Source organism: Ensifer sp. YR511 (assembly GCF_900103045.1).
GTDB classification, from domain to species: Bacteria; Pseudomonadota; Alphaproteobacteria; order Rhizobiales; family Rhizobiaceae; genus Ensifer; species Ensifer adhaerens.
This window is the reverse complement of sequence record NZ_FNGR01000002.1, coordinates 168,046-224,663: the sequence shown is the minus strand read 5'-3', so window position 1 is coordinate 224,663 and position 56,618 is coordinate 168,046. Positions and strand designations below refer to the sequence as shown.

Sequence of the window (56,618 nt, the reverse complement as noted above, 5' to 3'; positions counted from 1 at the left end):
TCGCCGCCCCGGTCAGCGATTCCGACGAGATCGCCCGGCTGCTGGTCGAGCAGGTCACCGGCCAGGTCCGCTGGCGCGAGACGGTCGAATGGTTTGCCGCCAACAATGTCACGACGCTTTATGAACTCGGCTCCGGCAAGGTCCTGACCGGGCTTGCCCGCCGCATCGACAAGACCGTCAACGGTATCGCCGTCAATACGCCCGCCGATATCGACGCAGCACTCGCCGCCTTGCTCGCCTGAGCGAACGCCTAGGCGCTCCAGTTATAAGGAATCAAAGAGATGTTTGATCTTTCCGGCCGCAAGGCTCTCGTTACCGGTGCATCCGGTGGTATCGGCGAAGAAATCGCCCGCATGCTGCACGCCCAGGGCGCGACCGTCGGTCTGCACGGCACCCGCGTCGAAAAGCTGGAAGCGCTTGCCAACGAACTTGGCGATCGCGTGCAACTCTTCCCGGCAAACCTTTCCGACCGCGCCGAAGTCAAGGCGCTCGGCGAGAAGGCCGAAGCCGAGCTTGGCGGCGTCGACATCCTCGTCAACAATGCCGGCATCACCAAGGACGGTCTCTTCGTGCGCATGAGCGACGAGGACTGGGATGCCGTTCTCGAAGTGAACCTGACGGCCGTGTTCCGCCTGACGCGCGAACTCACCCATCCGATGATGCGTCGCCGTTTCGGCCGCATCGTCAACATCACCTCCATCGTCGGCGTCACCGGCAACCCCGGCCAGGCGAACTACTGCGCCTCCAAGGCCGGCATGATCGGCTTCTCCAAGTCGCTGGCCCAGGAAATCGCGACGCGCAACGTCACGGTCAACTGCGTGGCTCCGGGCTTCATCGAAAGCGCGATGACCGGCAAGCTCAACGACAAGCAGAAGGACGCGATCATGGGCGCGATCCCGATGAAGCGGATGGGCACCGGCGCTGAAATCGCTTCGGCGGTCGTTTACCTCGCTTCCAACGAAGCGGGCTACGTCACCGGCCAGACAATTCACGTCAATGGCGGCATGGCCATGATCTGATCCGGTTTCCGGGATGGGCCGCCCGCCGAGATTGTGCGGTGGGCGATCTTCAACGTCCCGGGACGCCGCCTGCCAAATGCCTGAAATTCAATGTTGAGCAAGCGAATGACAGGCATTTTCGGACTTTGCGACAGCGTTAAACCGTGTTAATCGGGCCATGACTGTTAGCAGTCGACCGGTCCCGCCAGGTGCCCGGCAGCCTTGGCTGCCTTGGGTTTGCCGCAGTTCCGGTTGGATGGATTGCCGGGTGGGCCGTCTTGGTCTATCAGGCTTACAGAAGAGTACCGGTGCCGGAATAGGCGCCTACAGAAACGAAGGTCGAGGAACTCCGACATGAGCGATATCGCAGAACGCGTAAAGAAAATTGTTATTGATCATCTTGGCGTCGACGCCGAAAAGGTCAGCGAAGGCGCAAGCTTCATCGACGACCTCGGCGCGGACTCGCTCGACACCGTCGAACTGGTCATGGCTTTCGAAGAAGAATTCGGCGTTGAAATCCCGGACGACGCTGCTGACTCGATCCTGACTGTCGGCGACGCCGTCAAGTTCATCGAAAAGGCTCAGGCCTAATACCTTAAAGCGGCTTCGGCCGTGGACGGGCCGCCTAAAGCGGCCCGTTTCAGCCCAGGGAAGTGGGCTATCCCGCGCTGAGCGGGGATTTCGATCAGCAAGCGTTTCCCGCATATCCCTCTGATCGTGAATAAGAACCTTAAAATGGATGCCCGGATCGGGTTCGTTACACGTGGTCCGATCCGGCTCTGAAATGGAAAAGTCAGGGTGGGTCGCGGACTATGAGACGTGTCGTTATCACCGGTACCGGCATGGTATCTCCCTTGGGTTGCGGAACTGAGGCGACGTGGGCGCGCCTGCTTGCCGGGCACAATGCCGCGCGCAAGGTGACCGAATTCGAGGTCGAGGACCTTCCTGCCAAGATTGCCTGCCGCATTCCCTTCGGCGACGGCACCGATGCTACCTTCAATGCCGACGACTGGATGGAGCCGAAGGAGCAGCGCAAGGTCGATCCGTTCATCGTCTACGCGATGGCAGCGGCCGACATGGCGCTGGCCGATGCCGGCTGGAAGCCGGAGAACGATGAAGACCAGATCGCGACCGGCGTGCTGATCGGTTCGGGCATCGGCGGTCTCGAAGGCATCGTCGAAGGCGGCTACACGCTGCGCGACAAGGGCCCCCGCCGCATCTCACCGTTCTTCATTCCCGGCCGGCTCATCAATCTTGCCTCGGGCCAGGTGTCGATCCGCCACAAGCTGCGCGGTCCGAACCACTCTGTCGTCACCGCCTGTTCGACCGGCGCGCATGCGATCGGCGACGCGAGCCGCCTGATCGCGCTCGGCGATGCCGACGTCATGGTGGCCGGTGGTGCGGAATCGCCGATCTGCCGGATTTCGCTCGCCGGCTTTGCCGCCTGCAAGGCGCTATCGACCCAGCACAATGAAGATCCGCAGAAGGCCTCGCGCCCCTACGATATCGACCGTGATGGTTTCGTCATGGGCGAGGGCGCCGGCGTCGTCATCCTCGAAGAGCTCGAGCATGCCAAGGCCCGTGGCGCCAAGATCTATGCGGAAGTCGTCGGCTACGGCCTTTCGGGCGATGCGTTTCACATCACCGCTCCGTCGGAAGATGGCGACGGTGCCTATCGCTGCATGCAGATGGCGCTGAAGCGAGCCGGCCTGACGGCTGCCGATATCGACTACATCAACGCCCACGGCACCTCCACCATGGCCGACACGATCGAGCTTGGCGCCGTCGAGCGCCTGGTCGGCGAACACGCGTCGAAGATCTCGATGTCCTCGACCAAGTCGGCCATCGGCCACCTGCTCGGCGCTGCCGGCGCGGTGGAAGCGATCTTCTCGGCGCTGGCGATCCGCGACAACATTGCGCCGCCGACGCTGAACCTCGACAATCCGTCGATCGAGACGAAGATCGACCTCGTGCCGCATGTCGCGCGCAAGCGCGAAATCAACGTGGCGCTCTCGAATTCCTTCGGCTTCGGCGGCACCAACGCCTCGTTGGTCCTGCGCCGCTACACCGGCGCCTGATCGCGCGCCTGGAGCGTCGCTTGAGCCAATTGTCGCGCCGACCGTCAAAGGCGGCGCGATGATCCAGCTTTTGCCGTATTGCTCGCTACAAGCATGTGGTGGGAGGAGGCGTCGTCGCGGAAGACGGCGCTCGCCGACCGCGATGTTCGCGCAAGGCAAATCTGTCAGATTGCCCTTCAGTCATTGCCTGGAATTGCGGTTTGCCGGGTTTTTGCCGCGGGCCGTGGTTCCGGATTAAAGTGTCGGTCGTCCGCCGCGTTCTCTTGAACGGACGGTGATTCGACACATTTCTGTGGTTCTTCGGTGAGATTGCACCGACTGCGGATTTTTGAGTAACTGCGGACGTCGGCCTTCTGGGCGGCACCGTTTTATAAATTTGACCTATGCCTGCCACGGTCCAGTCCGAAATTCGCACCGGAAGCAGGAAGAGAATGAGGCCGCGAATTTCGGGTTCGGGATAATCGTGAGCGACTCAAACGATAACGGCGCGGCGCAATTTGGCCGCAGTGAAAACGCGAGCAACGGACCGATCATTCCGAAATCGGCAAACGAGGCCCTGCGTCCGGAAAAAGTGCCGCAACCGCCGAAACGATCGCGCAAGGCCCGCAGCCAGGTCGTGATCTTCCTGAACTTTGTCATGACCGTCATTGTCTTTGCAGCGCTCGCCGCTGCCGGCACGGTCTATTATGCGATGCACCAGTACGAAAAGCCGGGTCCGCTGCAGGCGAACCAGAACTTCATCGTCCGGGGCGGCGCCGGCATGAGCGAGATCGCCAGCGGGCTCGAGCGCGGCAACATCATCACCGATGCGCGCGTTTTCCGTTTCGTTTCCGAAGCCTACCTCGACAACGAGACGCTGAAGGCCGGCGAATATGAGATCAAGGCCGGCTCGTCGATGCAGGAGGTCATGCAGCTCCTGAAGTCGGGCAAGTCGATCCTCTACTCCGTCTCCCTGCCGGAAGGCCTGACCGTCAAGCAGATGTTCCACAGGCTGGCCGACGATCCAGTGCTCGTCGGCGACCTGCCGACGGAGCTGCCGCCGGAAGGCACCCTGATGCCGGACACCTACAAGTTCACGCGCGGCACCAAGCGCGGCGAGATCGTTCAGCAGATGGCCGCAGCCCAGAAGGTGCTGGTCGGCCAGATATGGGAAAAGCGCGATCCCAACCTGCCGGTGTCGACGGTTGAGGAGCTCGTGACGCTTGCCTCGATCGTGGAGAAGGAAACCGGTCGCGCCGACGAGCGTCCGCGCGTCGCCTCCGTCTTCATCAACCGGCTCGACAAGGGCATGCGGCTGCAATCCGACCCGACGATCATCTATGGCATCTTCGGCGGTGACGGTAAGCCGGCCGACCGGCCGATCCTGAAGTCGGACATCGACAAGCAGACGCCTTACAACACCTATATCATCAAGGGGCTGCCGCCGACGCCGATCGCCAATCCTGGTCGTGCAGCGCTGGAAGCGGTCGCCAATCCGTCGCGCACGCCTGAGCTTTACTTCGTTGCCGATGGCACGGGCGGCCACGTCTTTGCCGAGACGCTCGACGAGCACAATGCCAATGTCCGCCGCTGGCGCAAGGTCGAGGCAGAGCGGGCGGCAGAAGCGGCGAAGGCTGCGGCTGACGCGGGCACCGCCGAGCCGGCAGCCACGCAGCCGCAATAACGCCGGCTGCTGGCGGCGCATAGCCGCGCAGCGGTGCTTGCATTGTGGACGGACGAATCACGGCGCGGATATCCCTTGCGGGATGCCGCGCCGTCGCCTTATTGCTTCTGCTGAAACCGCAACGGAGGTGATGATGCCGCTCCAATCGATGACCGGCTTTGCCCGGAGAGAAGGCAGCAGCGGCCGCCGTCGTTGGGCCTGGGAGCTGCGCTCCGTCAACGGCAAGGGCCTGGACCTCAGGCTGCGCCTGCCGCAGGGGCTCGAGCGCTTCGAGCCCGAGGTGCGCAAGCTCGCAGCGGAGTATTTTTCCCGCGGCAATCTTCAGATCGGCCTCTCCGTCAGCGGCGGCGAGGCGGCCGTCGAGGCCGTGGTCAACCAGGCAGCCTTGACGGCGGTGCTGAACCTGCGCGGCCAGCTCGGTGATCTCGTCGATCCCGCGCCGCTCCGGTTCGACACGCTTCTCTCGATCCGCGGCATCGTCGACTTCCGCGAGCCGGAAGAAAGCGAAGAAGAGCGTGCGGCGCTCGATGCCGGTATCCTGGCAGGTCTGGCGGGTGCGCTCGCCGATTTGCGCGCGATGCGAGCAGACGAGGGCGCGGCACTCTGTCAGATCCTGCTGGGACAGGTCGAGACGATCGAGCGGCTGACGGCGACGGTCGAGTCCGACCCGTCACGTAGCGCCGCTGCGATTGCCGATCGGCTGGCGCAACAGGTAGCTCTGGTGATGGACAACGGCTCGTCGCTCGACCGGGACCGGCTCCACGCCGAAGTCGCTTTGCTCGCCACCAAGGCGGATCTTCGCGAGGAGATCGACCGGCTTGGTTCCCACATCGTTGCCGCCCGGGAGCTTCTGTCGAAGGGCGGTCCCGTCGGGCGCAAGCTCGATTTCCTCGCACAGGAATTTAACCGAGAATCGAATACGATCTGTTCCAAGTCCAACGCGGCCGCTGTGTCTGCCGCCGGCATCGAGCTGAAGGTCGTCATCGACCAGTTCCGCGAACAGGTCCAGAATCTGGAGTAAGGTATGAACCCGGCGACCCCTTCGCCCATCAAGATCGCCCGTCGTGGGCTGATGCTCGTCATTTCCTCGCCGTCGGGCGCAGGCAAGTCGACCATTGCGCGCAACCTCCTGGAAGCCGATCCGGAGATGAGCATTTCGGTCAGCGTGACGACGCGTCAGCGGCGACCAAGCGAGATCGATGGACGGCACTATCACTTCAAGTCGATCCGCGAGTTCGAGGCGCTGAGGTCCACCGACTCGCTGCTCGAATGGGCGGAGGTGCACGGCAACTTCTACGGCACGCCGCGAGATGCGGTCGAGGCGGCCATGGCCGCGGGCCGGGACATGCTGTTCGATATCGACTGGCAGGGCGCTCAGCAGCTCCAGGAGAAGATGGCGGGCGACGTCGTCTCGATCTTCATCCTGCCGCCGTCAATGGCTGAACTGCAGTCACGCCTGCATCGTCGCGCCGAAGACAGCGAAGAGGTGATCGCCACGCGCCTTGCCAACTCGCGCGCCGAGATCGAGCACTGGCGGGAGTATGATTACATCGTGCTCAACGACGACCTCGACCGCGCCTTTGCATCCGTGCGTGCGATCGTCGAGGCCGAACGCCTGCGCCGCGACCGGCGCCCCGGCCTGTTCGATTTCGTCAACGGGCTGCTGACCGAAAACCCGTTCTAAGGCTTCAAAAGAAATGGCTCCGTGAGGAGCCATTTTTGATTCACGCTATTTGTAGCGCGCGCCTTGCGATCCATATGCCCGCTCAGAGGCAGTTGGCCAGGCGACAGAACTCTTCCACCGAAAGTGTTTCGGCGCGTCGCTGCGGGTCGATATCGGCCTTGGCAAGCAGCGCCTCGCCACCGAGTGGCTTCAGGCTCTGCCGCAGCATCTTGCGGCGCTGGCCGAAGGCTGCATGCGTCACTTTCTCGAGCGCCGCGACCGAGCAGGGGATCGGGTTTTCCACCGGCTCCAGATGGACCACGGACGACGTCACCTTCGGTGGTGGCGTAAAGGCCTGCGGCGGCACGTCGAATGCCATCCGCGCCTTTGTGCGCCAACCACAGAGCACGCCGAGGCGGCCATAGTGGTCGTCATCCGCGTCGGCGACGATCCTCAGGCCCACTTCGCGCTGGAACATCAGCGTCAGCGACTGCCAGAAGGGCGGCCAGCGCTCGGGCAGCAGCCAGTTAACGAGTAACTGAGTGCCGACATTGTAGGGCAGGTTGGCGATGATCTTGACCGGCCCATCGTCGGCAAGCGTCTCGAACGACGTCTTCAAAGCATCGCCTTCGATGACCTGTAGCCGATCGGGATAATGCGCGCCGATTTCGGCAAGTGCCGGCAGGCAGCGCGCGTCCCGCTCAATCGCAATGACCTTCTTGGCACCGAGCGCGAGGATGGCGCGGGTGAGGCCTCCCGGTCCGGGGCCGACCTCGATGACCGTTGCCCCTTCGAGCGAACCGGCGGTCCGCGCGATCTTCTGCGTCAGGTTGAGATCGAGCAGGAAGTTCTGGCCGAGCGCCTTCTTGGCATCGAGGCCGTGACGCTGGATGACGTCGCGTAGCGGAGGAAGACCGTCAAGGGCGGCCATCAGCGGGTATCTCCTGGCATATTGGCCGCAAGCGATGCGGCAAGGTCGAGCGCGGCCCGAAGGCTGTCGTCGCGGGCGACGCCCTTGCCGGCAAGGCCGAAGGCCGTGCCGTGGTCGGGCGACGTGCGGATGAAGGGAAGACCGAGCGTGACGTTGACGCTATCGTCGAAGCCGAGCGCCTTGGCCGGGATCAGCGCCTGGTCGTGATACATGCAGATGGCCACGTCGTAGGTGGCGCGTGCGCGATCATGGAACATCGTATCTGCCGGCAGCGGGCCGACCGCATCGATACCCTCCGCACGCAGCCTGTCGATGACGGGCCGGATGACGGCGTCGTCCTCGAGACCGAGCGCACCGTTTTCGCCCGCATGCGGGTTCAGCCCGGCGATCGCGAGCCGTGGCTGTCGAAGTCCGAAACGATTGCGAAGGTCGGCCGCAGTAATCGCGCAGGTGCGGTAGATGAGGTCCGGCGTCAGTTGCTCCGGCACGTCCTTCAAGGGGATATGGATGGTGACGGGAACGGCGCGCAGCTTCGGTCCGGCCAGCATCATCACCGGCAGCACCGGCTGTCCCGTCGCCTTTTCGGCAAGATCGGCGAGATATTCGGTATGGCCCGGGAAGCGGAAGCCGGCGTCATAGAGAACCGCCTTGGCGATCGGGTTCGTGACCACGGCCGAGGCCTGTCCGGCGGTCACCAGTCGCACGGCCGTGTCGATCGCCCCGATCACGGCGCTGGCATTGACGGTGTCGGGCTCGCCGGCCTTGACCGGGGCAGGGCAGGCAAGCGGCAGGACCGGCAGCGCCGTGTCGAAGAGGGAGAGGGCGCCGGCGCAATCCGTCTCGCGGATGGACACCGTGTAGCCGAGCATCGAGGCGCGCGCGGCAAGGACTGCGGGGTCGCCGATGAAAAGGAAGGGGGCCGTCGCATGGTCGCGGCGGCCGAGCCAGGTCGAGAGGCTGATGTCCGGCCCGATACCGGCCGGGTCGCCCATGGTCAGGGCGAGAGGCCCGCCGGTAGTTTCGCGCATGTTTCCGTCGTGATTACTTGTTGACGATTTGCGCCTTCTTGCGCAGCTCCTCGAGGTACTTCTCGCTGTTCGGGTCTTCGCCACCGGCCTTCTTCTTGCCGATATCCTCGGCGCGGAAGACGATTTCGGCGGCGGTGTCGTCGTTGACCTCACGCTTCTTGCAGATCGCCAGGTACTCGACGCCCTTTTCTGTCACGCGGGTTCCGGTGGTGCCATTCTCGCCGGCCTTCTCGATCAGCGGCTTCCATTCGTCAGGCAGCTGCTGGGCAAGCATGCGGCCGAGGCTGCGGATCGACACGTCGCGATAGTTGGCGGCAAACACCTTCGAGGTTTCGCAGCCCGGGAACTGAGCGCGCGAGGCGTTGGCTTCCGCCTGCCGCTTCGCGGTGATCGCGCCGCGCTTCTTCTCGGGAATGACGAAGATCACCTGCTGCAGGAAATACTCGGTGGTCACCGGCTTCTGTCCGCCGCCTTCCATCATGCGCTTGACGAGGTCGGCGCCCTGGAGGCGGTTAGAGCTGCCGTAACGGAAGTTGACCGCACGCGGCCAGCTCATCTGCACGGCGATGAATTGCTTGAAATGTTCGGAGCCGACGCCGGCCTGATCGAGAATCTTGCCGAGCTGCTCGGTCGAAAGCTTGTTGCCCGAGGCGAAGCGCGCATAGGCGGCATCGACTTCCTGCGTGCTGACGGACTGGCCGATGCGTGCGATCTCGGCACGCTTGAGAACTTCGTCGACGAGTTGCTTCTTGGCTTCGTCGTTGCCGCCCTTCTGGCGCTGCAGGCGAAGGAAGGCCACGCGCTTGGCGATGTCGCCGGAGGTAATCACCGTGTTGTTGACCGTTACCTTGACCGTGCTCGCTGCTGCCTGAGCTCCGGAGCATATTGCAACGCTCAAGGTGCCGGCCAAAGCCAGTACCGACAGTGTCCTCAAGATCGACATTTTCCCGCCCATTCTCTTTTCCTATATCCCGGACTATCACCGTCGACAGGCTTTGTCCGCCTGCCGGCCTTGCGCCGTTGCCTTATCTTGTCGGAGGGAATGCATAATACATGCGGCCAAACGATGACAAGACCGTTTGACGGTGCCGATATCGACGAATGGGCGAACTTTTGACCCGCCCACTCGCTTGACGATATCAATAATAGTCGAGCTCTTCGAACTTGGTGTCGCCGACGTTCACGTCGCCGAGTGTACGGAAGCTGATTCTCGCGCCGATCGACCAATCGTTCGCGACATTGGCATCGGTATCGCGTTCCTGCTTGTAGACGATCGAGAACAGCGTGTCCTGATCGTCGTAGGTGATGCCGAAACCGTTGCGTGAGATGACATCCTTGTTGATGTCATAGGTGATCGCGCCGAACACCGACCAATAGTCGTGGAACCGGTAGGCGGCGGCGGTCTGGATTTCGTCCTGGTTGGACAGAGATCCGTAGAGCGGCTGCGCTTCGATGCGCGTATAGGTCATCGCGGCCTGCCAGGTCGTGCCGAGATAGCCGACGGTGGTATCGGCACGGCGCAGCGACAGGTCCTTTTCGTCGAGGCGGCCGGAAACGCTCGCCATCAGACCGGACGGTGCGTCGATGCCGAACATGGCAACGTAGTCAGAGCTCTTGGTCTCAAGACCGGAATTCGCCCCGGCCTTGACCAGGTCGTCCGTCGCAAACGAGTTCAGGCCACCCAGATGGAACGACTGGCCAACGATGCCACGCAGGCCGTAGCCGCTGTCGAAGGTCCCCGTGTAGCGGAAGCCGACATTGGCGCGCGTGCCGCCCTCGATCCGGTCGAAACCGGAGAACTTGTCACGGTCAAAGAGGTTCGTTGCGTCGAACACGAAGCTCTGCGCGTCTTCGTTCGGCAGGCCGCCGGCATATTGCTCGTTCGGGCGCGCGTAGAGCTGTGCGATCGGCTCGACGACGTGACTGCTGTCCTCACCGACGAACAGGATCGGGTAGCGGGCTTCGAGGCCCGCGGTCAACATGCGCCGCGTTGCCGCATCGCTCGTGTTGAAGTCGCCGGTATAGGCCGGACCGGGATTGTCCATGTTCAGCCCGATGGCATCGCCGCGCGCTGCCAGCAGCGGCGTGAGGACCAGGCCGCCCGGGGCGATGAAGGTGCGCTTCCACTCGAGTTCGCCGGTCAGGCGGTGCGAGGTGCCTTCTAGGCCGCGGAAGCGGACCACGCCCGGTTGGGTAAACGCGTCGAGCCGGTTGCGCTTCACGTTCGTGAAGTTGAACGTCGCGGAAAGCTCGCCGCCCAACACGGGATCAGGCGCCTTGTAGGAATAGTCGAGGACCTGCGCCGCCGGCTGCTGGTTTTCCTCGATGCTGTTGGCGTCGGCGTCCTGAATGTCGAAGTAGAAGGCGCGCAGATCGAAGTAGTTCCGCTTGCCGAGCCCCGTCAGGTAGGCCTGGTTGGTATAGGTGGTGCCGTCGAACGTCGACAGCTCGTAGGTTTTGGCGAAGTTGGCGTCGGACTGGACGAGTACGTTCCAGCCGAAGGTCCAGCGCGGATTGATCTCGAACTCAGCCTTCGACGCGATCATGCCGCGATTGGTATGCATCGCGTCGACGGTGCCGGGCGTGAACTTGCCCTTATCGAGCTGGCTGATGCCGGCGAAGTTCAGCGTATGGAAGCCGTTGTGGAACCGCTGGCGGAATTCTCCCTCCAGCAGGAAGCCCTGTCGCGTCAGGCCGGTAAGCGTCGCCGTCGCGTCCATATAGGGCGAGATCGCCCAGTAGTAGGGGACGCCGACGCCAACTCCGAGTTTCTGGGCCGAGCGGAACGTCGGAAACAGGAAGCCGCTCTTGCGCTTGACCGTATGGTCCGGCAGCTCCATGACCGGAATATAGGCGATCGGCTTGCCGAACAGCTCAAAGCGCGCGTTCTCCAGACGGATGGTCCGCGTGCGGCCGTTCTGGATGACGCGCTGGGCCTTGATGTGCCACAGCGAGCGATGTTCCGGCTTGGTCGAGCACGGCGTGCAAGCCGTATAGACGGCCTCGTTCAGGATGAATTCTTCGCCGTTCCGGCGCTCGCCGCTCGTGGCAGCAAGCCGCGTCAGATCGGTGGTTTCGATGCGCATCTGCTCGAGGAAACCGTCCCCGAAATCGTCGGTGACATCCATCTTGTCGGCATAGACGACATTGCCGCCCGGCTCAATGAACTGGATTTCCCCGGATGCATAGATGCGGCCATTCTTCTGGTCGTACTCGACCTGACGGGCCACCATCTTGTAGCCGCCGTAATCGATCTGCACGTTGCCGCGCACGATCACTTTTTCGGCGTCCTTGTTGTAGACGAGCTCATTGGCGGACAGAAGCAGCTTGGCGTCTTCCGGCATGTTCGGGCGCAACGAATCGAGGCGGTCCGAAGCCTGCTGCGCCATTGCAGGCGCACTCATTCCCATGGCAAGTGTCTGCAGCGCCACGCCTGCAAGCAGGGCAGCGTTGATCAGCCTTATACGTTTGCGGTTCACTACCGCCACTAGCCATCCTCCTGATTTAAAAGAATCGTCGAGCCCAGCGCCATCGCTACAACAACTGGCAACCAGGCTGCAACGAAAGGAGGCACAATGCCGCTGCTCCCGAATGCTTTGACAAGCACGGTGACGACATAAAGCACGAAGCCTGAAAGGATGCCACCGAGAATTACGGAGCGCGATTGGTTAAACCGGCTAAATTTCAGCGACACACAAGCGGCGATCAGCGTCATGGCGACGAGCAGCAGCGGCAACGACAACATTGAGTGGAATTGAGTTTCCATGCCGTTGGTCGAAAAACCGAAGGAGCGGGCCACTTCGATCTTGCGCGGCAGGTCGAAAAACTGAATGGAATCAGCCTTTGCAAGACGTTCCTGAACAAACTCCGGCTTAAGATTGGTGGCCAGCTGTGCTGTTTTCAAACGTTGCGGAAGCTGTCCGTTGCGCGTTTCCGTGACGTCGTTAAGAAGCCAGTAACCATCTTCGAGTTTCGCCGACGCCGCATCCTGTCTCAGAATGATCGTGCCCTGTGGATCAAAGTGGATGACGGTGACGTTGAGAAGCGTCGTGCCGTTGTCCTGAACCGAGCGCGCGCCAATGATCGTGTCCGTGCCGTTATAGATCTGCCGCAGCCACGGGATCGAGCCGGCATCGGCGTTCCGCGTGGAGCCCCATTCGGCCAAAAGCGCCTCGCCGCGCTTCGTTCCCCAGGCAGCAAGCGGGTTGAGCGCCACGACCGCCAGCACGCCGAAGAGGAAGGAGCCGAGGATGAAGGGCCGCAGGAACTGCCAGACGGAGATGCCGGCTGCGCGGGTCACGACCAGCTCGTAGCGGCGGTTGAGCGAAATCAGCGCCGCCATGGCCGAAAACAGCGCGACGAAGGGTATCGTCTGCTGCAGGATCAGCGGGATTCGGAGCGCGGTCATCAACAGGGCGCCGGAGATGCTGTAGCGCGGCAGGTTTGCCAGCCGGCTTGCCTGTTCGCTGAAGTCGATGATGAAGACCAGCGAGAAGATCCCGACGAGGAACCAGAACGTCGTGATAACGTAGCGCATGAAGAAGTAGCGGCCGAGCGTGCCCATCATGACGGCTGCCCTTTCTCGGCGTCAGGCCGCATCAGGCGCAGGCGAACCAGGAGTTCCTGCAGCTTTTCCTGCCCGGTCATCGGAATGTCCAGTCGCCTGTTGCTGACGAGCTGGTGAATGCAGAGGGCGCCCGCCATCAGCGGCACGGCATACATCAACGGCACGAACCACACGGAGTCCTCGGCGCTGTTGCCGGCATAGAACGTCATCCAGCGGATGAGCAGGGCCGTGCCGAGCGCGCTGACCATCGGATGAAGCCGCGCTTCGCGATGGGAGCGTGCGTCACTGCTGAAGACCAGCGCAATCAGGCCGAAGAGCAGCGGGAAGGTCCATTCCGTGAAGCGACGGTTGAGTTCGGCGGTAAAGGCGAGCGGATTGTTCTTGTAGACGTGATCTTCCGGGTCCGGATTGATCAGGCCGGGAAGGTCGCGGTCCTTCGCTCGAATGGTCGCCTCGCGCGTCGTCTTGGTCATGTCGGCGAGATCGAAGGCATATGAGTCGAACTTGATGATCGACACGCTACCGTCGGGGAGCTTGCGCTGCACTTCCCCGTCTTTCATCACCAGCGCCGAGCTCTTGTCGTCGATGGCGCCTTCGCGGGCATAGTAGACGAGCTCGAAGCTCGGATTGCGCGAATCGGCGACGAAGATGCCCTGCAGCACGCCGCCGCCCCGCCGCGCGCCAACCTGGACGTATAGATTGTCTGCGACCTTGCGGAAGGTGTTCTCCTGCACGACGGACGACAGCAGATCGGCGTTGGCGGTCGCAAGCATCTTGCGCAAGGCCATACGCGAATAGGGCTCGACGAAATTGTCGACCACGAAGGAAAGCACGCTGAGGCCCAATGCCAGGTAGACCACCGGCCGGATGATCGCCATGCGCGAGCTGCCGGCGGCGTTGAGCACCGTCAGCTCCGAATCGGTGTTCATCGTCGTCAGCGTTTGTGTGACGCCGATCACCAGCGCAAACGGCAGGATGATCGTGATGACGGAAGGCAGGATGAGGGTCGCCACTTTGGCGAAGGCGAGCACGGATTGGCCGTTGTCGGTGACGAGGTTGACGTTGGTCAGCGCCTGAGTCGTCCAGGTGATGCCAAGCAACGGCAGGAGCGTCGCGAGGAACATGATCACGGCACGCCGGAATATGTAGCGTTCGATCAGCTTCATGCCCGTGTCCGGTCCAAAATCCTGCTCATGTTTCTGTTCCGGCGGCGGTTATCGAACCGGATTTCGCCCATGTCCGTAAACCGAAGCCCGGTTCTTTGCCAGCCACCCGTGCTGCTCGAATTGTGCAGCAACAGGGATAATTTAAGGCGAAGAACCTCGGTTAACCGCATGTAAACATCTGCGGGCATCTTGCCAAGCGGTTGAAAAGCGAGAAGGGTGCCGGCCACAGCTTTGACGGTGGCGAATGATGCGAATATTTGCCACTGTAACCGCCCGGTAACAGGCCGGCTTGCCATAAGCCTTGCCGTGTCGTCCGGTTGCGTTGTGCGGCCTAGATCCCCTTGGGCTGGCGCTCGATCTCCCGGAAAGATCCATTCGATCCAAAGGGTTGCGTCCAGACAGGAAATACCCGGAGTTTTCAATGTCGATGAAGTTTGAGTTCACCTTTGCCAAGTCCCATAAGCCGAGCGGTGGCGTCGCCGTTCTGCTGAAGAGCGCGGGCGCGTCGGCGGCTGCCGGCGCCGATGTCGCCGACCCCGAGAACGTCGTCGCAAGGGCGGCGAAGATCAAGAAGTTTACCGGCAAGGCGTTCTCCTCCCTCGACATCGTCGCGCCGCATGGCTCGCCCGCCGATCGAATCGTCGTGCTCGGTCTTGGAGACGCGGATGCGCTGACGGACCATGACTGGCTGAAGGCGGGCGGAGCCGTCGCTGCGAAGCTTGGTTCGGTCGACAAGGTGACGGTCTTCATCGACGCGCCCGACGCCAACGTGACCGGAAAGGCGGCAGCGGACTTTGCACTCGGCATGGAGATGAATGCCTACGCCTTCGACAGCTACAAGACCAAGAAGGCCGACGACGACGCGAAGCCATCCGGCAAGCCGACCAAGGTGACGATCGTCACCGGCACGGTCATCGCGGCGAAAAAGGCGTTCACGGCGGCGCAGGCCGTTGCCGAAGGCGTGTTCCTCGCCCGCGATCTGGTGAACGAACCGGCCAACGTGCTGGGCCCGGTCGAGTTTGCCGCCAAGGCGAAGGAGCTGGAAAAGCTCGGCGTCGAGGTGGAGATCCTCACCGAAAAGGAAATGAAGAAGCTCGGCATGGGCGCGCTGCTCGGCGTCGCGCAAGGGTCGAGCCGTCCACCGCGCCTCGTCATCATGCAGTGGAAGGGCGGCAAGTCCAAGGACCGTCCGCTCGCCTTCGTCGGCAAGGGCGTCGTCTTCGACAGCGGCGGCATCTCGATCAAGCCGGCTGCCGGCATGGAGGAAATGAAGGGCGACATGGGTGGTGCGGCCGCCGTCACCGGCCTCATGCACGTGCTCGCTGCCCGCGAAGCCAAGGTCAACGCCATCGGCATCATCGGCCTTGTGGAAAACATGCCCGACGGCAGTGCGCAGCGCCCGGGTGATATCGTGACCTCCATGTCCGGCCAGACGATCGAGGTGATCAACACCGACGCCGAAGGCCGTCTCGTGCTTTGTGATGCGCTCTGGTACTGCAACGATCGCTTCAAGCCGCAGGCGATCATCGATCTCGCGACCCTGACCGGCGCGATCATGGTCGCACTTGCAACGCATCATGCCGGCCTGTTCTCCAACGACGACCGTCTGGCGGGGCAGCTTCTTGCCGCTGGCATCGCGACGCACGAGCCCCTGTGGCGCATGCCGCTCAGCCGGGAATACGACAAGATGATCGACAGCAAGTTCGCCGACATGAAGAACACCGGCGGCCGCCACGGTGGCGCGGTGACCGCGGCGCAGTTCCTCAAGCGCTTCGTCAAGGATACCCCCTGGGCGCATCTCGACATCGCCGGCACCGCCATGGGCGCGCCGACCGACGAGGTCAACCAGTCCTGGGGTTCGGGCTTCGGCGTGCGGTTGCTCGATGAGCTGGTGCGGGCGAGCTACGAGGCCTGAATGCCGGACATGATGAAAGGCGGGAGGCAATCGGCATGACCGAGATCCTGTTCTACCACCTGACGGAATCGAAGCTGGAAGACGCTCTGCCGCCGCTGCTCGACAAGAGTGTCGAGCGCGGCTGGCGAGTGGTCGTACAGACGGTCGATGCAGACCGCCGCGATGCGCTCGATACGCATCTCTGGGTCTATCGTGACGAGAGTTTCCTCCCGCATGGCACTGATGCCGGGGACTTTGCGGCGGATCAGCCGGTGTTGCTCGTCGCCGACGACGGCAATGCCAATGCGGCGACGGTGCGTTTCGTGATCGATGGCGCGAGCCCGCCTGACGTTTCGGCCTATGAGCGCATCGTCTTCATGTTCGACGGCTATGACCAGGAACAGCTGGAAGGCGCGCGCGGCCATTGGAAGCGGCTGAAGGGCGAGGGCCACACCTTGACCTACTGGCAGCAGAACCGCGATGGCCGCTGGGAAAAGAAGGCCTGAGTTTACAAGCGTTACGACAAAAAAGCCCGCGGACGAGACCGCGGGCTTTTTGTTTCCGGCATGTCCGGAAGATCAGTCGTGGAAGGCCTCGACGAACTTGCGCTTGCCGAGCATGAAGGCATCTGCGACGTGGCGCAACGGCGCCAGATCGACGTCCGACTTCCCGGCTTTGACGATTTCGGCGAAGCGCCGGTAGAGCATCGGATATTCCTGCTCCGGCTCCTCGTGCACGAGCTTGCCATCGACGGAGAGCTTGGCGCCGCCTTCCGACAGCACCATCTCGCCCGCCGCCGTGCGGGCAACGATGTCCCAGCTCTGCTTGCCGGTCTGGCGCCAGTCGAATTCCGCCGCGACCGGCAATTTTTGGCCGTCGGTGAAAGTGATGTTGGCGGCGATCGGCGCGTCACGATTTTCCGGGAATTCGAGCACGGCCGACGTTACGAACAGCGGGCGTGGCAGGATGTGGGTGACGATCGACAACGCGTTGATGCCCGGATCGAAGATCCCGAGGCCCCCGGCCGCCCAGATCCAATCCTGGTTCGGGTGCCAGTGCCGCACGTCTTCCTTCCAGATGACCTGGACATCCTTGATCGGCGTCGTTGCCAGGAAGGACTTTGCAGCTTCCACGGCCGGCGCGTAGCGGGAGTGCCAGCTTGCAAACAGCGACAGCCCCTTCGATGCTGCCAGCGCCTCGAGGTCCGCGACCTCGCTGAGCGTCGCGCCCGGCGGCTTTTCCAGGAACACGTGCTTGCCGGCGTCGAGCGCGACGCGAGCTGCCTCGTAGCGATACTGCGGCGGCATGCAGAGCGACACGGCTTCGATCGCAGGAACCGCGTCGAGCATCGCCTCGATCGATTTGAAATTGTCGATGCCATCGACCGTCCCATGTCGGCTCGCGGCGGCAATCAGCTGATAGTCGCTGTTCTTGGCGATCGCCGGCAGGTGCTGGTCGCGAACGATCTTGCCGATGCCGACAAGCGCAATTTTGATGGGGGCCATGGTGTTCCGCTCGATTTGTATGACTTATTGTCGGCTCTTGTAGCAGATTGCACACCGGGAGCAAGCCGCCGCTCCGCCCGGGACTATGACATCGATGTGGATGGAATCGACAGATTGTCATTCCCTCTCAACGTCGCCGCACTAACTCTACCGGTGGACGTGCGGTGCCGTCCCGTCAACTGGACTGACATGGGCGGTCTGACCACCCGAACGAGGAGTGAACGATGCAGCAGCAGATCCGTCGGGCAAGCCGAGCCGACCTCGACATCATGATCGAGTGGGCCGCGGAAGAGGGGTGGAACCCCGGCCTCGGCGACGCGGGGCCTTTCTGGGCAGCCGACCCTGAGGGCTATTGGGTGGCGGATGGAGAGGGGGCGCCGGTCGCCGCGATCTCACTGGCGCGGTACAACGAAAGCTTCGGCTTTCTCGGCTTCTTCATCACCCGGCCGGATCATCGTGGCAGGGGCATTGGCCGGCAGCTGTGGCAACAGGCGATGTCGGTTGCCGATCGGCGCATCGTCGGTCTGGACGGCGTGGTCGCGCAGCAGGAGAACTATAGCCGGTCCGGCTTCGTCTACGCCCACGCGAACATCCGCTACGGCGGCATCATCGACGTGGTCGAGCCGCCGGGCGCGGATCTGCTGGAGGTCGCGCCGGTGCACATGCCGCTCCTCATCGACTATGATCGCCGCTTCGTCCCGACGCGTCGCGAGGTGTTTCTGCGCGAGTGGCTGAAGGCGAGCGACGGGCGGCGCAGCATCTTGCTGCTGCGCGATGGCGCGGTGGCGGCCTATGGGACGATCCGGGCCTGCCGCAACGGCTTCAAAATCGGGCCGCTCTTTTCCGACACCGAGACCGGCGCCGATCTGGTCTTTCGCAAGCTTGCCGCCGGCGTCAACGGCAGCGAAGTATACCTCGACATCCCTGAACCGAACGCCTCGGCCAAGGCACTTTGCGATCGCTACAATCTCAAGCCCGTGTTTGAGACCGCGCGCATGTATCGTGGGCCGGATCCGGGGCTGCCGCTGGCGCGAATCTACGGAATTACCACTTTCGAGCTGGGCTGACGGAGGGGAGGCGACGGCGGGGCCGGCTTCTGTCAGCCGGCCATCGCGTCTTCATATTCGGCGGAAAGTTCGAGCCATTGCTCTTCGGCTTGCGTGAGTTTCGCTGCCGCGTCGGAGCGTTCCTTGGCCTTTTGTGCAGCCTTGGCCGGCGACTTTTCGTAGAGCGCCGAATCGGCAAGTTCCACATCAAGTGCCTGAATCAGTTTCTCCAGCTTTCCGGTCAAGGATTCGATTTCGTTGATCTTCTTGCGCAGCGGCGCCAGCGAGGCGCGCTTGTCGGCATTGACCTTGCGCTGGTCCGCCTTCGAAAGGCTGTCGTCGACGCCGGTCGGCCTCGGCTTCTCGTCCTTCGCCTTGGGGCCACCGACGATCAGGCTGCGGTAGTCTTCGAGGTCGCCGTCATAGCTCGTCACGGTACCGTCGCGCACCAGCCACAGCCGGTCGGCCGTCGCTTCGATCAGGTGCCGGTCGTGTGAAATCAGGATCACGGCGCCGGAATAGTCGTTGAGCGCGGTGATCAGCGCGTTGCGGCTGTCGATGTCGAGGTGGTTGGTCGGCTCGTCGAGGATCAGAAGGTTCGGCGCGTCGAAGGCGGCAAGGCCCATCAGCAACCGCGCCTTTTCGCCGCCGGAAAGATCCTTGGCGGGCGTTTCCATCTTTTCCGTCGCAAGCCCCATCTGCGCCACGCGTGAGCGCACCTTGGCTTCAGGCGCTTCCGGCATGCGCCGGCGCACATGCTCGACCGCACTTTGCGTCGGGATCAGGTCGTCGAGCTGATGCTGGGCAAAGAAGCCGACCTTGAGATTGGGAGCGATCTTCAGTTCGCCCGCCTCAGGCGCGAGGCGACCCGAGATGAACTTGGCGAAAGTGGACTTGCCGTTGCCGTTCGAGCCGAGCAGCGCGATCCGGTCGTCCGTGTCGATCCGGAGGTTCAAGCGCTTGAGGATGGGCTTGCCGGGCTCGTAGCCGACGGTACCGCCGGTGACGGCGATGATCGGCGAAGCCGCTTCCTTCTCCGGGTCCGGGAAGGAGAAGCCCTGGACATGATCTTCGATCACGGCCGCAATCGTGCCCATGCGCTCCAGTGCCTTGACGCGGCTTTGCGCCTGGCGCGCCTTGGTGGCCTTGGCCTTGAAGCGGTCGATGAAGCTCTGGAGGTGCTTTCGTGCTGCGTCGTTCTTGGCTTTCGCCTTCATCTGCAGCTCGTCGGCTTCCGCCTTCTGCCGCTCGAACTGGTCGTAGGGCCCACGATAGAAGGTGAGCTTCTTCTGGTCGAGATGCACGATGGCGTTGACCGCGGTGTTCAAGAGGTCCCGGTCGTGGCTGATGATGATGACCGTGTGCGGATAACGGCGGATGTAATCCTCGAGCCACAGCGTGCCTTCAAGGTCGAGATAGTTGGTCGGCTCGTCGAGCAGCAGTAAATCCGGCTCGGAAAAGAGTACGCCCGCAAGCGCCACCCGCATCCGCCAGCCACCGGAAAACGACGAGGCGGGACGCAGCTGTGCTTCATGGTCGAAGCCGAGGCCGGCGAGAATGCTTGCAGCACGCGCTTCGGCCGAATGGGCGCCGATGTCGGCAAGCCGCGTCTGGATCTCGGCAATCCGGTGCGGATCGGTCGCGGTCTCGGCTTCGGCGACCAGCGCCGTGCGCTCCTTGTCCGCCTTGAGCACGATCTCGATCAGCGGTTCTTCTGTGCCGGGCGCTTCCTGCGCGACCTGGCCGATGCGCGCGTTTTTGGGTAGCGCGATCGTGCCGGCTTCCGACGCGAATTCGCCGGTTATGATGCGAAACAGCGTGGACTTGCCAGCGCCGTTTCGGCCCACGAGCCCCGCCTTCGTGCCCGCCGGAAGCGTCACGGATGCGTTTTCGATGAGGAGACGTCCCGCGATGCGGGCGGAAAGGCCGGAAATCTGGATCATTGCGGCCTTTTGCCCGGACTTGGCCGGGAAGGCAAGAGGCGTCGGCGTGCTGTTGCCACCGCTGTGGCGGGGCGGGAATTCAAGAGGTCATTGTTATCGATTTTTGAACAAGGCGTTCCGACAATCGATACTACACATCCTCATCGTGAGGGACCATCTCAATAACGGAAGGGCGGGGAACGCTCTTCTGACCGCCTCGATCGACCGAACGCCAGTGGCAGAGGCCCCGCGTTCCGAGGGACGACCGATCCGGCCAAGGACATTTTTGATGAAACCTCGTTCAGCCGAACGAGCCTCCCAGGAGTGAAGACCATGAAAACCGCAATCCAGACCGCTCTTTCCGCCGCTCTCGTTGCAACCGCTATCCTCGGTGGCGCTTCTGCTGCCTTTGCCGGCGGCAGCTACTATGAAGGCGTCAGCGCGACGCCGCTCTATACCGAGCGCACGCCGGCCGTCACCGGCAAGTCGTCCTTCACCATCGGCAGCTCCGAAGCCGGCTATGTCGATCGCACCAACACCGGCTCGGTCGCAAACTTCAGGGTCGCGCCGAAGAGCGTGATCGGCGGCGAAGGCGAATACTACCAGGGCATTTCGCGCTAACGGCGATGAATGAGGGGGCGCGGGTTTTGGCCCGCACCCCATTTCAAGGGATTTGATGGATCACCGTGATGATCCTATGAGGCGACCCCAAGCGCCTATGCGGGGCCTAGTCCCCGACCTTCTACCTCCACCAAGGAACAGATTGATGAAGAAGTCCTTTGCCGCAATCCTCGTTGCGGCGGCCATGCTCGGCGGCGCGTCCGCCGCTGTCGCAGGCGGAAGCTACTACGAGGGTGTGAGCTCCACGCCGCTCTTTACCGGCCGCGCCGAAGCCTCCGCCGGCACCGGCGTGTCCGCGACCGCAAGCCGCGGCGACTACTATGCAGGCATCGAAGACAGATCCGTCGACAAGACGGCAACCGGCGCGATCGCCAATGGCGGCGCCAGGGCTTTCGGCGAGGCCGACCAAAACAAGCAGTAAGTCACGCCAGACGGTTGACCGAACAACCCGGTCCCGCCCACGCGGGGCCGGGTTGTTTCGTTTTGGCGTTGCCAAATGAGGTACATTGCCATGACAGAAAAAGTCGAAGTCGCCGAGCGGCTCTTCGAGCTCTACCACTGCGTTCATCGCCTGGTGAACGCATCGATGTCGGAGGAAGGCGTTTCGCTCGCGCGCAGCAAATTCCTGTTTTATCTGAACACGCTCGGCCCCTGTCGCTGCGCGGATATCGCCTCGGCGCTCGGCTTTGCGGCCAGAACCGTCACCGAAGCGATCGATGGCCTGGAGCGGGACGGCATGGTCCTGCGCGAACCGGATCCGGAAGACCGTCGCGCGAAGATCATCTCGATCACCGACCGCGGTCGGCTGGCGCTGGAGGCGGCACTGCAGCCGCGCCATCGCACGATCGATGAGCTGTTCTCAGCGCTCGACGATTGTGAACGCACCGAATTCTTCCGGCTGCTCGGCTGTCTGCGTGAAAGGGCGTCGGAAATCGACGAAAGCCGTCACCCGGTCGCCGCCTGATTTGCAAGCGTCAAGCGGCGCTCTGGCCGTAGCCCCTGCCGCGGCCGAGGGCCGCCGAATAGCACAGGATGCCGGCGCCATCGCGTGCGCCGGCGAGGGCCTGCTCCGCCTGGGTCAGCAGATCGGCGCTCGTCGATGCCGGTTGCGCAAGGGTGATGCCGGCCGCAAGCGAAAGCGTCTCGGCTGTGTGCGCCCGTCCGGGGAGGGTGACCGTCAGTTCCTTCACCGACTGCCGCAGACGCCGGGCAATGGCCTCGGCATTTTCGGTGCTGACATCCCGGCACACGAAGGCAAACTCCTGCTGGCCCACGCGGGCGACGAAATCGTCCTTCTTGATCGACTTGCGAAACAGCGTCGAGAGCTTGGCAAGCGCCTTCGCGGCGACCGTGCCGCCGTGGTGCTCCGCCATTTCGCGCAGCCCTTCCACCGAGGCAAGAAGCAGGGCAACCGGCTGGTCTGCCTGTTCCGCTTCGAGGATCGAGTCGAGTTTTGCCGTCAGCGCCAGGCGGTTCGGCAGGCCCGTGGCCGGGTCGCGGGTCAGGGATCGCCGGCTTTCGGCAAGCTCGCCCTCGAGTTCGGCGAGACGTGTCATGCTGGTTTCCAGCGCCTGCTGGAGAGCGCCTTCTTCATTCGTCAAACGGCCAGCCGCTTCCCGCAGTCGCGCGGCGTCGTCGGCGAATTCGGACATGCCTGCAACGGGGTCCGTGGCCAGGCGGCCGGCGAAATGGTCCAGTTCATCCTTGAAGCTCTGTTTCTGCAGCAAGGCGAGCCTGAGCTTTCCGGCAATCTCGACAAGCGCTTCCTGGCCAGCGGCTCTCGCGCGGTCCGCGGCAAGTGCTGCATGGGAGATGAGGTGATGCCTGAGACCCAGGGCATCCAGCGCATCCTGCTGCGGGTTGTGCCCGAGTGCGGCGAGTTCGCGGGAAAGCTCCGGCAGGCGACCGGATAGCGCCTCGTAGACAAGCTCGTAATTGCGGGGCAGGGCCGCGATCCCGTGCGCCGACATCGCATGCGCCACCTTCAGAATGATCGCCGCCTGCCTCGCCTGCGATCGGCTGGCATCCGCTGGAACTTGCCTGTTCATTCTGTCGTGGCCCCCGGTCGCTTCTCGATCTCTGGATTGATAAGCCGCCACTATGAGAAGGCCGCATTTAAGGGAGTCTGAAGATTTCGGGCTCTGGGCGATTCCCGCCCGGTATGGTTGCTAAATTCCATCGGCCCTCCGTCCACCGCAACCGCATGTCGCGGGGGAATGGACGGTCGTCAACTGTCGCCATCTTTATACTTGACGCCTTTAGTCACCAATTATATTCGGCGCTGCTAAATCGGGCATCGAGCCCGGGCAAACAGCGACGGTCAAGCATGTCCCTCTCGTTCATTGCGGATCTGGCGAAATGGGGCGACCGGCCGGCGCTGGTCTTTTCCGGGCAACGGATCGTCACCTATCGCGAACTCCATGAGCGGGTCACCCGCCAGGCACTTGCCTTTCGCGGTCCGCGCGGGCTGGTAACGATCGAGGCCGAGCTTTGCGAGCATGCGATTGTCGCCTATCTGGCAGCGCTCGCCGCCGGGCATGCCGTCGCCATGCAAGCCCCGAAGAACGGCGCTGCCGGCTCCTGGGTCGATGCCTTCGAGCCAGACTTCGGCTTCCGTCGCATCGATGGCCGCTGGCGCACGGAGCATCTGCGACAAGGCGATCGGACGCCCCATGACGAACTGGCCCTCATGCTCTCGACATCGGGCAGCACCGGTTGCGGCAAGGCCGTGCGTCTCTCGCGGGAAAACATTTCCGCCAACGCTGTGGCGATCGCGGACTATCTCGGCCTGACGGCGGAAGATCGCGGCTGCTTGATCCTGCCGCTCCATTATTCCTACGGCCTGTCGGTGCTGAATTCTCACCTGGCCGTCGGCGCCAGCCTCTATATTCCCGGCGGCTCCATCCTCGATGCCGGTTTTCTCGATGGTCTCGCGGAAAGCGGAAGCACGAACCTCTCGGGCGTGCCCTACTCCTACGAGCTGCTGGAAAAAGTGGGCTTCCGCGACCGTCGCTTCGCCAAGCTGCGTTTCATGACTGTCGCCGGTGGCCGCTTGAGCGCTGATGTCATCCGACTCTACAACGACCATCTCGGCACCCAGGGTGTGGCTTTCTTCGCCATGTACGGCCAGACCGAGGCCACCGCCCGCATCGCCTATGTGCCGCCGGCTCAGCTTTCCGGCAACGAGGACAGGATCGGCGTCGCCATTCCAGGTGGACGCCTTCTGATCGTGAGCGAGAGCGGCGTGCCGATCGAAAGCGACGGCGTGGCTGGCGAACTCGTCTATCGCGGCCCGAACGTCATGATGGGCTATGCCATTTCACGGGATGACCTCTGCCGCGGCGCCGACCTTGCCGAATTGCGGACCGGCGACCTGGCCATGCGCCATGCCGACGGCCTGTTCCAGATCGTCGGCCGCATGAAGCGGATCTCCAAGATCGCCGGGCTCAGGATCGCGCACGATGTGCTGGAAGCGGGGCTCGAGGCGCGCGGTATCACCGCTGCCGTTGTCGGCGACGATGCCGGCCTTCACGCCTTTTACGCCGGCAGCCGCGATGTCGAAGAGATCAGGCGGCTCTTGGCGCAGGCAAGCGGGCTGACATTGGCCCACCTGAAGGCGACGCCCCTTGCTGAGATGCCGCGGCTTGCCAGCGGCAAGATCGATTACAACGCACTGAACATGGCAGCCCGCCAGGCGGCGGCCAGTGGCGATGATGATAACGGCGGTATCGAAGGGCTCTTTGCCCAGGTCTTCTATCCAAAGCGGGTGAAGCGGTCCGACAGCTTTGTCTCGCTCGGCGGCGATTCGTTGCGCTTCGTTCAGCTGTCGATCGGGCTGGAAAAGGCGCTGGGGCAAGTTCCGGATGCCTGGGAGACCTTGCCGATCGCCGAGCTATCGCTCCAGGAACGGCGCGAAACTGCCACGCGACGGATCGGCACGGACCTCTTGATCCGTGCGCTTGCCATTCTTCTGGTCGTCCTGCACCACGAGGTCCTGTGGCCGATCCCCGGCGGGTCGGCGGCCATGGTCGTTCTCGCCGGCTTCAGCCTTGCGCGCTTTCAGATGGGACCGCTGCTTGCAGGCGACGGCTGGGCGATCCTGCGGCCGCTCGCGCAGGTGCTGATCCCCTATTATCTGATCGTTGCGGCCTATGCGGTCGCCTGGGGTGAGGTGCCCTGGGCCTCGGTCTTTCTCGTCGGCAACTTCGGCGTGGCCCTGCCGGAAACGCACGGCATGGTGCCCTATCTCTACTGGTTCATCGAGGCCTATTGCCAGATGATGGTGGTCTTCGTCGGGCTCTTTGCCGTCCCGCAGTTTCGCCGTTTCGTGTCGGCAAAACCCTTCGCCGCCGGGATGGCCTTGCTTCTGGCCGCGCTTGTTACCCGTCTGGCGCTGCCACTCGTCTGGCCGATCGGCAATCGCCAGATCTTTACGCTGCCATGGATCTTCTATCTCGCCGTCATTGGCTGGTGCGCCGCCGTTGCGGAAACGGCCAGGCAGCGGCTGCTGTTGATGCTGGCCGGCACGGGGGCCTTCCTGTTCTTCGGCCTCTACGAAGGAGTCTGGATCGGCACGAAGATCAAATATCTGCTGCAGATCGCCGTCCTGGCAGCGCTGCTTTACCTTCCACGCGTCAGTCTGCCGCGCTGGTCGGCTCAGCTCATCCTGCCCCTGTCGGCGGCGGGTTTCCACATCTACATCCTGCACCGCTTCGTGCCGGAATTGCTGATGGTGCCGATGCAGCCGGCCTTGCCGCCGGCGGCTTTTTCGCTGCTGTCGATCGTCGGCGGCGTGGCGCTCGGCCTCGTCGCATGGCTCGGCCAGCGTCAGCTCTTGAAGAAGCTTACCGCATGGCGCGGGCGTGAGATCCGGCCACTGCGGCTGTTCGGCTTCGAGGCGTTACGCTCGCCGTTACGCCCACTGTGATCCTTGGGTCCTCAGAAACTGGGCCAGGTCCAGTATCAGGGACGGGCGCCCGAGCGCGGTGAGCGTCGCGTGCGCCTGACCGCGATGGTGGGTCTGGTGGTTGAAGAAGTGGCCGAGCGTCGGCGCCAGCCTCTGCGCGACGGCCGCCGGATTGGTGAGCGTTCTGTAGCTAAGCAAAGCGCCAAGGCGCTCGTCGCTGAGGTTGTCGATCTAGGCGATGATGCGTTCGTCCTCGGCCGCCCGCGCGGCGGTAAGCCCGGCGAGGTCCTCGTGCAGGGTCGTGTCGAGTGAAGCAGGGGTATTGCCCTCGCCTGTGAAGCGCTTCATCCAGATGCGGTCGGCAACGAGGATATGATTGAGGGTTGAAAGCAGTGAGCCGAAAAAGGCGCCGCGGTTTTCCCGCAATTCGGCATCGGTCAGCTCCGCAGCAGCAGCATAGACGAGGCGGTTCGCCCAGCGGTTATAATCGGCGAACATGCGAAAATGATCAAGCATCGGCTACCTTCCTGATGGCTGCGGTTGCGGATGGCGACGCTAACCCGGAACCGCATTCCTGTGTCTGATATCATTCATGAAATTTACTGATTTGATGACGCGGCGGATATGTCGTTCAAGAGGACGCCAATCGTCCCGGAGAGTTTGCATGACTAGAAAGCTCTATTCGCTGTGTGGATCCGACAGGGGGCGTCCCTTCTCGCCGCATGTGTGGAAGACCGCGATGTCGCTGGCCCACAAGGGGCTCGACTTTGACACCGTGCCGACCGGTTTCACCGAAATCCGAGCGATCGAGGACGGGGCGACGAACCTGGTGCCGTTGCTGCGGGATGGAGAAAAGCTCGTGAAGGACAGCTTCGAGATCGCCCTTTATCTCGAACGGACCTATCCGGACCGTCCGGCGCTCTTTGCCGGCGAGGGGGCGATGGCGATCTCCCGCTTCGTCGAGGGTTGGTCGCAGACGACGCTGCACCCGGCCGTCACCCGCATCATTATCCGGGACATTCACGACCGGCTGGACCCCGTCGATCAGGCCTATTTCCGCGAGAGCCGGGAAAAGCGCTTCGGCACGTCGCTCGAGGCCGTGGCCGAAAGTGGCGGATCCTCTCTCGCAACCTTCTCGGAAAAGCTCGAGCCTTTGCGCCATCTGCTGAAGATTCAGGATTTTCTGGGTGGTGCAACGCCGCTTTTCGCCGACTACATCGTCTTCGGCGCGTTTCAATGGGCGCGCATCGTCTCGCCGCAGCGCCTGCTTCAGCCGGGTGATCCCGTCACCGCCTGGTTTGAGCGCTGCCTCGATCTGCATGGCGGGCTCGGGCGCAGTGTGACGGCTGCGTGAAACCCGCCTGGCCTAAGCCGAATCATCGGTGAACCCCCTTGTTTTGCGCGGAATTGGCGGCTAATGAACCGCCACTTCTCAAGAAACAAGGGATTGAGCCAATGGCTATTGAACGTACCTTCTCGATGATCAAGCCGGACGCGACCAAGCGCAACCTGACCGGCGCCATCACCAAGATGCTCGAAGATGCCGGCCTGCGCGTCGTCGCTTCCAAGCGCGTCTGGATGAGCCGTCGCGAAGCCGAAGGCTTCTACGCCGTTCACAAGGAGCGTCCGTTCTTCGGCGAACTGGTCGAGTTCATGTCCTCCGGCCCGACCATCGTTCAGGTTCTCGAAGGCGAAAACGCAATCGCCAAGAACCGCGAAGTCATGGGCGCCACCAACCCGGCAAACGCTGACGAAGGCACGATCCGCAAGGTTCACGCTCTCTCGATCGGCGAAAACTCGGTTCACGGTTCGGATGCTCCGGAAACCGCTGCTGAAGAAATCGCCTACTGGTTCTCGGGCACCGAGATCGTTGGCTGATTCAAAATCTTCGGTTCGAGCCATAGCGGCTTGAATTGACTCAGGATTTGAGCCGGAGCGGAAACGCTCCGGTTTTTTGTTGCCCGGTCTCTCAGACGGGGCACTTCGCGGTCTCGAAATGGGCTGGTGCCTTGCCGCCGCTGAAGACCGCCGGGTTCTTGTCGTAGGCCGGGCCCTCGACCAGCGGTTTGGCCGGCATGATGTCCTGATCGACATCGGAGACGACGGTGGTCTCAAGCTTCTGCAGTGACTGGCCTTCGGGGCCTTTGACCTCGATCGACACCGTATAGGGGCGATCCTTCTTCACGCAGGTGACATCGGGGCTTTCCAGCACCACCTTCTCCAACTTCGGAAAGAGCTTGCGCTCCAGCGTCAGCGCGTCGCCGCCGGCCGGATTTTCGAAGCGCGCCACCACGATGCTGCCGTCGGGCACCGCCTCGGCCTTGGTCAGCGTGACCATGTAGGTCGCATAGGCGAGGCGGTAGTTGAAGACGAACATCTTGCCCGTCAGCTTCAGCGGATCCGGGCCGCTCTCGCGCTGACATGCCGCAGCGGCAAGTGCGATGGCAAGTGTGGCCAAGATCCCGAATGTCCTTGTCATGGGCCTGCTTCTTCCCTGTTGCGGTGATAGTGGCGCTTGGCTTTGGTGCGGTTGCCGCAGACGGCCATGTCGCACCAGGTGCGGCTGCGGTTGCGGCTGCGGTCGAGAAACAGCCAGCCGCAATTCGGGCAGATCTTCAGCCGATCGGGCTCGGGGTTGGCGGCAAGCGTGAGCGCCGATTGCGCCGTTGCGGTGTCGAGCGAAAGCAGGCCGCCCTGGTGCGTCGAGCCGCGCAAGACGCCGGCGATGGCTTCCAGCAGATCCGCCAACAGTTCCGGCCGGCCTGTGTCCGAGATCTCTGCGCGAAAATGCCGGTCGGTCGCTTCGCGCAACTGCAAGAGCCGGTCACGGTTCTCCGCGGCGACAGGCGCAAGCGCGCCGAAGCGTACACTCTCCGCGCTGTAGCGGTTGGCGGCTTCTGCAAAGGAATGGAGTGCGACGACATCGGCGAAGCGGTCGATCCGGCGTTCGGGATCGAAACGCAGGACGATGGAATTGGCGACATCCAGTGCCAGGGCGCCGCCGGCAAATCGATGGGCTGTCCAGGTGAAGGTCATGCAAAAATCCTAACTGGCAAAATCGATTTTACCAGTTATATTGATCTTGTCACGCTCCGGATGCGCCATGCTCTATTTTCTGCAGCAGCTCGCCAATGCCGTTCCCGTCGCAGCGCTCTACGCGGCGCTGGCCTTTGGCTACGCGATCGCCTTTGCCGTGACCCGCCGGGCCGATCTCACCTATGGTGCGCTCTTTGCCTTCTCGGGCCAGATCTTTGTGCTGTTTGCTGCTTTCGGCTGGGACCGGCTGTGGCTGGTGCTTCCGGCCGCCCTTGGTCTCGGTACGGCGGCTGCCCTGACTTTCAGTGTTGGTGCCGGGCTCGTCGCCGGGCGGTATGTCATGCGGCCGTTGGCCTTCTCGTCGGCCAACACCGTCGTCGTCGCCTCGCTCGGCTGCCTGCTGGTGCTGATGGAGACGGCACGGCTTGCCTCGGAGACCCGCAGCCTGTGGCTGCCGCCGTTCCTCAATGCCAACATCGTCTTCTGGGATGGTCCGCGTTTCCCGGTCACGTTGACCGTCATCCAACTCGGCAATACCGCGCTGATGGCGGCGTTGGTGGCGGCCGGGCACTGGTTCCTGACCCATTCGCGGGCAGGGCGGTTCTGGCGGGCCGTCTCCGAAGACCGGGGGGCTGCAGCGCTTTGCGGGGTCGACGCGGCCACTGTCTACATCGCCGCCTATGGCGCGGCGTCCCTGATTGCCGCCTTTTGCGGCATCCTCGCCGCGTCCTACTACGGCAACATGGATTTCGGCACAGGGCTTACTTTCGGCGTCAAGGTACTGTTCATCGCCGCCATCGGCGGCCAGGCCTCGCCGCTCTATGCAGCCCTCGGCGCTGCCGCGGTCGGCCTGCTCGAAACACTATGGAGCGCCTATGGGCCGATCCTCTGGCGCGACTTTGCGATCTTCGGATTTCTGGTGATCGTGCTGGCGGTGACGCGCAAGGAGAAGGTCATTCCCTGACCTCAAGGAACGGCGGCTACTTCGACCAGCGGTCCCGTGCGGTGTCGTCGGCATCCTTGGCGCTGACCCAGCCGCCGGTCGTGCCGTCGCCCAAATGTTCCTTCTTCCAGAAGGGAGCCGATGTCTTCAGGAAATCCATGATGAAGTTGGCGCCGTCGAAGGCGGCCTGCCGGTGCCGCGAGGCGGCAACGACAAGCACGATGTTCTCGCCGGGAAGGATCTTGCCGTAGCGGTGGATGGCGGTGGCCGCCTGGAGCGAGAAGCGCTCGACCGCCTCCTGGCAGATGCGTTCGATCTCCGCCTCGGCCATGCCGGGGTAGTGTTCCAGTTCGAGGGCGGCAAGCGTGCCTGCCTCGTCGCGGCAAAGCCCGGAAAAGGTGGTGATGGCGCCGATGTCGGCACGCCCGGCCGAAAGCTTGGCGACCTCGCTATTGAGGTCGAAATCCTCGCGCTGGACGCGCACGGTCACCGGCGCGCGCATGGCCTCAGCCACCCGTCATCGGCGGAAACAGGGCGATCTCCCGGGCGCCGGCGATCGGCTCCTTGTGGTCGACATGTTCCTGGTTGATGGCCGCGCGGATGACGTTTTCATGTTCGAGCGCCGCCTCGTATTCCTCGCCGAGCGTCTTCAGGTGCTGAAGCAGATCGGCAATGGTGACGACACCGGCGGGAAGGTCGAGGGTTTCCTCGCCCTTGCCGATACGCTCGCGCACCCATGAGAAATAGACCAGGTTGACGGTGCTCATTCGTTGACCACGTGCTTGAGGCCGGCGCGGAAGTAATCGTAGCCCGAATAGAGCGTGATCGCGGCGGCAATCCACAGGAGCACGATACCGGCTTCCGTCGTATAGGGCAAAATCTTGTCGCCGGCCGGGCCGGCAAGCAGGAAGGCGATGGCGACCATCTGGATCGTCGTCTTCCACTTGGCGATGCGGGTAACGGGAACGCTGACCTTCAGCGCCGCCAGATATTCGCGCAGGCCCGAGACCAGGATTTCACGGCACAGAATGATGATCGCAGCCCAGATCGACCAGCCGGCGATCGTGCCGTCGGCGGCGACCAGCAGCAGGATGGAGGCGACCAGCAGCTTGTCGGCGATCGGATCGAGCATCTTGCCGATGTTCGATGTCTGCTTCCAGATGCGTGCGAGATAGCCGTCGAAGAAATCGGTGATTGAGGCAACGGCAAAAAGCGCCACTGCCGTCCAGCGCGCGAAGTCCGAACTGTGCAGCCGTCCTTCGACGAAGAAGCAAAGGACGATCAGCGGCACGATCAGGATGCGGAAATAGGTGAGCAGGTTCGGGATGCTGTAGGCGACGGGCGTGGGCATGGATTCGTGTTCTCTGGTTCGTCAGGTACAGAAATGACTTTGCTGGCCGGAGGTCAACAGGTCATCGTCGTCAACTGTCATATTTGCCCTATCGCATGTGAACGCCGGGTGAATTGTGACATCAGGTTTTCATTTCCCGGCATCGTCGTGGAAATGTTCGTAGACCAGCCGCGCCACCGTTTCGGAAATCCCGGCGACGGCCATCAGGTCGTTGATGCCGGCGCGCGAGACGGCTTTGGCGGTGCCGAAATGCGTGAGCAGCGCGCGCTTGCGCGTCGGCCCGATGCCGGCGATCTCGTCGAGCGGGTTCTTGACCATCTCCTTTTTGCGGCGAGCCCGATGCGAGCCGATCGCGAAACGGTGCGCCTCGTCGCGCAGCCGCTGGATGAAATAGAGCACCGGATCGCGCGGCGGCAGCGTGAAGCTGTCGCGACCGAGCGCGAAGAAGCGTTCGCGGCCGGCGTCGCGATCGACGCCCTTGGCGACGCCGATCGCCGTCACGCAGTCCTCGACATCGAGCTCCTTGAGGATGGCGCGCACTGCGGTCATCTGTCCCTGGCCGCCGTCGATGAGAATGACGTCCGGCCAGGCGGGGAAAGCGGCATCGTCACCGACCTCCACGCTCCGGTCCGGTTTGCCCTCTTCCTTCAGCAGCCGCGAGAACCGCCGCGTCATCACTTCGCGCATCATACCGAAGTCGTCGCCCGGGGTGATGTCGGTCGATTTGATGTTGAACTTGCGGTACTGGCCTTTGACGAAGCCTTCTGGCCCCGCCACCACCATGCCGCCGACGGCATTGGTGCCCATGATGTGCGAGTTGTCGTAGATCTCGATGCGGCGCGGCGTGCGCTCCAGCTTGAAGGTTTCCGAGAAGCCTTCGAGCAGGCGTGACTGGGAGGCTGTTTCCGCCAGCTTGCGGCCGTGCGCCTCGCGCGCATTGGCGAGCGCGTGATCGACGAGATCCTTCTTTTCGCCGCGCTGCGGCACCTGGATCGCGACCTTGTATCCGGATTTTTCGCTGAGCGCCTGGCCGAGCAGTTCCTGCTCTTCCACCGCTTCGCAAAGCAGGATCTGCCGCGGACAGGGCTTGTCGTCGTAGAACTGTGCGAGGAATTGCGAGAGCACCTCGGCCGTCGGCAGCGACGGGTCGGCCTTCGGGAAATAGGCGCGGTTGCCCCAGTTCTGCCCGGTGCGGAAGAAGAACACCTGGATGCAGGAGATGCCACCCTCGTGGTGGATCGCAAAGACGTCGGCTTCCTCGACGCCAGAGGGGTTGATGCCCTGGTGGCTCTGGACGTGGCTGAGTGCGGCGAGGCGGTCGCGGTAAAGCGCTGCCCTTTCGAAGTCGAGGTTCTCGGCTGCCTCGCCCATGGCGGCAGCGATCGTCGCCTTCACCGCTTGGCTCTTGCCCGAGAGGAAGTCCTTGGCCTCCTGAACGAGTTCCGCATAGCCTTGATCGCTTATTTCGCCGGTGCAGGGCGCCGAACAGCGCTTGATCTGGTAGAGCAGGCAGGGGCGCGTGCGCGTCTCGAAGACGCTGTCGGTGCAGGTCCGAAGCAAAAAGGCGCGCTGCAACGAATTGATCGTGCGGCCGACCGCGCCGGCGGACGCGAAGGGACCGAAAAAGTCGCCCTTGCGGCTGCGTGCGCCGCGATGCTTGTAGAGTGCCGGCGCGCGGCTGTCGCCGGTCACCAGAATATAGGGAAACGACTTGTCGTCGCGCAAAAGCACGTTGAAGCGGGGCCTCAGGCGCTTGATCAGGTTCGCTTCGAGCAGCAGCGCCTCGATCTCGGTGCGCGTCGTCACGAACTCCATGTTCGCGGTCTCGCGCACCATGCGGGCGATGCGGTTGGAATGACCGCGCCCCTGGGCATAATTGCTGACGCGCTTCTTCAGGCTGCGCGCCTTGCCGACATAGAGAACGTCGCCGGCCTCGTTGAACATGCGATAGACGCCGGGGCCATTCGGCAGCAGCTTGACGAAGGCCTGGATCAGCTCCGCACCCTTCAGTCCCTCGGTCTCCGAGTGATTCTCGTGCCACTCGACGACGGGCGCAACGCCGCTCACGTCAGACACTTCGATCAGGTCGTCGTCGTCTTCCGCTTCGCTGCCATCATAAAGGATGCCGCCGTCGGCCGGCACGCGTCCATTCATTCCACTATCTCCCTGATGTCGGGCGTTTCCCAGGCGAGGTGCTGGCCCCCGTCCAGCGCAATCATCTGTCCGGTAATCGACGGCGTGTCGAACAGGAAGCGGATCGTCCGTCCAAATTCGTCGAGCGTCGGCCCGCGCTTCAAGATCAGCGCATCGACCTGCGCCTCAAAATCCTTCGGGTCCTGCCGTTCGTTCGGCAGCGTCGGTCCGGGGCCGATGCCGTTGACGCGGATGCGCGGGGCGAGTGCCTGCGCCATCGTCCGGGTGGCCGTCCAAAGCGCCGACTTGGACAACATATAGGAATAAAAGCGCGGATTGGGAGCCCAGACGCGCTGGTCGATCACATTGATGATAAGCCCGCTGGCGTTGGCCGGCAGTTGCGCGGCGAAATCGCGTGCCAACAGGGAAGGGGCTTTCACATGCAGCGCGAAATGCTGGTCCCAGACCCCTTCGTCGAAGGCATCGAGGCTATCCTTCTTGAACAGCGACGCATTGTTGACGAGCAGATCGATCGGCCCGAGTGCTGCTGTCGCGCGCTCGATCAGTGTCGATGTCGCGCCCGTATCCGTAAGGTCGGCTCGAATCGCGACGGCATTCGTTCCCGTCTTCTTCAGGGTTTCGGCCAGGGCCCGCGCTTCGTCAAACGAGGCATCGGCATGAATGGCGACCGCAAAGCCGTGGGCGGCCAGGTCCTCCACTATAGCTTTACCGATCCTCTTGGCGCCCCCGGTTACGAGAGCCGCCTTCAGTGCTTTCTTCAACGTTTTATCCCGCTTTTTCGAATCTTCGCGTCAGCGGACGAAGATATAGGGAAGAAACGCGGGGCTGAAACACTCCCTGACGATTCCTTGCCCAAAAATTAATGGAATTGGCGTAAATTGTATTATTTTGCGTACTCATAGTATAGCTTTCGTTAATCTTGATTTATGGTTAACAAATCTCCTGTGGCGCCAAAGCAACATCAAACTTCGGGCGCGTTTGTGCCACCAAAATTTCACATTTTGGCTCTTGTGAATCCGCATTTGCTGGCCAATTTCAGCTCAACCGGGCGGGTTAAATTAAGAGTTGCCTGATGTTTCACTGTGGGACCCCAAGCCCTCGGCGCATCGGGACGAAAAGGAGAATGTTTATGCGTACGCTCACCACCACCCTCATGGCTTCGGCTGTGTCCCTCATCGCCTTCCAGGCCGCCCAGGCTGCAGACGCGATCGACGAAGTTCCGGCAGCTCCGCAGGCCGAATACAGCGAGCCGGCAGTCAAGAACTGGTCCGGCGCCTATGTCGGTGGCACCGCCGATTGGAAGCATGGCCAGCACGATGCGACCGGCAGCAACACCGCAGCCGGCTTCGGCGGCGGCCTCTATGGTGGCTACAACGTTCAGGACGGCCAGATGGTATACGGCGGCGAAGCCGATATCGGTTACTCCGGCCAGGATTCGACTAAGGGCAACCTGCGCATGAAGCAGGGCGTCAACGGCTCGCTCCGCGGCCGCGTCGGTGTCGATCTGAACCCGGTCCTCGTCTACGGTACCGCAGGTCTTGCCGTCGGCCAGACCAAGGGCACCGTCGGCGGCGCTTCCGACAAGAACACCATGGTCGGCTGGACCGCAGGTGTCGGTGCTGAAACCTTCGTCACCGACAACATCACCGCACGCGTCGAGTACCGTTACACGGACTACGGTTCGAAGGACTTCCGCATGGGCAGCACCAAGGTCTCGTCCGGCTACGACGAGCATGCTGTTAAAGTCGGTATGGGCGTGAAGTTCTGATCGGCTTCTGCCGGATCAAAGAAAAGGCCGGGGAGACCCGGCCTTTTTTGTGTCTGCACGTTAGGCCTTGAACTTGGGGTAATCCGGGAAGTGTTTTTCGAACTTCGCCGGCCAGTTCTTCAGCTTGGCACGCCCCTTCTGCCATTCGCCGGCAAACCGCAACTCGATGTAGCGCAGCATCGCCGCGAGTGCGAAATGGCCTGCATTGAGCTTGGCCCCGGTCTTCGGCAGGTTGGCATTCAGATGGTCGAGGCTGCGCTCGACCTTTTCCCATTGCCGGTCGATCCAGGGCTGGTGCACCTTTTCCGGCGGATGGGAGCGTTTCTCGTAGACGATCGACAGCAGGCTGTCACAGACGCCGTCGCATAGCGCTTCCAGCAACTCGACGTCGGTGCGCTTTTCGGCGTTCCTGGGATAGAGCTTGCCCTTGGTCTCCCGGTCGATGAAATGCATGATGGTACGGCTGTCGTAGAGCGCCCGTCCGTCGTCGAGAATCAGCGTCGGGATCTTGCCGAGCGGATTGTTGTCGATCAGCTCCGGCGGGTTGGCATTGGTGTCGGTCAAGACACTTTCGGCCGCATAGCCCGCATAATGCGCCGCCATGCGCACCTTGTTCGAATAGGGCGAGGCGGGCGAGTACAAGATCTTCATCGGGCGTCTTTCCTTCCAGGGATTGCGAGATGGGTTTCTGACAGGCGCCTTCTGCGGCTGGTCAAAGCGCCGGGGGCAGCGACACGCTTTCCTTTCGGCAGGCCTGGCGATCGACCGCCGGGCAGGCGCGGAAATTGAGCGACTTGTCGAAGCAGATCCGGATTTCCTCGAGCCGACTACCCTCGCAGGTCACGGCGACCGCGTCCTTCGTCATGCCGGGATTCTTGGCAACGAGCGCATCTTCGATGGCGGCGACGCGCAGGCCCTTTTCTTGCGGGGGAGGTGCGAGCTCCGATGGCAGCGTCAGCCGGTCCCACGCCGCGCGCGTGACGGCGAAGTATTCCTCCTGACTGAGGCCGGAGCAGGTCCCGTGCTTGCGCCATTGGTGGCCGATCAGGCCCATCGATGGAATGAGGTCGAGATATTGCTTGCCGAGCGACGACGGCACGCGATCGGACTGGCGTGTCGGGCAGAAGTCCGGATAACCCCGTTCGTTCTGCGGCCACAGGCCATGCACGATCAGGCCGCGATTGCCGCCGACTTCGCACTGGCTGGATTTTCCCTTGGGGTCATTGTCGCCGCACCAGGTCGGCGACCAGGAAAGCGAGAGCACATAGAAATCGAAGACGCTGCCGACCGGCACCGTAACGGCCGCCTTCGTGGCTTGCGTTCCCGTCGCCGTCGGCGCCTTTTCAGTGTTCTGATCGCTGCAGCCAATGAGGGCTGCTGCAACGAAAAGCGCCGGCAGAAGCCGGCGCGTTTTCCGGAATGATCTCATGATTAACGGAGCGAAGCGCAATAGGCGCCGTAGACATACCAGGGATCGAGGCCGCCGACGCAGAACTCGATGCTTCTGCCGACGCCGGCAAAGCCCCACGGGCGTTCGATGAGGTAATAGAGCGCACGCTGTTCGCCGTTGGTCATCACAGCGGTTCCGTAGCAATATTCACGCTCGACGAGATGCGTCTCGTCGCGGAACTCCTGCCGATTCTGCCCCATGTCGCGGATCTCGGCGATCGAGAGATTGGCGTGCAGGTAATTTGCATCCCGATACTCGAAACGGGATGTGATGAAGCCGAGAACCGAGGATTCGCTGCAGACCCCGGCGTTGTAGGATTGCGCCTGGCTGCTGCCGATGTAGTCGGCGGCAATGGCGCCCGGCGCCGTAGCGCCGGCGAGGGAAAGCGAAATGAGAAGCGTGGCGGCGAGCGTGCGAGTCATGGGCGTCTCCCTATGTCGTCGCATGAGATTGCGGTGCGTCGCGCCCGTCCGTCAAGCCCCTCGGGTTGTCTGTTCTTCCCCGCGCAGCCAGAAGCAGCGACTGGACGCGAAACGATCCTGCCCCAACCGGCTTTTCAGGAACGGCAGCAGCAGGTCGAGCTCGCTCTTCAGCGTGAAGGGCGGGTTTACGATGATGAGGCCGGAACCGGAAAGCCCTGTGGTTTCCCGGTCGCTTCTGACGGACAGTTCGGCGCAGAGCATCTTCGGGATGTCCAGCGCCTTCAGCGCCTCATGAAACGCTTTGATCGGCGCCCCCTGCTTCAGGGGATACCACAGGCAATAGACGCCGCCGGTAAAGCGGCGGTAGCCGCGCGCAAGGCCATCCACCAGCCGTTCGTATTCGCCCTCCTTTTCGAAGGGTGGGTCGACGAGAATCAATCCGCGCTTTTCCTTCGGCGGCAGGTGCGCGCCCAGCGCCAGCCAGCCGTCGAGCTCGGTGACGCGGCTCTGGAAATCGGCGTCGAACAGCCGGTGCAGCGTTTCGTAGTCGTCCGGATGCAGCTCCATCGCCGAAAGCCGGTCCTGGGGTCGGAAGAGCATGCGCGCGAGCTTCGGCGAGCCGGGGTAAAGCGTCAGCTCGGAGCCGGGGTTCAGCGCGCGGATGGAGGACAGGTAGGGGGTGAGGATCACCGCGATCTCCGGTGGCAGTTCGCCCTCGAGCAGCCGGCCGACGCCGTCGCGCCATTCACCGGTCTTCTGCGCTTCCTCGCTGGAGAGATCGTAGAGCCCGATGCCCGCATGGGTATCGAGAACGCGGAACGCTTTCTCCTTCTGCTGGAGATAGGTGACGAGCCGCGCCAGCACTGCGTGCTTCAGGACGTCGGCAAAATTGCCTGCGTGATAGATGTGCCGATAGTTCATGAGCGCCGCCGATGGCTGTGATCAATAGTTGCGATGGGTGGGCGATTGGCTCTTTGAGCCGAAATGCCGATGCCATATAGAAAAGCCATGAACGTTGCGACCCCCATCAAAGCAGAAAAAACCATCGGCCACTCGGTCTGTCCGCACGATTGTCCCTCGGCCTGTGCCCTGGAAGTCGACCTGACCGCCGAAGGGCGGATCGGCCGTGTGCGCGGTGCAGCCGCCAATACCTACACCGCCGGCGTGATCTGCGCCAAGGTGGCGCGGTATTCCGAGCGCATCTATCATCCCGACCGTCTGATGGTGCCGAAGCGCCGCAAGGGAGCCAAGGGCGAGGGCGGCTGGCAGGAGGTGAGCTGGGAGGCCGCGCTCGACGAGATCGCCGATCAGTTCATTCGCGCCGAGCAGAAATATGGCGCCGAGACCGTGTGGCCATACTTCTATGCGGGCACCATGGGCCAGGTGCAGCGCGACTCGATCGACCGGCTGCGTCACGCCAAGCGCTATTCCGGCTTTTTCGGCTCGATCTGCACCAACATGGCCTGGACCGGCTTGAGCATGGCGACCGGCGCCTTGCGCGGCCCCGACCCGCGCGAAATGGCCAAGGCCGATTGCGTGGTGATCTGGGGCACGAATGCGGTTGCGACCCAGGTCAACGTGATGACCCATGCGGTGAAAGCCCGTAAGGATCGCGGCGCGAAGATCGTCGTCATCGACATTTACGACAACCCGACGGTCAAGCAAGCGGACATGGGCCTGGTGCTTAAGCCGGGCACCGACGCAGCACTTGCCTGCGCCGTGATGCACATCGCGTTTCGCGACGGCTACGCCGACCGGGCCTACATGGCGAAATTCGCCGACGATCCGGCCGGCCTTGAAGCGCATCTGAAGTCGCGTGGGCCGGAATGGGCGTCGGCGATCACCGGCCTTTCGGTCGAGGAAATCGAGGCCTTTGCAAAGTTGGTCGGCACGACGCCGCGGACCTATTTCCGGCTCGGCTACGGTTTCACGCGCCAGCGCAACGGTGCCGTCGCCATACACGCGGCGGCATCCGTGGCGACCGTGCTCGGCTCCTGGAAACACGAAGGCGGCGGTGCCTTCCACTCCAACAACGATATCTTCAAGCTCGACAAGCGCGAGTTGATCGGCTCGGCCTTTCACGATCCGGATGTGCGCATGCTCGACCAGTCGCAGATCGGCCGGGTGCTGACCGGCGACGCCGAGGCGCTGCGCCACCGCGGGCCGGTGACGGCGATGCTGATCCAGAACACCAATCCCGTGAACGTCGCGCCGGAGCAGCGGCTGGTGAAGCGCGGCTTCCTGCGCGACGACCTCTTTGTTGCCGTGCACGAGCAGTTCATGACCGATACGGCTGCTGTTGCCGATATCGTGCTTCCGGCCACCATGTTCCTGGAGCATGACGATCTCTATCGCGGCGGCGGCCATCAGCACATCCTGATCGGCCCTAAGGTGGTAGAACCACCCTCGACCGTGCGCACCAATCTGTTCGTCATCGAGGAACTGGCCAAGCGCCTTGGCGTTGCCGATCATGCCGGCTTCGGCCTGACCGAGCGTGAGCACATTGATCGGCTGCTCGCCAACTACGGCATCGGCTACGAAGAGATGAAGGGCCAGAAGTGGCTCGACTGTCAGCCCGCCTTCGAGGAGGCGCACTATCTCAACGGCTTTGGCCACCCGGACGGCAAGTTCCGCTTCAAGGCGGATTGGACGGGGACGCCGGCGCCGAACCGGCCGCCGAAGTCGATGGGCATTCAGGGGCCGCACCAGTCGCTGCCAGAGTTTCCTGACCATGTCGACCTCATCGAGGTTGCCGACGCCGGGCACCCGTTCCGGCTGGCGACCTCTCCGGCTCGATCCTTCCTGAATTCGACCTTTGCCGAGACACCGTCTTCGATCCAGAAGGAAGTGCGCCCGGAAGTGATGGTTCATGCGGAAGATGCCGCAGAACTCGGCATTGCCGATGGCGATGTCGTCCAACTCGGCAACGTCCGCGGCGAGGTGCGTCTGCATGCGAAGATCGGTGGCGGCGCCCGTCGCGGCGTCGTCATCGCCGAGGGCCTGTGGCCGAATGGCGCGCATCTCGACGGGGAGGGCATCAACGTGCTCACCGGCGCCGATGCGGTGGCGCCCTATGGTGGTGCCGCCTTTCACGACAACAGGGTCTGGGTAAGGTTGGCGCGCTAAGTCAGGTTGTAGAACGGCAGACGGAACCTCCCATGAGCGGCGACCACCACCATGCAGATGTCACGAGCACGCCGGTTTCAAGGCTCTGGGCCTCGCTTGGCCTGACCGGCGGCTTCATGCTGGCCGAAGTCGTCGGCGGCATCCTGACCGGCAGCCTGGCGCTGATATCCGACGCCATGCACATGCTGACCGACACGGCGGCCCTTGCGATCGCGCTCGTCGCGATCCATGTCGGCCGTCGCCCGTCAGACCTCTTGCGCACCTATGGCTACGCCCGCTTCGAGATCCTGGCTGCCGCCTTCAACGCGCTGCTCCTGCTCGGTGTCGCCTTCTACATCCTCTATGAGGCCTGGAAGCGGTTGTCCGAGCCGCAGGAGATCCAGTCCGGCGGCATGCTGGTGATTGCCGTCGTCGGCCTTCTCGTCAATCTCGCCTCGATGCGGCTGCTCACCAGCCACAAGGACGAAAGCCTCAACGTCAAGGGCGCCTATCTCGAAGTCTGGTCGGACATGCTGGGCTCGCTCGCCGTCATCGTCGGCGCGGTGGTCATCTGGTTGACCGGCTGGCAGTGGGTGGATTCGCTGCTCGCTGTCGGCATCGGCTTCATGGTCTTTCCGCGCACCTGGGTGCTGCTGAAGGAGTGCGTCAACATCCTGCTCGAAGGCGTGCCGCCGGGCATGCGCCTCGCCGATGTCCACGCGACGATTGCCGCCGTTCCCGGTGTTGCCTCCGTGCATGACCTGCACCTCTGGGCGATCACCCAGAGCCAGCCGTCGCTGACCGCCCATGCGGTACTTGCCGACGGTGCCGATGCCGAGACCGTGCGCCGCGCAATCGAGGAGCAGTTGCGCGCGACGTTCGACCTGCACCACACGACGCTGCAGATGGAGCGGGAAGATCGCGCGGCAGCGGAACATATCCACTGATGGCTGAAAGGGCGGGATTGCACTCGCCGGAGAAGGAAGTTGCATGAGCACCCAGCATGACCCACGCGTCAGGATCGTCGGCCGCCGCACGCTGTGGAAGGGCTTTGCGCACCTGGAAGAGGTGACGTTCGAACAGCAGATGTCCGATGGCGCGACCGTGACGCTGAAGCGGGAGATCCACGACCATGGCAATGCGGCGACCATCCTGCTCGTCGATGCCAGGCGCCAGAGCGTCATCCTGGTGCGGCAGCTTCGCGTTCCCGTTCTGCTCCAGGGCGACCCGGCTTATCTGATCGAGGCGGCCGCCGGGCTCCTCGACGGCGACACTCCGGAAGAGGCGATCTGCCGCGAGGCGCTGGAGGAGACCGGCTACCACGTCCAGGACGTTATCCACCTCTTCGATGTCTATATGAGCCCGGGGGCGCTGACCGAGCGCACGAGCTTCTTTGCCGGCCACATCGATGCCACCGAGAAACGCGGCGACGGCGGCGGGCTTGCGCATGAGGGCGAGGACATAGAAGTGCTGGAAATCCCATTCGACGAAGCCGTTGCAATGATCGCGACCGGAGAGATCTGCGATGCCAAGACAATCATGCTCCTGCAGTGGGCGCAGCTCAACCGACAGCAGCTGTTTGCCTAAGGGATTGTTTTATAAGAGTATAATTTATTACCGATATTTCACTTTTTGATCCGTATCGGGTAAGCTAAAGCGCTGATGTCCTCATTATCGACATGGGCGCTTCATGACATCCTCCCTACCGGAACGTGCAACCGACGACGAGCAACAGGCGGAGGGAGGCTGGTTCTCCTTCCTGCGTCGCAATCGCCGTTATCTATCGGCTGCGGGTACGCTCTTCGTAATCGCCCTTTTCGGCTTTGCGATCTTTCACCTGACGTCCGAAGTCCAGTACGACGAGGTCGTCCAGGCATTGGCGGATACCAGTTGGATCTCCGTCGCGGCGGCGGTATTCTTCACCGCATTGAGTTTCCTCGCGCTCACCTTCTATGACGTCAGCGCGCTTGATTACGTCAAGCGAAAGCTGCCCTATGCCGATGTGGCGCTGACGGCGGCCTCGGCCTATGCGGTCGGCAATACCGCGGGGTTCGGGGCGCTCAGTGGCGGCGCCATCCGCTACCGCTCCTATTCGCGCCTTGGCATCGAGCCTGAGAACATCGCCCGCATCATCGCCTTCGTGACGCTCGCCTTCGGGCTCGGGCTGCTGGCGGTGACTTGCCTCAGCCTGCTTGCCGTCGGCGAGTATGTGGCACCGATGACCGGGATGGATCCTCTGATATTGCGCGTAATCGCGGCCGTGATCCTCGGCGGTCTGTTCACAGTGTTCTTTCTTGCCCGTGACGGGCGCGAGGTCAGCATCGGGCGTCTGACGCTTCGGCTCCCGGATTCGCGCACCGTTTCGCGCCAGTTCCTGGTGACGGCGCTCGATCTCGCCGCCTCGGCGACCGTTCTCTATGTTCTTCTACCCGCCGGCACGATCGGCTGGCCGGCCTTCCTTGCGGTCTATTCGCTGGCCGTCGGCGTTGGCGTCTTGAGCCATGTGCCGGCCGGTCTTGGCGTCTTCGAGACGATCATCATCGCGACGCTCGGCCACAATGCCGATGTCGACACCATTCTTGGTGCGCTGGTGCTCTACCGCGTGATCTATCACGTGCTGCCGCTCGTGATCGCGATCGCCGTCGTCATCGGCATCGAACTCCGCCAGCTGTCCGGTCATCCGGTTGCCTCCAGCGTGCGGCGCATCGGCGGCCGCATGACGCCGCTGCTTTTGGCAACGCTCGGCATCGTGCTGGCGATCATGCTGGTTCTTTCCAGCGTGACCCCGACGCCCGACGAGAACCTGGCATTCCTCGAAGGACTGCTGCCCTTGCCGATCGTTGAGGGCGCACACTTCCTCGCCAGCCTGCTCGGCCTTGCCCTCGTGGTCGTCTCGCGCGGACTGGCGCTGAGGCTTGACGGCGCCTGGTGGGCCTCGATCGTGATCGCGATCGCCGCGCTGCTGCTGTCGTTGATCAAGGCGATCGCCGTGGTGGAAGCGGGCATGCTGGCCTTCTTCCTGGTGGGGCTCATCGTCAGCCGCCGCCTGTTCGTGCGGCCGGCCTCGCTGTTCGGGCAGGCGCTGACGGTGCCATGGCTGACGGCGCTCGGGGTCATCTGCCTGGGCGCGCTGGTCGTGCTGCTCTTCGTCTATCGCGATGTCGAATACAGCCATGAGCTCTGGTGGCAGTTCGAATTCTCCGCCGAAGCCCCCCGCGGTCTGCGCGCGCTTCTCGGCGTGACGATCGGCGCGAGCATGCTTGCGATCTGGAGCCTGATGCGCCCGGCAACCGGATCCGCCGAGCCTGCCTCCGACGACGCGATGGAGCGGGCGCTTTCGATCGTCGAGGCGCAGGATATGTCCGATGCCAATCTGGTGCGCATGGGCGACAAGAGCCTGTTGTTTTCCGCCGACGGCCGAGCCTTCATCATGTATGGCCAGCGTGCTCGTTCCTGGATCGCGCTTTTCGATCCCGTCGGCCCGATCGATGCCTGGCCGGAGCTGATCTGGCACTTCATCGAAAAGGCGCGCGCGGCCGGCTGCCGGGCGGTTTTCTACCAGGTCTCGCCCCTGGGGCTTGCATACTATGCCGATGCCGGGCTGCGCGCCTTCCGGCTCGGCGAACTCGCGCGCGTCGACCTCGCCCGCTTCGAGCTGAAGGGGGGCAAATGGGCGAACCTGCGCCAGCAGGTGAGCCGCGCTCAGCGGGACGGGCTAGAGTTCCGTGTCGTAGCGCCCGAAAACGTTCCGGACGTCATGCCTGACCTGACCGCGGTCTCCGATGCCTGGCTCGCGCATCACAATGCCAAGGAGAAAGGCTTCTCGCTCGGTGCCTTCGATCCCGAGTATCTTCGCGAGCAGCCGGTGGCGATCCTCACCTGTGGTGGGCGTACGGTCGCATTTGCCAATATTCTGGTGACGGCGACCAAGGAGGAGGGGACCGTTGACCTCATGCGCTTTTCGCCGGATGCGCCGAAGGGCGCGATGGATTTTCTCTTCGCTCAGGTGATGGAGTATCTGAAGGCCGAGGGATACCGTACCTTCAACCTTGGCATGGCGCCCCTGTCGGGCATGTCCACGCGCCAGATCGCGCCGGTCTGGGACCGGGCCGGGCGCACCTTCTTCGAACACGGCGAACGTTTCTACAACTTCAAGGGCTTGCGCGCCTTCAAGTCGAAGTTTCATCCGCAGTGGCAACCGCGCTATCTTGTCGCCAGTGGCGGCATCAATCCGATCCTCGCCCTGATGGATGCGACATTCCTGATCGGCGGCGGTCTCAAGGGAGTGGTGAAGAAATGATCCCTGTCGCGAACGCCTGGAAATGCCTGACTTCGGCGGCGCTGCTGCTCTCCGCATCGATGTTCCCCGCTCTCGCAGAAGACGCGCCGAAGAGCTACGATACCGGGATGATCCCGTCGCCGCGCATCATGCTGCCGAAGGAAAAGGCGGCCGCACTTGTTGTGCTGCTGTCGGACGCCGCCGGCTGGACGGACAGGGAGCAGGCGATCGCCGATACGCTCACCGATGACAAGACAGTCGTTGTCGGCATCGACCTCAAGGCCTATCTCGCTTCACTCGCCAAGGATGATGGCGACTGCATCTACATGGTCTCCGACATCGAATCGCTGAGCCAGCAGGTGCAGCGTGCCGTCGGCACCGACGCTTACCAATTGCCCGTCGTCGCAGGCGTCGGTGCCGGTGGTGCGCTGGCACTCGCCATCGCTGCCCAGACACCGCCTGCCACCATCGGCCAAACACTTGCGATTGATCCGGAGGAGGGGATCGCGCTTGAAAAGCAACTCTGCACCCCGGCCGAAAAGGTGAAGAAGGGCGACCGCATGGTCTACGGCCTGACCGACGGCGCATTGCCGGATCCGGTTTCCGTCGTCTTTTCACCTGCGGCATCGGCCGACGGGCGCGCCCATGTGGCGGCATTGATCGCCAAGCATCCGGACGTCGAGCAGGAGGACAGTGACGACGACGCCTATACGACGCTGTCCGATCACCTCACCGATATCATCGACAGCGAGCGCGACGCCGGCAATCCGTTCGGCTTGCCCCTGACCATCCTTGACGCAAAGCCGACCCGTGACACGATGGCGGTGATCTATTCGGGCGACGGTGGCTGGCGCGACATCGACAAGGAAGTCGGCGACGTGCTGCAGCAGCAGGGCGTACCGGTCGTCGGCTTCGATTCCCTGCACTACTTCTGGTCCGAGCGCGATCCGCAGGTGACGGCGGACGACCTTGCCAAGGTGATGAGCTACTACCGCAAGCACTGGAACGTGCGAAACGTGCTCCTCATCGGCTATTCCTTCGGTGCCGACGTGCTGCCGCGAACCTTCAACCTGCTGCCGGCCGGCGAAAAGGCCCATGTTCGTCAGGTGACCTTGATGGCCCTCTCGCACATGGTCGATTACAAGGTCTCTGTGCTGGGTTGGCTAGGGGCTTCGGGCGACGGCAAGGGTGGTGATCCGCTCGACGATATCAAGCGCATCGACCCGGCGCTGGTGCAATGCATCTACGGCACCGACGAAGAGGACGATGCCTGCCCGCAACTGAAGGGCACCGGCGTCGACGTCATCGGCATCGACGGCGGCCACCACTTCGACGAGGATTATCCGGCGCTGACACGGCGCGTGCTTGATGCCCTCGATCGCCGGCTGGCTTCGGCGAAGTGAACGGTCGGTGTGTGGGGGCGTGGGGCTTACCCCCCTCTGCCCCGCCGGGGATCTCCCCCCACAAAGGGGAGATCGGCTAGACGCGGCCACCCGCTACAACTGAACGAGATTGCCCGCCGGCTCGATGTTGACGATGGGGGTATCCTTCTGCGCCAGATAGAGTTGCCACCGGCGAACCGGTAATGACCGCCGAGTGGTCGCCATCTGCTGATCTCCCCCTTGCGCGGGAGATACCCGGCATGACAGAGGGGCGTTAACCGCGTGAGATGCGCTGCGGTCGGGACAAAGCAACCCGGCGTGATTACGCAGCCGGCGAAATCAGCGTACCCGTCGCCTCGCCAAGGCTCTTGCTCACAGCGCGACCGCCTTCCATGCGTATCTTGCCCTCGGCCATCAGCCGAAGCGCCATCGGATAGGTGCGGTGCTCGACGGTCAGCACTCGGGCAGCAAGGCTGTCGGACGTGTCTCCGGGCACGACTGGAACCACCGCCTGCGCCAGGATCGGGCCTTCGTCCATGCCTTCGGTGACGAAGTGCACGGTGCAGCCGGCGACCTTCATGCCGGCGTCGATAGCCCGCTGATGGGTGTGCAGGCCGGGGAAAAGCGGCAGCAAGGACGGATGGATGTTGAGGATGCGTCCCTCGTGGCGCTGGATGAACGTCGCCGACAGCAGACGCATATAGCCGGCGAGGCAGATGATGTCCGGCGACAGCCGGTCGAGCTCGGCAAGGATTGCCGCTTCGTGGGCGTCCTTGCTGTCGTAGTCCTTGCGCAGGAAAGCGCGCGTGGGGATGCCAAGCGCCTCGGCTTTGGCGAGGCCGCCGGCATCCGCCTTGTCGGCGATGACGGCGACGATCTCGGCCGGGAAATCCGGCTCGGCCGTTGCCTTTGCGAGCGCCAGCATGTTGGAGCCGCCACCAGAGATGAAGACGACGACCCGCTTCTTGCCCGTCGAGACTTCCGTCGTCATAGGGCCAGGTTGCCCTTGTAGATCGTGCCGGCTGCACCTTCGTCGCGGGCGACCATGCGGCCCAGCGTAAAGACGGTTTCGCCTTCGCCGGTCAGCACAGACGTGACCTCCGCAGCCTTGTCGGCCGGGACGACGGCGATCATGCCGACGCCGCAGTTGAAGGTGCGCAGCATTTCATTGGCGGCAACGCCGCCGGTCTGGGCGAGCCAGGAGAACACCTTCGGCGCCTTGATCGCGTCGAGGTCGATCTCGGCAGCGAGGTGCTTTGGCAGCACGCGCGGAATGTTCTCAGGGAAACCGCCGCCGGTGATGTGAGCGAGCGCCTTGATCGAACCGGTCTCGCGGATCGCCTTCAGGAGCGGCTTCACATAGATGCGCGTCGGCGTCATCAGGAGATCGGCAAGCGTACCTTCGCCGAACGGAGCAGGAGCATCCCAGGCAAGGCCCGAGAGCGTGACGATCTTGCGCACCAGCGAATAGCCGTTGGAATGCACGCCGGAAGAGGCGAGGCCGAGGATGACGTCGCCTTCGGAGATGTCACCGGCCGGCAGCAGCTGACCGCGTTCGGCAGCGCCGACGGCAAAGCCCGCGAGATCGTAGTCGCCGCCCGAATACATGCCGGGCATTTCGGCCGTCTCGCCGCCGATCAGCGCGCAACCAGATTCGCGGCAGCCCGCAGCGATGCCGGCGACGATCGCGGCACCCTGGTCCGGGTCAAGCTTGCCGGTCGCGAAATAGTCGAGGAAGAAGAGCGGTTCGGCGCCCTGGACGACGAGGTCGTTGACGCACATGGCGACGAGGTCGATGCCGACGGTGTCGTGCTTGTTGGCGTCGATGGCGATCTTCAGCTTGGTGCCGACGCCGTCATTGGCGGCCACCAGAACCGGGTCGGTGAAGCCCGCGGCCTTGAGATCGAAAAGACCGCCGAAGCCGCCGATTTCGCCGTCGGCGCCGGGCCGCCGGGTCGAGCGCACATGCGGCTTGATCTTCTCGACCATCAGGTTCCCGGCGTCGATATCAACGCCCGCGTCGCTATAGGTGAGACCGTTCTTTCCCGACTGGCTCATGCTCGTTCTCCAAGGCTCGTCGTGCGACAGGTATTTTGCGGATGCGATTGGCACGGCAGGCAAGGGAGTGCAAGCCGAGAGCAGGCCTTGGCGGCGTTTTTTCACCATTTTGCCCATATCCCACGGCGCAAGCCAGTCAGCTTGGCTATAAACTGGATGACTGCACCGGTCGGACTTGACCGTTACGCGCACCGCCCCCTATCTCCTTGACAGGGTTGTGATACGCAACAGTGGCGAGCGGCGCCTCACGAGGAGTGTCATGGATATCAAGGTCAGCGGTTCCGGATTGCAGCGCCAGGTCATTTTCTGGCTACTGGTGCTTGCCGCCTTCATTGCTTTCCTCATGGTTTTCAGCTCGATCCTGCTGCCATTCCTGGCCGGCATGGCGCTTGCCTATTTCCTCGACCCGGTCGCAGACCGCCTGGAGCGGTTCGGCTTGAGCCGGTTGATGGCGACGGTCGTGATCCTGATCGGCTTCGTCGTCGTCTTCGTGCTGGCCCTCATGGTCATCATTCCTGTCGTCGTCAGCCAGGCGGCCGATTTCATTGCGAACATCCCCGGCTATGCCGCCAAACTGCAGGTGCTCGTCAACGAAGCGCAGACGCGGCTGATTCCCGATTGGCTCGCGAGCCAGATGCCATCGCTGAAGCAAAGCTCCGGCAAGCTGCTCGAACAGGGCGCGGCCTTCGTCGGCACGCTCTTCCAGCAGATCTGGAACTCCGGCGTGGCGTTGCTCGACGTCATCTCGCTGCTGGTCGTCACCCCTGTCGTCGCCTTCTATATCCTGCTCGACTGGGACCGGATGGTCGAGAAGGTCGATAGCTGGGTTCCGCGCGACTACGTCTCGGATGTGCGCCAGATCGCCCGCGACATGAACGCGACGATCGCCGGCTTTGTGCGCGGGCAGGGCTCGCTCTGCCTCATCCTTGGTCTTTATTACGGGATCGGCCTGTCGCTGGTCGGTCTCAATTTCGGCCTGCTGATCGGTCTCTTCGCCGGCATGATCAGTTTCATTCCCTATGTCGGATCCATGGTCGGCCTGGTGCTTGCCGTTGGCGTCGCACTGGTCCAGTTCTGGCCGGACTATCTGTGGCTCGGCCTCGTGCTTGCCGTCTTTTTCAGCGGCCAGTTCATGGAGGGCAATATCCTCCAGCCGAAGCTGGTGGGCAAAAGCGTCGGCCTGCATCCGGTCTGGCTGATGTTTGCGCTGCTTGCCTTCGGTGCACTGTTCGGTTTCGTCGGTCTTCTGGTCGCGGTGCCCGCAGCAGCCGCCATCGGCGTGCTTGTCCGCTTCGGCATCCAGCGCTACCTTGATAGCGACCTCTATCACGGGCACGGCAAGGCCGTGGAAAAGAAGGCGAAGAGCGACAAGGCCGCCTGATTTCCGACGATTGTCCCGAGTACAGCATGACAAAACGCCCATTTGAACAAATCCCCCTGGCTTTCGGCCACGACCCGGCGACGGGTCGTGAGGACCTGCTCGTCTCCGACAGGCTGAGCGCGGCCATCGCCATCGTCGATCACTGGCCGGACTGGCCGGCGCCCGTGGTCATCATCGCCGGCCCGGTCGGCTCGGGAAAATCGCATCTCGCCAGCATCTGGAAGGAGCGGGCAAGAGCGGAAGTGATCCACCCGCTCGCCGGTTCCGATGCCGCGTTGATCGCGGCCGAAAGACCTGTTCTATTCGAGGATGCCGATCGCAGCGGCTTCGACGACACGACGCTGTTCCACGTCATCAACAACGTGCGCCAGCACGGCACCAGCCTGCTGATGACGACGCGGCTCTGGCCGATGTCCTGGCCAGTGACGCTGCCGGACCTGCGCTCGCGCCTGAAGGCGGCGACCGTGGTCGAGATCGGTGAGCCGGACGACGAATTGCTGACGCAGGTGCTGATCAAGCTCTTTGCCGATCGCCAGCTTTTCGTCGACGAGCGGCTGGTGGGCTACATCGTCCAGCGCATGGAGCGCTCGTTGGAGGCGGCGCAGACGATCGTCGAGCGCATCGACCATCTGGCGCTGGCCCGCGGCACGAAGCTTTCACGCGCGCTCGCTTCTGAAGTTCTCGAAGAACTGGGAAATCAGCGTCGGTCCGATTGACTGTCACAGAACCGTCGTCAAACTGAGATAGCCGGTGCAGCCGGAGCAATGGGATCTGAAAAGCATGGATAACGCGCTATCTGCGGTGAACGAAAACCAGGCATCGGCGGAGGACGTCGACCTGCTGACGAGCCCGCAGCGCTTCATCAACCGCGAATTTTCCTGGCTGCAGTTCAATCGCCGCGTGCTCGAGGAAACGCTGAACACGGCGCATCCTCTGCTGGAGCGTGTTCGCTTTCTGTCGATCTCTGCCGCCAACCTCGACGAGTTCTTCATGGTGCGCGTCGCCGGCCTCGAAGGCCAGGTGCGCCAGGGCCTCTCGATGCGTTCGCCCGACGGCAAGACCCCGGTCGAGCAGCTCGAAGACATCCTGAAGGAAATCGACAATCTGCAGATGGAGCAGCAGGCCTCGCTCGCCGTGCTTCAGCAGTATCTCGCCAAGGAAGACATCCTGATCGTTCGCCCGGCCTCGCTTTCGGTGCAGGACAGGAGCTGGCTTGCCAACGAGTTCGATCAGTCGATCTTCCCAGTGCTGACACCGCTCTCCATCGACCCGGCGCATCCGTTCCCCTTCATTCCGAACCTCGGCTTTTCGATGGGCCTGCAGCTCGTCAGCAAGACCGGCCGCGAGCCAATGACGGCGCTCCTGCGTCTGCCGGTGGCACTCGACCGCTTCATCCGGCTGCCCGACGTCAAGAACGTCATCCGCTACATCACCCTCGAAGACATGGTCAGCCAGTTCATCGACCGGCTGTTTCCGGGCTATGAGGTCAAAGGCTCCGGTACCTTCCGCATCATTCGCGACAGCGATATCGAGGTGGAAGAAGAGGCGGAAGACCTCGTTCGCTTTTTCGAGACCGCGCTGAAGCGCCGTCGCCGCGGTTCGGTGATCCGCATCGAGACCGATTCGGAGATGCCGGCGTCGCTGCGCCAGTTCGTCGTGCAGGAACTGGGCGTCCCGGAAAACCGGATCGCCGTCCTGCCGGGACTGCTGGCACTCAACACTTTGTCCGAAATCACCAAGGCTCCACGCGACGATCTGCGCTTCGAGCCGTACAATCCGCGTTTCCCCGAGCGCGTGCGCGAGCATGCCGGCGACTGCCTGGCGGCGATCCGCGAGAAGGACATGGTGGTGCATCACCCCTACGAGTCCTTCGACGTGGTCGTGCAGTTCCTGTTGCAGGCAGCGCGCGATCCTGAAGTCGTCGCCATCAAGCAGACGCTTTACCGCACGTCGAACGACAGCCCGATCGTGCGCGCCCTGATCGACGCCGCCGAGGCCGGCAAGTCGGTGACGGCGCTGGTCGAGCTCAAGGCCCGCTTCGACGAGGAGGCCAATATCCGCTGGGCGCGCGACCTCGAACGCGCCGGCGTCCAGGTCGTCTTCGGCTTCATCGAACTGAAGACCCACGCCAAAATGTCGATGGTGGTGCGGCGCGAAGAGGGCAAGCTTCGGACCTATTGCCATCTCGGCACCGGCAACTATCACCCGGTCACCGCGAAGATCTACACCGACCTGTCGTTCTTCACCTGCAACCCGGTCATCGCCCACGACATGGCGAACATCTTCAACTTCATCACCGGCTACGGCGAGCCGGAGGCGGGCATGAAGCTGGCCGTCTCGCCGCACACGCTGCGCCCGCGCATTCTCAGGCACGTCGACGAAGAAATCGAGCATGCCAAGGCCGGGCGCCCGGCGGCGATCTGGATGAAGATGAACTCGCTCGTCGATCCGGAGATCATCGACGCGCTCTATAAGGCGAGCCGTGCCGGCGTCGAAATCGACCTGGTGGTGCGCGGCATCTGCTGCCTGCGCCCGCAGGTCCCGGGGCTCTCGGACAATATCCGTGTCAAGTCCATCGTCGGCCGATTCCTCGAACATTCCCGGATATTCTGCTTCGGCAACGGTCACGGGCTTCCGTCGGAGAATGCCCTTGTCTATATCGGCTCGGCGGATATGATGCCGCGCAATCTGGATCGGCGGGTCGAGACGCTCGTGCCTCTCATCAACCGGACTGTGCACGAACAGGTTCTGTCGCAGATCATGCTGGGTAATCTCATCGACAACCAGCAGAGCTACGAAATTCTTCCCGATGGCACCTCTCGCCGGATGGAAGTCGGCAAGGATGCCGAGCCTTTCAACGCACAGCACTATTTCATGACCAATCCCAGCCTCTCCGGCCGGGGCGAGGCCCTGAAGTCCAGCGCACCGAAGCTCATAGCCGGCTGGAAGAGCGGCTGGCACAAATAAACTGGAATTGCATGGTCGAATCTGAAGCGCAGGGGCGTCTGCCCGGCATCCGCCCGGTTTCCGTTATCGATATCGGTTCGAACTCCATCCGCCTTGTCGTCTATGAAGGCCTGAGCCGCTCGCCGGCCATGCTGTTCAACGAAAAGGTGATGTGCGGTCTCGGCAAGGGCATCGATGCGACCGGACGCATGGATGAAGACAGCGTCGAGCGCGCGCTGAAAGCGCTGCACCGCTTTCACGCGCTCTCCAAGCAGGCGCGTGCGACCTCGATGTATGTGCTGGCGACGGCCGCCGCACGCGAAGCGAGCAACGGCCCCGCCTTCATCGAGAAGGCGGAGGCGATCCTCGGTCACAAGGTCCGCATCCTTACCGGCGAGGAAGAGGCCTATTATTCCGCGATGGGCATCGTCAGCGGCTATCACGATCCCGACGGTGTCGTCGGCGACCTTGGCGGTGGCTCGCTGGAACTCGTCGAGGTCTCCGGCACGAAGATCGGCAAGGGCATCACCCTCCCGCTCGGCGGTATCCGTTTGTTCGAACACAGCAACGGCTCGCTCACCAAGGCGCGCACCTGGGTGCGCAAGTTCATGAAGAACTCGGCGGTGCTGAAGACCGGCACGGGACGGACGTTCTATGCGGTCGGTGGCACTTGGCGCTCGATCGCCAAGCTGCACATGGAGATCCGCGACTATCCGCTGCACATGATGCAGGGCTACGAGATTTCCTTTGACGAGGCGATGGCGCTTTTGCCGGAAGTGATCGAGCCGAAGAACATCAAGCCGTCTGCCTATTCGACGATTTCGAAGAGCCGCCGCAGCCTTCTGCCCTTCGGCGCGATCGCCATGCAGGAAGCGCTTTCGATCATGAGGCCGGAGCGGATTTCCTTCTCGGCGCTCGGCGTTCGCGAAGGTTATCTTTTCTCGCTCTTGAGGGACGAGGAACGTGCTCAGGATCCGCTGCTGACGGCGGCCAACGAGATCGCCATCCTGCGTGCCCGCTCGCCCGAGCACGCCCGCGAACTGGCTGACTGGACCGGTCGCATGGTGCCGTTCTTCGGGATCGAGGAGACGGAAGAGGAAGGCCGGTATCGCCAGGCGGCCTGCCTGCTTGCGGATATCAGCTGGCGGGCGCACCCCGACTATCGCGGTCTCCAGGCGCTGAACATCATCGCCCACTCGACCTTCTCCGGCATTACCCATGCCGGCCGCGCCTATATTGCGCTTTCCAATTATTACCGCTTCGAGGGGCTCAACGACGACGGCGCCACGAACGCACTTGCCGGCATCACCACGCCGCGCCTGCTGGAACTGGCAAAGCTGCTCGGCGGCCTCTTGCGTGTCGCCTATCTTTTCTCCGCATCGATGCCGGGGATTGCCCGTAACCTGACGTTCCGCAAGTCGTCTCTGCCGGACGTGGACCTCGAAATCGTCGTGCCTGCGGACTATTCGGAATTCCAGGGCGAGCGCCTGGACGGACGCCTGCAGCAGCTTGGAAAGCTCACTGGCAAGCGTCTCGCTTTCCACTTCGAAAGCTGACGCCGAAAAGTCAACCGGTCAAACGGGAAGGGCGCGCGAACAGATGTTCGCGCGCCCTTTTGATTAATCGGCCTTGAGGAAGTCGCCAACTTCGAGCAGCACGAACTCGTTGTCGTCGGCCTTGTCGAGCGCGCGGCCGGCCGAGAACGGTAGGTTGTTGTCGTTGCCGACGATGATGTGGGTCTCATCGACGCGGTCGACGTTCTCGATGGTGACGAAGGGCATATCGTAAAAGCCTTCGCCGCCGCCCTGGCGCTTCCTGTTGTCCGGATCGGCGATCTTCAAGAGGTCGATGTAGCCGATCTTGCGCACGGCCTTGCCGGCATTGTTGTCGTCAAAGGCGATCTTGTAGATGCGCTTGACCTTGGAGCCCGTTGCGAAGCAGTCCGGCTTCGGGTCCTTCGGATCGGCGCAGGCCTTGTCCACCGTGCCGGCGCCATTGTCGCGCTCGATCACCAGTGCGGTCTTGTCGTCGAGCATGTTGAAGTCGCCGATCGCCTCGCCGCCTTCGGCCAGCGGATAGAGCCAGCTGCGGCCGGTCCAGGCTTTGCTCGCAACATCGAGTTCGATGATGCGCAGCGCCGGGCGGCCATCGGCCTGCTCGACCGTTTCGCTGTCGGTCCAGAGCGGGCCTTCGAGCAGGCCGTAAAGCTTGCTGCCGTCCTTGGAAAGCGCCATGCCTTCATAGCCGCCGGAGCGCTTCAGGTTGAAGGCGGGCGTCTTCTTCGAGGGATCGCCCTGCAGCGTCAGCGTCGGATTGTCGGGCGAAAGCACCGGCTTGCCGTCGACCGTGGTCGCGATCACATCGGTCAGCTTGCCGTCGAGATCGAACTTGAGGATGTAGGGGCCGAACTCTTCACCGACCCAGAAGCCGTCCGCAACCGGCTGGATCGATTCGACGTCGAAGTCGGCGCCGGTGAGATAACGCTTGTCCGAGCCTTCCATGACGATCGGAAAGGGGGCCTTCTTGTCCGGGTCGGTCAGGAACAACGTCTTCAGTGCTTCGACCTTGCCGGCGTCCCAGTCCATCTTCACGTGGTGCAGCATCAGCATGGCGTCGCTGGAGTTCATCTTGCTGCCGAAACCGTTGTCGGAGAGGCTCCAGAAGGTGCCGTCTTCCATCGCCTTGATGCCGGAAAAGCCCTGCATCGGCTGGCCGTCGAAGGGCAGCGACAGGCCGGTCAGGCGAACGCCGTCCTTGCCCGGAACGGTGCCGAGCGCTTCGGCACGCTTGCGGTCCGCGGTGGTGAACTTGCCGGAGGTCTTGAGGTATTCCGGTGCGTCCGAGGGGGCGACGATGATCGTGTTGGCCGGCAGGATCGCGTGGCCCTTCAGCGTCGCGGTAAAGGACTTTTCCTCGGCCGAGGCGGCCATCGTCATCAAAAGAGAAAGAGCCGCGGTGGCGAGAAGCGTTTTCGTCATGAGGTTCACCTTGGGTTGGAGCCTTCTGCATGTCTCCTTGGGTCGCCCTAGATCCAAGGAGGCAGACGTGCAGCAAATTCGATGTGCTGCAGCGACCCTTGCGCGTCCCAGGACGCGCGGCGCTGCAGTCCGCAACCCGATAGGCGGCTATGATGACGGTTGGGTGATGCTTGCTTTACAACCCGATGAAGCTTTGGTGACAGGATTAGCCGGCGACGGCGAGGCTTGCCCAGCGGCCGGGCGTCAGGCCGTAGGCGCGCTTGAAATGACGGGTGAAATGCGCCTGGTCGGCAAAGCCGGTTTCGAGCGCAGCACCGGCAAGGCTTTCGCCCCGGGCGATCATCTGCCGTGCCCGCTCCAGCCGGCGCATCAGCAGGTAGCGATGGGGGCTGGTGCCGAGAACCCGGCGGAATTGCCGGGCGAGCGTGAAGCGATCGAGCCCGCTCACCGCCTCAAGTTCCTGCGAGCCGACGGGCCGTTCGAGATTGGCGCGAAGGAATTCGCTCGCCTGTAGAACGGCACGCTTGTCGGCCTTTGCGGGCTTGGCGTCCTTGGTGCCGGCGTGACGGTAGAGCCCCTCGGCGATCCGCACGAGAATGTCGTCGAGCGCCAGTTCGTCGATGCCATTGTCGAGATCCATCACGGCTTCGCCGACCGCCTGCCGCAGCGCCTCGTCGCCCACGACAGGGGCTGAGACGAAGGGCAGGGAGCGGTCGGTTTCATCAAGGGCTGCGAGTAGCCGTTCCGGCTGCAGATACATCATCCGGTAGCGCAGCCCGATCTCCGTTCCCGCGCCGCCATCATGGATCTCGTCCGGGTGGAGGATGATGATGCTTCCAGGATTGCTGAAGCGGCTTTCGCCGCGATACTGAAACGTCTGGACGCCGCCGAGCGTTACGCCGATGGCATAGGTGTCGTGGCGGTGCGGCTCGAAAAATTTTCCATGCAGGCGCGCCTCGATGCGCTCGATGCCATCGACCGCAGGCGCAACCCGAATGCCGTCGCCGGGCGCGCCGCACAATCGTTCAAGATCGATCGCAGCGCCGTCCGATAATGCGTCTTCCGGCACGCCCTGTCGGGCTGAAATGGAGATGGCCGTCATGTTCGATACCAAATTTGCAATCGTCTTGCGCGAGGACCTGGCAACCTGGCAGAAGCTCAACGTCACCGCCTTCCTCGCCACCGGGATCGCCGGACAGAAGCCCGGGATCATCGGCGAAGATTATCGCGATGGCGCCGGCAACGTCTACAACGCCTTGAGCATCCAGCCGATCATCGTCCTTGCCGCAGATGGGAAGACGCTCGGCAACATTCAACGGCGCGCGATCGAAAGAGAGGTCAAAGCTTCGATCTATGTCGACGGCATGTTTGCCACCG

At 63.0% G+C, this 56,618-nt stretch carries 52 protein-coding genes and 1 pseudogene (2 of these 53 only partly in view); 28 read left to right on the top strand and 25 right to left on the bottom strand.

Going from position 1 to position 56,618, the window contains the following annotated elements; genetic code table 11:
• The 7 genes from fabD to gmk form a co-directional block, all read left to right on the top strand.
• A protein-coding gene (gene fabD, locus BLU15_RS05575; protein WP_089043928.1) for an ACP S-malonyltransferase crosses the window boundary here: on the top strand, positions 1-242 show its 3' end. It extends 703 nt beyond the left edge of the window; 242 of the gene's 945 nt are visible here — the last part of the coding sequence; its start codon lies off the left edge, out of view; its stop codon occupies positions 240-242.
• Between the two features lie 39 nt (positions 243-281).
• Positions 282-1,019 (top strand): 3-oxoacyl-[acyl-carrier-protein] reductase, encoded by a 738-nt coding sequence (fabG, locus tag BLU15_RS05570; protein WP_034803959.1) that lies wholly within the window; start codon positions 282-284, stop codon positions 1,017-1,019.
• Positions 1,020-1,352: 333 nt separating this feature from the next.
• On the top strand, positions 1,353-1,589 hold the full coding sequence (locus BLU15_RS05565) for an acyl carrier protein (protein ID WP_003531676.1): 237 nt from the start codon (positions 1,353-1,355) through the stop codon (positions 1,587-1,589).
• A gap of 221 nt (positions 1,590-1,810) precedes the next feature.
• On the top strand, positions 1,811-3,076 hold the full coding sequence (gene fabF / locus BLU15_RS05560) for a beta-ketoacyl-ACP synthase II (RefSeq protein ID WP_090294605.1): 1,266 nt from the start codon (positions 1,811-1,813) through the stop codon (positions 3,074-3,076).
• Between the two features lie 463 nt (positions 3,077-3,539).
• Complete coding sequence (gene mltG / locus BLU15_RS05555) at positions 3,540-4,739, top strand: endolytic transglycosylase MltG (RefSeq protein WP_034803938.1); 1,200 nt, start codon at positions 3,540-3,542, stop codon at positions 4,737-4,739.
• Positions 4,740-4,872: 133 nt separating this feature from the next.
• Positions 4,873-5,760, top strand: a complete 888-nt coding sequence (locus BLU15_RS05550; RefSeq protein WP_090294799.1) for a YicC/YloC family endoribonuclease — start codon at positions 4,873-4,875, stop codon at positions 5,758-5,760.
• Between the two features lie 3 nt (positions 5,761-5,763).
• A complete protein-coding gene (gmk, locus tag BLU15_RS05545) occupies positions 5,764-6,423 on the top strand; it encodes a guanylate kinase (RefSeq protein WP_034803935.1) in 660 nt (219 codons plus the stop codon).
• Positions 6,424-6,505: 82 nt separating this feature from the next.
• On the opposite strand, the gene rsmA is transcribed toward gmk, so the two are convergent.
• From rsmA to lptF, 6 genes are all read right to left on the bottom strand, one after another.
• Positions 6,506-7,333, bottom strand: coding sequence for a 16S rRNA (adenine(1518)-N(6)/adenine(1519)-N(6))-dimethyltransferase RsmA (rsmA, locus tag BLU15_RS05540; protein ID WP_089043930.1), 828 nt, complete (start codon positions 7,331-7,333; stop codon positions 6,506-6,508).
• Complete coding sequence (pdxA, locus tag BLU15_RS05535) at positions 7,333-8,361, bottom strand: 4-hydroxythreonine-4-phosphate dehydrogenase PdxA (RefSeq protein ID WP_060522124.1); 1,029 nt, start codon at positions 8,359-8,361, stop codon at positions 7,333-7,335. The genes rsmA and pdxA overlap by 1 nt, the downstream gene beginning before the upstream one ends.
• 13 nt (positions 8,362-8,374) lie before the next feature.
• Complete coding sequence (locus tag BLU15_RS05530) at positions 8,375-9,316, bottom strand: SurA N-terminal domain-containing protein (RefSeq protein ID WP_034803927.1); 942 nt, start codon at positions 9,314-9,316, stop codon at positions 8,375-8,377.
• A gap of 184 nt (positions 9,317-9,500) precedes the next feature.
• Entirely contained in the window at positions 9,501-11,849 is a 2,349-nt protein-coding gene (locus BLU15_RS05525; protein WP_060580928.1) for an LPS-assembly protein LptD, read from the bottom strand.
• A complete protein-coding gene (lptG, locus tag BLU15_RS05520) occupies positions 11,849-12,928 on the bottom strand; it encodes an LPS export ABC transporter permease LptG (protein WP_034803924.1) in 1,080 nt (359 codons plus the stop codon). The genes BLU15_RS05525 and lptG overlap by 1 nt, the downstream gene beginning before the upstream one ends.
• On the bottom strand, positions 12,925-14,094 hold the full coding sequence (lptF, locus tag BLU15_RS05515) for an LPS export ABC transporter permease LptF (RefSeq protein ID WP_034803922.1): 1,170 nt from the start codon (positions 14,092-14,094) through the stop codon (positions 12,925-12,927). Before lptF ends, lptG begins: the two co-directional genes overlap by 4 nt.
• Before the next feature lie 421 nt (positions 14,095-14,515).
• On the opposite strand from lptF, the gene BLU15_RS05505 reads away from it, so the two are divergent.
• Entirely contained in the window at positions 14,516-16,009 is a 1,494-nt protein-coding gene (locus BLU15_RS05505) for a leucyl aminopeptidase (RefSeq protein WP_090294603.1), read from the top strand.
• 35 nt (positions 16,010-16,044) lie between these two features.
• Positions 16,045-16,494, top strand: coding sequence for a DNA polymerase III subunit chi (locus BLU15_RS05500; protein WP_034803915.1), 450 nt, complete (start codon positions 16,045-16,047; stop codon positions 16,492-16,494).
• 72 nt (positions 16,495-16,566) lie between these two features.
• On the opposite strand, the gene BLU15_RS05495 is transcribed toward BLU15_RS05500, so the two are convergent.
• Positions 16,567-17,493, bottom strand: coding sequence for a Gfo/Idh/MocA family protein (locus BLU15_RS05495; RefSeq protein WP_090294601.1), 927 nt, complete (start codon positions 17,491-17,493; stop codon positions 16,567-16,569).
• Between the two features lie 224 nt (positions 17,494-17,717).
• On the opposite strand from BLU15_RS05495, the gene BLU15_RS05490 reads away from it, so the two are divergent.
• Complete coding sequence (locus BLU15_RS05490) at positions 17,718-18,560, top strand: GNAT family N-acetyltransferase (protein ID WP_090294600.1); 843 nt, start codon at positions 17,718-17,720, stop codon at positions 18,558-18,560.
• A 32-nt stretch (positions 18,561-18,592) separates the two neighbouring features.
• Here BLU15_RS05490 and BLU15_RS05485 read toward each other — a convergent pair whose 3' ends face one another.
• Positions 18,593-20,482, bottom strand: a complete 1,890-nt coding sequence (locus BLU15_RS05485; RefSeq protein ID WP_090294598.1) for an ABC-F family ATP-binding cassette domain-containing protein — start codon at positions 20,480-20,482, stop codon at positions 18,593-18,595.
• Between the two features lie 312 nt (positions 20,483-20,794).
• On the opposite strand from BLU15_RS05485, the gene BLU15_RS05480 reads away from it, so the two are divergent.
• From BLU15_RS05480 to BLU15_RS05470, 3 genes are all read left to right on the top strand, one after another.
• Entirely contained in the window at positions 20,795-21,082 is a 288-nt protein-coding gene (locus BLU15_RS05480) for a hypothetical protein (RefSeq protein ID WP_090294597.1), read from the top strand.
• A gap of 145 nt (positions 21,083-21,227) precedes the next feature.
• Positions 21,228-21,503 (top strand): hypothetical protein, encoded by a 276-nt coding sequence (locus tag BLU15_RS38880; protein WP_060522129.1) that lies wholly within the window; start codon positions 21,228-21,230, stop codon positions 21,501-21,503.
• Between the two features lie 90 nt (positions 21,504-21,593).
• Entirely contained in the window at positions 21,594-22,046 is a 453-nt protein-coding gene (locus tag BLU15_RS05470) for a MarR family winged helix-turn-helix transcriptional regulator (protein WP_060604252.1), read from the top strand.
• A 10-nt stretch (positions 22,047-22,056) separates the two neighbouring features.
• On the opposite strand, the gene BLU15_RS05465 is transcribed toward BLU15_RS05470, so the two are convergent.
• Entirely contained in the window at positions 22,057-23,130 is a 1,074-nt protein-coding gene (locus tag BLU15_RS05465; protein ID WP_090294595.1) for a GGDEF domain-containing protein, read from the bottom strand.
• A gap of 278 nt (positions 23,131-23,408) precedes the next feature.
• Between BLU15_RS05465 and BLU15_RS05460 the strand changes: the two genes are divergently transcribed.
• Positions 23,409-26,009, top strand: a complete 2,601-nt coding sequence (locus BLU15_RS05460; RefSeq protein WP_090294593.1) for an AMP-binding protein — start codon at positions 23,409-23,411, stop codon at positions 26,007-26,009.
• Here the strand turns inward: BLU15_RS05460 and BLU15_RS05455 are convergent.
• A pseudogene (locus tag BLU15_RS05455) lies at positions 25,995-26,504 on the bottom strand (DinB family protein). The gene BLU15_RS05460 and the pseudogene BLU15_RS05455 sit on opposite strands and share 15 nt — an antisense overlap.
• A gap of 148 nt (positions 26,505-26,652) precedes the next feature.
• On the opposite strand from BLU15_RS05455, the gene BLU15_RS05450 reads away from it, so the two are divergent.
• Together BLU15_RS05450 and ndk are read left to right on the top strand one after the other, a co-directional pair.
• On the top strand, positions 26,653-27,342 hold the full coding sequence (locus BLU15_RS05450; RefSeq protein WP_090294591.1) for a glutathione S-transferase family protein: 690 nt from the start codon (positions 26,653-26,655) through the stop codon (positions 27,340-27,342).
• A gap of 101 nt (positions 27,343-27,443) precedes the next feature.
• A complete protein-coding gene (gene ndk, locus BLU15_RS05445; protein ID WP_034803877.1) occupies positions 27,444-27,866 on the top strand; it encodes a nucleoside-diphosphate kinase in 423 nt (140 codons plus the stop codon).
• Positions 27,867-27,957: 91 nt separating this feature from the next.
• Here the strand turns inward: ndk and BLU15_RS05440 are convergent, their stop codons facing one another.
• Together BLU15_RS05440 and BLU15_RS05435 are read right to left on the bottom strand one after the other, a co-directional pair.
• Entirely contained in the window at positions 27,958-28,467 is a 510-nt protein-coding gene (locus tag BLU15_RS05440; RefSeq protein ID WP_034803874.1) for a hypothetical protein, read from the bottom strand.
• Positions 28,464-29,024, bottom strand: a complete 561-nt coding sequence (locus BLU15_RS05435) for a CGNR zinc finger domain-containing protein (RefSeq protein WP_034803871.1) — start codon at positions 29,022-29,024, stop codon at positions 28,464-28,466. The genes BLU15_RS05440 and BLU15_RS05435 overlap by 4 nt, the downstream gene beginning before the upstream one ends.
• Before the next feature lie 67 nt (positions 29,025-29,091).
• Here BLU15_RS05435 and BLU15_RS05430 point away from each other — a divergent pair, with 67 nt between their 5' ends.
• Positions 29,092-29,988, top strand: a complete 897-nt coding sequence (locus BLU15_RS05430) for a branched-chain amino acid ABC transporter permease (protein WP_090294589.1) — start codon at positions 29,092-29,094, stop codon at positions 29,986-29,988.
• Between the two features lie 16 nt (positions 29,989-30,004).
• Here BLU15_RS05430 and BLU15_RS05425 read toward each other — a convergent pair whose 3' ends face one another.
• The 5 genes from BLU15_RS05425 to BLU15_RS05405 form a co-directional block, all read right to left on the bottom strand.
• Entirely contained in the window at positions 30,005-30,469 is a 465-nt protein-coding gene (locus tag BLU15_RS05425; protein WP_034804281.1) for a molybdenum cofactor biosynthesis protein MoaE, read from the bottom strand.
• Positions 30,470-30,473: 4 nt separating this feature from the next.
• Positions 30,474-30,734, bottom strand: a complete 261-nt coding sequence (gene moaD, locus BLU15_RS05420) for a molybdopterin converting factor subunit 1 (RefSeq protein WP_034803865.1) — start codon at positions 30,732-30,734, stop codon at positions 30,474-30,476.
• Positions 30,731-31,318: a CDP-diacylglycerol--glycerol-3-phosphate 3-phosphatidyltransferase gene (gene pgsA, locus BLU15_RS05415; protein ID WP_034803862.1), complete on the bottom strand. Its 588-nt coding sequence runs from the start codon at positions 31,316-31,318 to the stop codon at positions 30,731-30,733. The genes moaD and pgsA overlap by 4 nt, the downstream gene beginning before the upstream one ends.
• Before the next feature lie 129 nt (positions 31,319-31,447).
• The gene (gene uvrC, locus BLU15_RS05410) at positions 31,448-33,472 is read right to left on the bottom strand and encodes an excinuclease ABC subunit UvrC (protein ID WP_089043939.1); all 2,025 of its coding nucleotides are present in this window, start codon (positions 33,470-33,472) and stop codon (positions 31,448-31,450) included.
• Positions 33,469-34,233, bottom strand: coding sequence for an SDR family oxidoreductase (locus tag BLU15_RS05405; protein WP_060522139.1), 765 nt, complete (start codon positions 34,231-34,233; stop codon positions 33,469-33,471). The genes uvrC and BLU15_RS05405 overlap by 4 nt, the downstream gene beginning before the upstream one ends.
• Positions 34,234-34,601: 368 nt before the next feature.
• Here BLU15_RS05405 and BLU15_RS05400 point away from each other — a divergent pair, with 368 nt between their 5' ends.
• A complete protein-coding gene (locus tag BLU15_RS05400) occupies positions 34,602-35,240 on the top strand; it encodes an outer membrane protein (RefSeq protein WP_060522140.1) in 639 nt (212 codons plus the stop codon).
• Between the two features lie 60 nt (positions 35,241-35,300).
• Here BLU15_RS05400 and BLU15_RS05395 read toward each other — a convergent pair whose 3' ends face one another.
• From BLU15_RS05395 to BLU15_RS05380, 4 genes are all read right to left on the bottom strand, one after another.
• On the bottom strand, positions 35,301-35,891 hold the full coding sequence (locus BLU15_RS05395) for a glutathione S-transferase (protein ID WP_034803852.1): 591 nt from the start codon (positions 35,889-35,891) through the stop codon (positions 35,301-35,303).
• Between the two features lie 61 nt (positions 35,892-35,952).
• Positions 35,953-36,669: a ribonuclease T2 family protein gene (locus BLU15_RS05390; protein WP_090294587.1), complete on the bottom strand. Its 717-nt coding sequence runs from the start codon at positions 36,667-36,669 to the stop codon at positions 35,953-35,955.
• A gap of 2 nt (positions 36,670-36,671) precedes the next feature.
• Positions 36,672-37,112: a hypothetical protein gene (locus tag BLU15_RS05385; protein ID WP_034803848.1), complete on the bottom strand. Its 441-nt coding sequence runs from the start codon at positions 37,110-37,112 to the stop codon at positions 36,672-36,674.
• Positions 37,113-37,163: 51 nt separating this feature from the next.
• Complete coding sequence (locus BLU15_RS05380) at positions 37,164-38,033, bottom strand: 23S rRNA (adenine(2030)-N(6))-methyltransferase RlmJ (protein WP_090294586.1); 870 nt, start codon at positions 38,031-38,033, stop codon at positions 37,164-37,166.
• A 69-nt stretch (positions 38,034-38,102) separates the two neighbouring features.
• On the opposite strand from BLU15_RS05380, the gene BLU15_RS05375 reads away from it, so the two are divergent.
• The 5 genes from BLU15_RS05375 (at position 38,103) to BLU15_RS05355 (ending at position 45,899) form a co-directional block, all read left to right on the top strand.
• Entirely contained in the window at positions 38,103-40,238 is a 2,136-nt protein-coding gene (locus tag BLU15_RS05375) for a molybdopterin-containing oxidoreductase family protein (RefSeq protein ID WP_090294584.1), read from the top strand.
• 32 nt (positions 40,239-40,270) lie between these two features.
• Positions 40,271-41,164 carry a cation diffusion facilitator family transporter gene (locus BLU15_RS05370; protein WP_090294583.1) on the top strand — a complete coding sequence of 298 codons (894 nt, stop codon included), beginning with the start codon at positions 40,271-40,273 and terminating at the stop codon, positions 41,162-41,164.
• 43 nt (positions 41,165-41,207) lie between these two features.
• Positions 41,208-41,804, top strand: a complete 597-nt coding sequence (locus tag BLU15_RS05365) for an NUDIX domain-containing protein (protein ID WP_060522145.1) — start codon at positions 41,208-41,210, stop codon at positions 41,802-41,804.
• A gap of 103 nt (positions 41,805-41,907) precedes the next feature.
• Positions 41,908-44,517 (top strand): bifunctional lysylphosphatidylglycerol flippase/synthetase MprF, encoded by a 2,610-nt coding sequence (mprF, locus tag BLU15_RS05360; RefSeq protein ID WP_090294581.1) that lies wholly within the window; start codon positions 41,908-41,910, stop codon positions 44,515-44,517.
• 59 nt (positions 44,518-44,576) lie between these two features.
• Positions 44,577-45,899, top strand: a complete 1,323-nt coding sequence (locus tag BLU15_RS05355; protein ID WP_244546714.1) for a virulence factor family protein — start codon at positions 44,577-44,579, stop codon at positions 45,897-45,899.
• Positions 45,900-46,200: 301 nt separating this feature from the next.
• On the opposite strand, the gene purN is transcribed toward BLU15_RS05355, so the two are convergent.
• Positions 46,201-46,869, bottom strand: a complete 669-nt coding sequence (gene purN, locus BLU15_RS05350; protein ID WP_034803831.1) for a phosphoribosylglycinamide formyltransferase — start codon at positions 46,867-46,869, stop codon at positions 46,201-46,203.
• On the bottom strand, positions 46,866-47,936 hold the full coding sequence (gene purM / locus BLU15_RS05345; RefSeq protein ID WP_060522148.1) for a phosphoribosylformylglycinamidine cyclo-ligase: 1,071 nt from the start codon (positions 47,934-47,936) through the stop codon (positions 46,866-46,868). Before purM ends, purN begins: the two co-directional genes overlap by 4 nt.
• Positions 47,937-48,195: 259 nt before the next feature.
• Between purM and BLU15_RS05340 the strand changes: the two genes are divergently transcribed.
• The 4 genes from BLU15_RS05340 to ppx all read left to right on the top strand — a co-directional run bounded on the left by BLU15_RS05340 (position 48,196) and on the right by ppx (position 53,819).
• Positions 48,196-49,317: an AI-2E family transporter gene (locus tag BLU15_RS05340; protein WP_090294578.1), complete on the top strand. Its 1,122-nt coding sequence runs from the start codon at positions 48,196-48,198 to the stop codon at positions 49,315-49,317.
• Between the two features lie 26 nt (positions 49,318-49,343).
• Complete coding sequence (gene hdaA, locus BLU15_RS05335; protein WP_090294577.1) at positions 49,344-50,033, top strand: DnaA regulatory inactivator HdaA; 690 nt, start codon at positions 49,344-49,346, stop codon at positions 50,031-50,033.
• 64 nt (positions 50,034-50,097) lie between these two features.
• The gene (locus BLU15_RS05330) at positions 50,098-52,284 is read left to right on the top strand and encodes an RNA degradosome polyphosphate kinase (RefSeq protein ID WP_034803821.1); all 2,187 of its coding nucleotides are present in this window, start codon (positions 50,098-50,100) and stop codon (positions 52,282-52,284) included.
• A gap of 11 nt (positions 52,285-52,295) precedes the next feature.
• Positions 52,296-53,819: an exopolyphosphatase gene (gene ppx, locus BLU15_RS05325; RefSeq protein ID WP_090294575.1), complete on the top strand. Its 1,524-nt coding sequence runs from the start codon at positions 52,296-52,298 to the stop codon at positions 53,817-53,819.
• A 63-nt stretch (positions 53,820-53,882) separates the two neighbouring features.
• Here the strand turns inward: ppx and BLU15_RS05320 are convergent, their stop codons facing one another.
• Together BLU15_RS05320 and BLU15_RS05315 are read right to left on the bottom strand one after the other, a co-directional pair.
• Positions 53,883-55,241: an esterase-like activity of phytase family protein gene (locus BLU15_RS05320; protein ID WP_090294574.1), complete on the bottom strand. Its 1,359-nt coding sequence runs from the start codon at positions 55,239-55,241 to the stop codon at positions 53,883-53,885.
• 205 nt (positions 55,242-55,446) lie between these two features.
• Positions 55,447-56,343, bottom strand: coding sequence for an AraC family transcriptional regulator (locus tag BLU15_RS05315; protein WP_090294572.1), 897 nt, complete (start codon positions 56,341-56,343; stop codon positions 55,447-55,449).
• Here BLU15_RS05315 and BLU15_RS05310 point away from each other — a divergent pair.
• Positions 56,342-56,618: the 5' portion of a DUF2000 family protein gene (locus BLU15_RS05310; protein ID WP_060522237.1), read on the top strand. 131 nt of this gene lie beyond the right edge of the window; only the first 277 of its 408 coding nucleotides appear in the window; the start codon lies at positions 56,342-56,344; its stop codon lies off the right edge, out of view. The genes BLU15_RS05315 and BLU15_RS05310 overlap by 2 nt on opposite strands.

Coding starts and splice junctions, on each gene's coding strand:
- BLU15_RS05430 (WP_090294589.1), top strand. CDS start 29,092: ATGCTCTATTTTCTGCAGCAGCTCGCCAATGCCGTTCCCGTCGCAGCG.
- BLU15_RS05370 (WP_090294583.1), top strand. CDS start 40,271: ATGAGCGGCGACCACCACCATGCAGATGTCACGAGCACGCCGGTTTCA.
- fabG (WP_034803959.1), top strand. CDS start 282: ATGTTTGATCTTTCCGGCCGCAAGGCTCTCGTTACCGGTGCATCCGGT.
- pgsA (WP_034803862.1), bottom strand. CDS start 31,318: ATGCCCACGCCCGTCGCCTACAGCATCCCGAACCTGCTCACCTATTTC.
- ndk (WP_034803877.1), top strand. CDS start 27,444: ATGGCTATTGAACGTACCTTCTCGATGATCAAGCCGGACGCGACCAAG.
- BLU15_RS05465 (WP_090294595.1), bottom strand. CDS start 23,130: ATGAACAGGCAAGTTCCAGCGGATGCCAGCCGATCGCAGGCGAGGCAG.
- purM (WP_060522148.1), bottom strand. CDS start 47,936: ATGAGCCAGTCGGGAAAGAACGGTCTCACCTATAGCGACGCGGGCGTT.
- BLU15_RS05450 (WP_090294591.1), top strand. CDS start 26,653: ATGACTAGAAAGCTCTATTCGCTGTGTGGATCCGACAGGGGGCGTCCC.
- mprF (WP_090294581.1), top strand. CDS start 41,908: ATGACATCCTCCCTACCGGAACGTGCAACCGACGACGAGCAACAGGCG.
- uvrC (WP_089043939.1), bottom strand. CDS start 33,472: ATGAATGGACGCGTGCCGGCCGACGGCGGCATCCTTTATGATGGCAGC.
- BLU15_RS05330 (WP_034803821.1), top strand. CDS start 50,098: ATGGATAACGCGCTATCTGCGGTGAACGAAAACCAGGCATCGGCGGAG.
- BLU15_RS05435 (WP_034803871.1), bottom strand. CDS start 29,024: ATGACCTTCACCTGGACAGCCCATCGATTTGCCGGCGGCGCCCTGGCA.
- BLU15_RS05480 (WP_090294597.1), top strand. CDS start 20,795: ATGAAAACCGCAATCCAGACCGCTCTTTCCGCCGCTCTCGTTGCAACC.
- BLU15_RS05400 (WP_060522140.1), top strand. CDS start 34,602: ATGCGTACGCTCACCACCACCCTCATGGCTTCGGCTGTGTCCCTCATC.
- BLU15_RS38880 (WP_060522129.1), top strand. CDS start 21,228: ATGAAGAAGTCCTTTGCCGCAATCCTCGTTGCGGCGGCCATGCTCGGC.
- moaD (WP_034803865.1), bottom strand. CDS start 30,734: ATGAGCACCGTCAACCTGGTCTATTTCTCATGGGTGCGCGAGCGTATC.
- BLU15_RS05550 (WP_090294799.1), top strand. CDS start 4,873: ATGCCGCTCCAATCGATGACCGGCTTTGCCCGGAGAGAAGGCAGCAGC.
- BLU15_RS05490 (WP_090294600.1), top strand. CDS start 17,718: ATGCAGCAGCAGATCCGTCGGGCAAGCCGAGCCGACCTCGACATCATG.
- BLU15_RS05460 (WP_090294593.1), top strand. CDS start 23,409: ATGTCCCTCTCGTTCATTGCGGATCTGGCGAAATGGGGCGACCGGCCG.
- BLU15_RS05440 (WP_034803874.1), bottom strand. CDS start 28,467: ATGACAAGGACATTCGGGATCTTGGCCACACTTGCCATCGCACTTGCC.
- BLU15_RS05365 (WP_060522145.1), top strand. CDS start 41,208: ATGAGCACCCAGCATGACCCACGCGTCAGGATCGTCGGCCGCCGCACG.
- BLU15_RS05320 (WP_090294574.1), bottom strand. CDS start 55,241: ATGACGAAAACGCTTCTCGCCACCGCGGCTCTTTCTCTTTTGATGACG.
- fabF (WP_090294605.1), top strand. CDS start 1,811: ATGAGACGTGTCGTTATCACCGGTACCGGCATGGTATCTCCCTTGGGT.
- hdaA (WP_090294577.1), top strand. CDS start 49,344: ATGACAAAACGCCCATTTGAACAAATCCCCCTGGCTTTCGGCCACGAC.
- BLU15_RS05530 (WP_034803927.1), bottom strand. CDS start 9,316: ATGGGCGGGAAAATGTCGATCTTGAGGACACTGTCGGTACTGGCTTTG.
- BLU15_RS05375 (WP_090294584.1), top strand. CDS start 38,103: ATGCCATATAGAAAAGCCATGAACGTTGCGACCCCCATCAAAGCAGAA.
- gmk (WP_034803935.1), top strand. CDS start 5,764: ATGAACCCGGCGACCCCTTCGCCCATCAAGATCGCCCGTCGTGGGCTG.
- BLU15_RS05340 (WP_090294578.1), top strand. CDS start 48,196: ATGGATATCAAGGTCAGCGGTTCCGGATTGCAGCGCCAGGTCATTTTC.
- BLU15_RS05315 (WP_090294572.1), bottom strand. CDS start 56,343: ATGACGGCCATCTCCATTTCAGCCCGACAGGGCGTGCCGGAAGACGCA.
- BLU15_RS05505 (WP_090294603.1), top strand. CDS start 14,516: ATGTCGATGAAGTTTGAGTTCACCTTTGCCAAGTCCCATAAGCCGAGC.
- pdxA (WP_060522124.1), bottom strand. CDS start 8,361: ATGCGCGAAACTACCGGCGGGCCTCTCGCCCTGACCATGGGCGACCCG.
- purN (WP_034803831.1), bottom strand. CDS start 46,869: ATGACGACGGAAGTCTCGACGGGCAAGAAGCGGGTCGTCGTCTTCATC.
- BLU15_RS05355 (WP_244546714.1), top strand. CDS start 44,577: ATGTTCCCCGCTCTCGCAGAAGACGCGCCGAAGAGCTACGATACCGGG.
- ppx (WP_090294575.1), top strand. CDS start 52,296: ATGGTCGAATCTGAAGCGCAGGGGCGTCTGCCCGGCATCCGCCCGGTT.
- BLU15_RS05565 (WP_003531676.1), top strand. CDS start 1,353: ATGAGCGATATCGCAGAACGCGTAAAGAAAATTGTTATTGATCATCTT.
- BLU15_RS05495 (WP_090294601.1), bottom strand. CDS start 17,493: ATGGCCCCCATCAAAATTGCGCTTGTCGGCATCGGCAAGATCGTTCGC.
- BLU15_RS05485 (WP_090294598.1), bottom strand. CDS start 20,482: ATGATCCAGATTTCCGGCCTTTCCGCCCGCATCGCGGGACGTCTCCTC.
- rsmA (WP_089043930.1), bottom strand. CDS start 7,333: ATGGCCGCCCTTGACGGTCTTCCTCCGCTACGCGACGTCATCCAGCGT.
- BLU15_RS05425 (WP_034804281.1), bottom strand. CDS start 30,469: ATGCGCGCGCCGGTGACCGTGCGCGTCCAGCGCGAGGATTTCGACCTC.
- lptG (WP_034803924.1), bottom strand. CDS start 12,928: ATGATGGGCACGCTCGGCCGCTACTTCTTCATGCGCTACGTTATCACG.
- BLU15_RS05470 (WP_060604252.1), top strand. CDS start 21,594: ATGACAGAAAAAGTCGAAGTCGCCGAGCGGCTCTTCGAGCTCTACCAC.
- BLU15_RS05385 (WP_034803848.1), bottom strand. CDS start 37,112: ATGACTCGCACGCTCGCCGCCACGCTTCTCATTTCGCTTTCCCTCGCC.
- lptF (WP_034803922.1), bottom strand. CDS start 14,094: ATGAAGCTGATCGAACGCTACATATTCCGGCGTGCCGTGATCATGTTC.
- BLU15_RS05380 (WP_090294586.1), bottom strand. CDS start 38,033: ATGAACTATCGGCACATCTATCACGCAGGCAATTTTGCCGACGTCCTG.
- BLU15_RS05395 (WP_034803852.1), bottom strand. CDS start 35,891: ATGAAGATCTTGTACTCGCCCGCCTCGCCCTATTCGAACAAGGTGCGC.
- BLU15_RS05390 (WP_090294587.1), bottom strand. CDS start 36,669: ATGAGATCATTCCGGAAAACGCGCCGGCTTCTGCCGGCGCTTTTCGTT.
- BLU15_RS05500 (WP_034803915.1), top strand. CDS start 16,045: ATGACCGAGATCCTGTTCTACCACCTGACGGAATCGAAGCTGGAAGAC.